49 protein-coding genes and 1 tRNA gene (1 of these 50 running past the window's edge) are annotated in these 57671 nt (G+C 45.1%); 28 read left to right on the top strand and 22 right to left on the bottom strand.

Features of this window, described 5'->3' with window-relative positions; translation table 11 throughout:
• Both alsS and budA read right to left on the bottom strand, forming a co-directional pair.
• On the bottom strand, positions 1-1068 hold the 5' portion of the coding sequence (gene alsS / locus FKN16_RS01190) for an acetolactate synthase AlsS (protein ID WP_134645556.1). 636 nt of this gene lie to the left of the window's left edge; the window shows 1068 of its 1704 coding nt (coding positions 1-1068); the start codon lies at positions 1066-1068; its stop codon lies beyond the left edge, outside the window.
• Positions 1069-1097: 29 nt separating this feature from the next.
• Positions 1098-1883, bottom strand: a complete 786-nt coding sequence (gene budA, locus FKN16_RS01185) for an acetolactate decarboxylase (RefSeq protein WP_170901808.1) — start codon at positions 1881-1883, stop codon at positions 1098-1100.
• A 97-nt stretch (positions 1884-1980) separates the two neighbouring features.
• Here budA and FKN16_RS01180 point away from each other — a divergent pair, with 97 nt between their 5' ends.
• The 3 genes from FKN16_RS01180 (at position 1981) to FKN16_RS01170 (ending at position 4214) form a co-directional block, all read left to right on the top strand.
• Positions 1981-2862, top strand: a complete 882-nt coding sequence (locus FKN16_RS01180) for a LysR family transcriptional regulator (RefSeq protein WP_170901807.1) — start codon at positions 1981-1983, stop codon at positions 2860-2862.
• Between the two features lie 128 nt (positions 2863-2990).
• Positions 2991-3692, top strand: a complete 702-nt coding sequence (gene hxpB / locus FKN16_RS01175) for a hexitol phosphatase HxpB (protein WP_170901806.1) — start codon at positions 2991-2993, stop codon at positions 3690-3692.
• 15 nt (positions 3693-3707) lie between these two features.
• Positions 3708-4214 carry a hypothetical protein gene (locus tag FKN16_RS01170; protein ID WP_226420519.1) on the top strand — a complete coding sequence of 169 codons (507 nt, stop codon included), beginning with the start codon at positions 3708-3710 and terminating at the stop codon, positions 4212-4214.
• A 122-nt stretch (positions 4215-4336) separates the two neighbouring features.
• Here FKN16_RS01170 and FKN16_RS01165 read toward each other — a convergent pair whose 3' ends face one another.
• The 3 genes from FKN16_RS01165 to FKN16_RS01155 are packed head-to-tail and all read right to left on the bottom strand — an operon-like array spanning position 4337 to position 6886.
• Entirely contained in the window at positions 4337-4465 is a 129-nt protein-coding gene (locus tag FKN16_RS01165) for a DUF2474 domain-containing protein (protein ID WP_124007763.1), read from the bottom strand.
• A 20-nt stretch (positions 4466-4485) separates the two neighbouring features.
• A complete protein-coding gene (cydB, locus tag FKN16_RS01160) occupies positions 4486-5493 on the bottom strand; it encodes a cytochrome d ubiquinol oxidase subunit II (protein ID WP_170901805.1) in 1008 nt (335 codons plus the stop codon).
• Between the two features lie 28 nt (positions 5494-5521).
• Complete coding sequence (locus tag FKN16_RS01155; protein ID WP_170901804.1) at positions 5522-6886, bottom strand: cytochrome ubiquinol oxidase subunit I; 1365 nt, start codon at positions 6884-6886, stop codon at positions 5522-5524.
• Positions 6887-7022: 136 nt separating this feature from the next.
• Between FKN16_RS01155 and FKN16_RS01150 the strand changes: the two genes are divergently transcribed.
• Positions 7023-8456 carry a PLP-dependent aminotransferase family protein gene (locus tag FKN16_RS01150; protein ID WP_170901803.1) on the top strand — a complete coding sequence of 478 codons (1434 nt, stop codon included), beginning with the start codon at positions 7023-7025 and terminating at the stop codon, positions 8454-8456.
• A 9-nt stretch (positions 8457-8465) separates the two neighbouring features.
• Here FKN16_RS01150 and FKN16_RS01145 read toward each other — a convergent pair whose 3' ends face one another.
• A complete protein-coding gene (locus tag FKN16_RS01145; RefSeq protein WP_170901802.1) occupies positions 8466-9014 on the bottom strand; it encodes a sugar O-acetyltransferase in 549 nt (182 codons plus the stop codon).
• Positions 9015-9257: 243 nt separating this feature from the next.
• Entirely contained in the window at positions 9258-9578 is a 321-nt protein-coding gene (locus FKN16_RS01140; RefSeq protein WP_170901801.1) for a DUF1840 domain-containing protein, read from the bottom strand.
• A gap of 132 nt (positions 9579-9710) precedes the next feature.
• Here FKN16_RS01140 and FKN16_RS01135 point away from each other — a divergent pair, with 132 nt between their 5' ends.
• Both FKN16_RS01135 and FKN16_RS01130 read left to right on the top strand, forming a co-directional pair.
• Positions 9711-10547, top strand: a complete 837-nt coding sequence (locus FKN16_RS01135) for a phosphate/phosphite/phosphonate ABC transporter substrate-binding protein (RefSeq protein ID WP_170901800.1) — start codon at positions 9711-9713, stop codon at positions 10545-10547.
• Positions 10548-10558: 11 nt separating this feature from the next.
• Complete coding sequence (locus FKN16_RS01130) at positions 10559-13180, top strand: ATP-binding protein (RefSeq protein ID WP_170901799.1); 2622 nt, start codon at positions 10559-10561, stop codon at positions 13178-13180.
• Between the two features lie 87 nt (positions 13181-13267).
• Here the strand turns inward: FKN16_RS01130 and FKN16_RS01125 are convergent, their stop codons facing one another.
• From FKN16_RS01125 to FKN16_RS01100, 6 genes are all read right to left on the bottom strand, one after another.
• Positions 13268-14170: a hydroxymethylglutaryl-CoA lyase gene (locus FKN16_RS01125; protein ID WP_170901798.1), complete on the bottom strand. Its 903-nt coding sequence runs from the start codon at positions 14168-14170 to the stop codon at positions 13268-13270.
• Complete coding sequence (locus FKN16_RS01120; protein WP_170901797.1) at positions 14151-16199, bottom strand: acetyl/propionyl/methylcrotonyl-CoA carboxylase subunit alpha; 2049 nt, start codon at positions 16197-16199, stop codon at positions 14151-14153. Before FKN16_RS01120 ends, FKN16_RS01125 begins: the two co-directional genes overlap by 20 nt.
• Positions 16192-16974 carry an enoyl-CoA hydratase/isomerase family protein gene (locus FKN16_RS01115; protein WP_170901796.1) on the bottom strand — a complete coding sequence of 261 codons (783 nt, stop codon included), beginning with the start codon at positions 16972-16974 and terminating at the stop codon, positions 16192-16194. The genes FKN16_RS01120 and FKN16_RS01115 overlap by 8 nt, the downstream gene beginning before the upstream one ends.
• Positions 16975-17080: 106 nt before the next feature.
• A complete protein-coding gene (locus FKN16_RS01110) occupies positions 17081-18688 on the bottom strand; it encodes a carboxyl transferase domain-containing protein (protein ID WP_170901795.1) in 1608 nt (535 codons plus the stop codon).
• 113 nt (positions 18689-18801) lie between these two features.
• Entirely contained in the window at positions 18802-19971 is a 1170-nt protein-coding gene (locus tag FKN16_RS01105) for an isovaleryl-CoA dehydrogenase (protein WP_170901794.1), read from the bottom strand.
• Between the two features lie 45 nt (positions 19972-20016).
• On the bottom strand, positions 20017-20403 hold the full coding sequence (locus FKN16_RS01100) for a MerR family DNA-binding transcriptional regulator (RefSeq protein ID WP_005373242.1): 387 nt from the start codon (positions 20401-20403) through the stop codon (positions 20017-20019).
• A gap of 209 nt (positions 20404-20612) precedes the next feature.
• Here FKN16_RS01100 and FKN16_RS01095 point away from each other — a divergent pair, with 209 nt between their 5' ends.
• The 14 genes from FKN16_RS01095 (at position 20613) to choV (ending at position 38146) form a co-directional block, all read left to right on the top strand.
• A complete protein-coding gene (locus FKN16_RS01095) occupies positions 20613-21791 on the top strand; it encodes a thiolase family protein (RefSeq protein WP_170901793.1) in 1179 nt (392 codons plus the stop codon).
• Positions 21792-21854: 63 nt separating this feature from the next.
• Positions 21855-23348, top strand: coding sequence for a CoA-acylating methylmalonate-semialdehyde dehydrogenase (locus FKN16_RS01090; protein WP_170901792.1), 1494 nt, complete (start codon positions 21855-21857; stop codon positions 23346-23348).
• 95 nt (positions 23349-23443) lie between these two features.
• Positions 23444-24598, top strand: a complete 1155-nt coding sequence (locus FKN16_RS01085; RefSeq protein ID WP_005373226.1) for an acyl-CoA dehydrogenase family protein — start codon at positions 23444-23446, stop codon at positions 24596-24598.
• Between the two features lie 49 nt (positions 24599-24647).
• A complete protein-coding gene (locus FKN16_RS01080) occupies positions 24648-25424 on the top strand; it encodes an enoyl-CoA hydratase (protein WP_047008232.1) in 777 nt (258 codons plus the stop codon).
• A gap of 10 nt (positions 25425-25434) precedes the next feature.
• The gene (locus FKN16_RS01075; RefSeq protein WP_170901791.1) at positions 25435-26565 is read left to right on the top strand and encodes an enoyl-CoA hydratase/isomerase family protein; all 1131 of its coding nucleotides are present in this window, start codon (positions 25435-25437) and stop codon (positions 26563-26565) included.
• Between the two features lie 18 nt (positions 26566-26583).
• Complete coding sequence (mmsB, locus tag FKN16_RS01070; protein WP_170901790.1) at positions 26584-27480, top strand: 3-hydroxyisobutyrate dehydrogenase; 897 nt, start codon at positions 26584-26586, stop codon at positions 27478-27480.
• 9 nt (positions 27481-27489) lie between these two features.
• Positions 27490-28248, top strand: a complete 759-nt coding sequence (locus tag FKN16_RS01065) for an SDR family oxidoreductase (protein WP_104972454.1) — start codon at positions 27490-27492, stop codon at positions 28246-28248.
• Positions 28249-28678: 430 nt separating this feature from the next.
• Positions 28679-30727, top strand: coding sequence for a tetratricopeptide repeat-containing diguanylate cyclase (locus tag FKN16_RS01060; RefSeq protein WP_170901789.1), 2049 nt, complete (start codon positions 28679-28681; stop codon positions 30725-30727).
• A gap of 525 nt (positions 30728-31252) precedes the next feature.
• Complete coding sequence (gene betI / locus FKN16_RS01055) at positions 31253-31852, top strand: transcriptional regulator BetI (protein WP_005392557.1); 600 nt, start codon at positions 31253-31255, stop codon at positions 31850-31852.
• Between the two features lie 18 nt (positions 31853-31870).
• Entirely contained in the window at positions 31871-33331 is a 1461-nt protein-coding gene (gene betB / locus FKN16_RS01050) for a betaine-aldehyde dehydrogenase (protein ID WP_170901788.1), read from the top strand.
• Positions 33332-33351: 20 nt separating this feature from the next.
• Positions 33352-35067 (top strand): choline dehydrogenase, encoded by a 1716-nt coding sequence (gene betA, locus FKN16_RS01045; RefSeq protein ID WP_170901787.1) that lies wholly within the window; start codon positions 33352-33354, stop codon positions 35065-35067.
• A gap of 38 nt (positions 35068-35105) precedes the next feature.
• Entirely contained in the window at positions 35106-36044 is a 939-nt protein-coding gene (locus tag FKN16_RS01040) for a choline ABC transporter substrate-binding protein (protein ID WP_170901786.1), read from the top strand.
• Positions 36045-36122: 78 nt separating this feature from the next.
• The gene (gene choW / locus FKN16_RS01035; protein WP_005392552.1) at positions 36123-36965 is read left to right on the top strand and encodes a choline ABC transporter permease subunit; all 843 of its coding nucleotides are present in this window, start codon (positions 36123-36125) and stop codon (positions 36963-36965) included.
• Between the two features lie 2 nt (positions 36966-36967).
• Positions 36968-38146, top strand: a complete 1179-nt coding sequence (gene choV / locus FKN16_RS01030; protein ID WP_170901785.1) for a choline ABC transporter ATP-binding protein — start codon at positions 36968-36970, stop codon at positions 38144-38146.
• Between the two features lie 103 nt (positions 38147-38249).
• On the opposite strand, the gene FKN16_RS01025 is transcribed toward choV, so the two are convergent.
• Complete coding sequence (locus FKN16_RS01025; protein WP_031780265.1) at positions 38250-38906, bottom strand: NAD(P)H-dependent oxidoreductase; 657 nt, start codon at positions 38904-38906, stop codon at positions 38250-38252.
• A gap of 238 nt (positions 38907-39144) precedes the next feature.
• Between FKN16_RS01025 and FKN16_RS01020 the strand changes: the two genes are divergently transcribed.
• Entirely contained in the window at positions 39145-39549 is a 405-nt protein-coding gene (locus FKN16_RS01020; protein WP_005392547.1) for a globin, read from the top strand.
• Positions 39550-39633: 84 nt separating this feature from the next.
• Here FKN16_RS01020 and FKN16_RS01015 read toward each other — a convergent pair whose 3' ends face one another.
• From FKN16_RS01015 to FKN16_RS01005, 3 genes are all read right to left on the bottom strand, one after another.
• A complete protein-coding gene (locus tag FKN16_RS01015; RefSeq protein WP_104972458.1) occupies positions 39634-40416 on the bottom strand; it encodes a slipin family protein in 783 nt (260 codons plus the stop codon).
• Between the two features lie 10 nt (positions 40417-40426).
• On the bottom strand, positions 40427-41803 hold the full coding sequence (locus tag FKN16_RS01010) for a nodulation protein NfeD (protein ID WP_170901784.1): 1377 nt from the start codon (positions 41801-41803) through the stop codon (positions 40427-40429).
• A 255-nt stretch (positions 41804-42058) separates the two neighbouring features.
• Positions 42059-44707 carry an EAL domain-containing protein gene (locus tag FKN16_RS01005; RefSeq protein ID WP_170901783.1) on the bottom strand — a complete coding sequence of 883 codons (2649 nt, stop codon included), beginning with the start codon at positions 44705-44707 and terminating at the stop codon, positions 42059-42061.
• Between the two features lie 720 nt (positions 44708-45427).
• Here FKN16_RS01005 and FKN16_RS01000 point away from each other — a divergent pair.
• From FKN16_RS01000 to FKN16_RS00990, 3 genes are all read left to right on the top strand, one after another.
• Entirely contained in the window at positions 45428-46396 is a 969-nt protein-coding gene (locus FKN16_RS01000; RefSeq protein WP_170901782.1) for a cytochrome c peroxidase, read from the top strand.
• Entirely contained in the window at positions 46389-48746 is a 2358-nt protein-coding gene (locus FKN16_RS00995) for an ATP-binding protein (protein ID WP_170901781.1), read from the top strand. The genes FKN16_RS01000 and FKN16_RS00995 overlap by 8 nt, the downstream gene beginning before the upstream one ends.
• A gap of 98 nt (positions 48747-48844) precedes the next feature.
• Positions 48845-49312, top strand: coding sequence for an OsmC family protein (locus FKN16_RS00990; protein ID WP_170901780.1), 468 nt, complete (start codon positions 48845-48847; stop codon positions 49310-49312).
• A 75-nt stretch (positions 49313-49387) separates the two neighbouring features.
• Here FKN16_RS00990 and gdhA read toward each other — a convergent pair whose 3' ends face one another.
• Entirely contained in the window at positions 49388-50740 is a 1353-nt protein-coding gene (gdhA, locus tag FKN16_RS00985) for an NADP-specific glutamate dehydrogenase (protein WP_170901779.1), read from the bottom strand.
• Between the two features lie 302 nt (positions 50741-51042).
• Here gdhA and FKN16_RS00980 point away from each other — a divergent pair, with 302 nt between their 5' ends.
• Together FKN16_RS00980 and FKN16_RS00975 are read left to right on the top strand one after the other, a co-directional pair.
• The gene (locus FKN16_RS00980) at positions 51043-52053 is read left to right on the top strand and encodes a DUF2804 domain-containing protein (protein ID WP_170901778.1); all 1011 of its coding nucleotides are present in this window, start codon (positions 51043-51045) and stop codon (positions 52051-52053) included.
• Positions 52054-52060: 7 nt separating this feature from the next.
• Positions 52061-52918 (top strand): sterol desaturase family protein, encoded by an 858-nt coding sequence (locus FKN16_RS00975; protein ID WP_170901777.1) that lies wholly within the window; start codon positions 52061-52063, stop codon positions 52916-52918.
• Between the two features lie 17 nt (positions 52919-52935).
• On the opposite strand, the gene FKN16_RS00970 is transcribed toward FKN16_RS00975, so the two are convergent.
• A tRNA-Gly gene (locus tag FKN16_RS00970) sits at positions 52936-53010 on the bottom strand.
• Positions 53011-53381: 371 nt separating this feature from the next.
• Here FKN16_RS00970 and FKN16_RS00965 point away from each other — a divergent pair.
• On the top strand, positions 53382-53900 hold the full coding sequence (locus FKN16_RS00965; protein ID WP_170901776.1) for a DUF4136 domain-containing protein: 519 nt from the start codon (positions 53382-53384) through the stop codon (positions 53898-53900).
• A 575-nt stretch (positions 53901-54475) separates the two neighbouring features.
• Positions 54476-55156 (top strand): DedA family protein, encoded by a 681-nt coding sequence (locus tag FKN16_RS00960; protein WP_170901775.1) that lies wholly within the window; start codon positions 54476-54478, stop codon positions 55154-55156.
• Between the two features lie 125 nt (positions 55157-55281).
• On the opposite strand, the gene FKN16_RS00955 is transcribed toward FKN16_RS00960, so the two are convergent.
• The 3 genes from FKN16_RS00955 to FKN16_RS00945 all read right to left on the bottom strand — a co-directional run bounded on the left by FKN16_RS00955 (position 55282) and on the right by FKN16_RS00945 (position 57122).
• Positions 55282-55605 (bottom strand): hypothetical protein, encoded by a 324-nt coding sequence (locus tag FKN16_RS00955; RefSeq protein ID WP_005397141.1) that lies wholly within the window; start codon positions 55603-55605, stop codon positions 55282-55284.
• 86 nt (positions 55606-55691) lie between these two features.
• Positions 55692-56150, bottom strand: coding sequence for a hypothetical protein (locus tag FKN16_RS00950; RefSeq protein WP_005397143.1), 459 nt, complete (start codon positions 56148-56150; stop codon positions 55692-55694).
• 330 nt (positions 56151-56480) lie between these two features.
• On the bottom strand, positions 56481-57122 hold the full coding sequence (locus FKN16_RS00945) for a murein L,D-transpeptidase catalytic domain family protein (protein WP_006741014.1): 642 nt from the start codon (positions 57120-57122) through the stop codon (positions 56481-56483).
• Between the last annotated feature and the right edge of the window lie 549 nt (positions 57123-57671).

Raw genomic sequence — 57671 nt, 5'->3', positions numbered from 1 at the left:
GATCACTTGCCGTTGCAGTGCTACCTCTTCCAGTACTGAAAGTGCCGTTGGGGAAAGGCGAGCATATTCAGAGATATAGCTGCCCATCTTGTCTAATGACTGCGCAATGTTTCCGACGATTTCAACACAAGGCTGATAATTAAGTTGGTATTCAGCCGGTTCAATATCGAGGTGAATCACTGGGTTGCGGTGGCTGTTCCAAAGCTCAGGGTCATACTCTATTGGGCTAAAGCCGATGGTGAGAATTAAATCGGCGTCCCGCAGTAAAACATCGCCAGGTTGGTTGTTAAATAAACCGACGCGACCTGCAAAGTGGTGATAGTAATTGATGTCTACGGTCCCGGCGGCTTGGTAAGTGCCGACAACGGGTAGCTGCGTATTTTGAAGAAATCGGGCGATAGCAGCAGCGTTTTGGCTGCGGCTCGCGTGAAGGCCAAGTAAAACCACACAGCGCTTTGCTTTACTGATTCGACTGACCGCTTCTTCGATTGCTGCGATGTCTGCGCAACCAGGCTGTGTGTAAGGCGAGGGGACAATAATGTCCGTTTGGGTTTGCTCGGATAAAACATCTTGGGGGAGACTCAAAAAGCAAGCCCCCGGACGACCTGACTCTGCGATACGAAATGCGTTCGCCATGATCTCGCTTGCGGCGTCCACATGCTGCACTTCAGCACTGAACTTGGTTATAGAGCGAAAAATACTGACGGTATCCATGCTCTGGTGTGTTTGTTTTTGCTGGTCAGTTCGTTTCACCGCACCACCGATAGCAATCAGCGGATCGCCTTCGGAGTTTGCTGTTGCAACCCCCGTAACTAGATTGCCACAGCCTGGACCTGACGTAACCATTGTGACGCCTGCTTTGCCGGTTAGTCTTCCCATAACGCCCGCCATAAATGCGCCGTTAGCCTCGTGGCGTACCGGAATCATTTGGATGTTAGTGTCTTCAATCGCATCGAACAGTCGATCGATTTTTGCACCGGGAATACCGAAAATGTACTTAATGCCGAGAGACTCTAGCTGTTGAGCGATCAACTGAGCTCCATTTTTATTTGAAGGTTTGGATTGCATTTGTTGTCCTTATTATTTGCCTGACTTTGTTACTTTTCCGCCTTTTCTATAGCGGTATTTATATCTTCCGGAGCCAAATTGGCAGTGAGGAAGTCTGTCGATACTGGTGTATCAATCACTAGCCGCGAGACTTTGCCAATCTGGAGAAATCCTGACGAAATGCTGTAATCCTGGATATGACCACCTCCTTGGCGGTCATCGGTAATAAAGTGTTCGTGATAGCCGGGTACATTGATGCCAGTCGTATATTTAGGACTGCGAAAGCCGGCGACCACGCCTTGCTTATGCGTGAAGCGGAACGTTGGTTGTTCTTTGACCACTTCAAGCATTGGCCGATAAGGGCGTGTTTGTTTAGGTACGGTGCGAGTACGGACTGAATCGAAAACGCCATCAATGCGCACTGCGCAAAATAGGTTGTCACTTGGAACCATGTCGTCTATGAGGCTATGGACTTCATGACGTGACATGCGCGATGTCAGTGGCAGCTCGATATCAGGCTTAAAAAAAGTCATGACAGCAAAGGGCGTTTTTTGCGCTAGGTCTGCCGGGTTTGCGGAGCCATCCGACTTGAGTTGAAAAACTTCCTTATCAAACGCAATCAACTCACCATCCAGTTCATTGAACGTACCTAAACCAAAATCCCCATGTTTCAGCAGTTCTTCTATGGTTGTTGAGCCTTCGTAAACACCAGCGATCAAAGCACTCATTAACGAAGTCTGATAAATCTCACCATCTCCGGTAACGTGATGGTATTCAGAAAATTCTTTCGCTACTTCAAGCGAACAAGCACATAGAGGGTTATAAAATCCACGCATGAGTAAGACCAGTTATGCAATGAAGAGTATATTTAGATTGACTTCTACACGGTGCTAAATCCAATATAAAAAAGATTTATTTTGATATGGAAAATATATGGAATTTCGCTACCTGAAGTATTTTGTCGCGGTCGCCGAGACTCGTCACTTTACCCGAGCCGCTGAACAGTTAGGGATTGCGCAACCTCCTTTAAGTCAACAAATCAAAAAGTTAGAGCACGAGCTTGGTGTGGACCTATTTAAGCGCTTGTCTAGAGGGGTAGAACTGACCCATGCTGGGCAAGTCTTCTATACGGATGCGGTAAATATTCTTGCTGATGTGGAACGCGCTAAAGCAAAAGCCCGACAGATTGCCCGTGGTGAAAATACGCAGGTTAAAATCGGGTTCGCAACGTCAACATCAACCTGCATTAAGGTATTAGAGAGGGTGGGGCGTATTCAAGAGAATGGGGTTCATTTACAGGCGGCGGAACTGTCAATGCCAGAGCTTGCCGCTCAGTTAAAAAGCAAACAACTTGATCTCGCAATCATGCGGCTACCCTGTTACGCCAGTGAGCCTTTTGAGCACAAGGTGTTGTTTAACGACCCTTTTGTCGCGGTGATTCCGGCGGGGCACGAACTGGCAAAATATCCCTGTATCCAAATGAAACAGTTGAGAGGCCATAAAATTTTACTGTTTCCACGAGAGACTGGACCTGCATTGTTTGATGGCATGAGCACACTTTTTGCCGACGCAGGAGTAAGGCTCGAACCACAGTTCGCAGCACCGCAACTTCGTACGACGATTGCCATGGCGCAGGCAGGGCTAGGTATTGCTCTCGTTCCGCGCTCACTGGCTGAACATCTCGATGATTCTGCGACAGTCGCCGAGATTGATGATATCCCTCTCACTAGTCGTGTTGTTGTTGCTTGGGAGGCATCTAATCTCAATAAACAAGCGTTAAAAGTAGCCACGAACATCAGTCATGTTGAGGCTTAAAGATGAGTCATCGAACTGGCTCTGATAGCCACAGGCAAATGTGATACTCTCCCCGTTATATGCAAAGCTATGCTTTGGTTGAATAGACAAATCTTACTCAACGAATAGAACTTACTGAGGATGTACCAATGATATACGCTGCGGTCTTTGATATGGACGGGGTGCTGATTGATTCAGAACCTTTGTGGAAGGAAGCGGAAAAGCAGGTGTTTTCATCAGTTGGCGTCCAAGTGACCGAAGTGCTGTCAAAGCAGACTGCAACTATGACGACAGGTGAAGTAACAAGGTTTTGGTATGAACGTAATCCTTGGCAAGAAAAGAGCCTAGACGAAGTAGAGAATGCTGTTGTGGATAAAGTGGAGGCATTAATAATTGAAAAAGGGTGCGAATTAGAGGGTGTTACAGAAACACTCAAATTGCTTAAGGAAAAAGGGTTTAAGATAGGGTTGTCTACTAATTCACCTTATCAACTCATTCCCACCATTTTGAACAAACTCGGTATTGCCAGTTACTTTGACGCGATATCATCGTCAGACGATGTAGAACAGGGCAAGCCAGAGCCAGATGTCTACCTTTCAACAATCAATAAACTAGGTGTAGATTCAAGTAACTGTATTGCCTTTGAAGACTCTTATTCGGGTATGCTTGCGGCAACACGAGCAAACATAAAAACAGTCGTGATACCTCAACCTGAGAAGTTCTACCAAGAGTTTAATGAAGCCAGTCTAAAGCTGCAAAAGCTATCAGAGTTTAATGAAAGCCATTTGGCGAGTTTAATGGACTTGAGTTTGAGAGCAACAATTGCACCAACACCGTATGAAAGTTTTTAGAAAAAGGACTTGATTGTGAACAGTCGGTCGCTGAAAAAATACCTACTGCCAATGTTCTTATTGGTTTTACCTATAGAATCATTCGCAAAAGATACGACTATGTTGGACGAGCTCAATAATCGATTTGTTACATTTGAAAGGCGATTTGATGATTGTATCAACTCTTCTTCTCAAAATGATGTGAGTGAAAACATTGTCGATAAGATTCAAGCGCTTAATATTGATTTTGAAATTTCTGTTGGCTATTTATACAAACAATCACTTTATTTATGCTCTGATAATGAATTCAGTGAGTTAGCAAGGATTATCATGATAATTGAAACCTCCGATAATGATGGATTGCAATTATCAAAGGCAAAAGCTAGTCAAATTAGAAAGCTACTTTTTAGCAAAGTGGATTTACGTTTAGAGTCGAAGTTTCAAAGTTTACCGCAAGATAAAAAGGAAGCATTACTGAACCTTGCGAAAAAGCTTGAACCTTTTGATCTCGTAAGCATGCATGAACGACTGCAGGCAATGTAGACCTATGAAAGAGTGTTTTGAGTAGATTCTTAACACTTGGCTTTATCATTAAGATTGAGTATTAGGTTCAACGCCTCTAGCTCTTACACAAGCTCTAGAGGCATCCATTTAAAAGTGCCGAGCTAAGATTTTAATCCTGCAGCGGTCATCATGACGCGAAATAACATAGACACTAACCCTAATGCAGCGACGCTAGCGACCCAAATTCCAACCATCCACGCCCATTGGCGGCACCAATTTTTGACTTTCATACTCACTCCTTATCAACTCGTTAATGGTACGCTTCGTCTTCTTTCACTTTTCCAGAGAAGACGTAGTAACTCCAAAAGGTGTAAGCCAGAATGATCGGGATGATGATCACTGCTCCAACGAGCATAAAGCGCTGACTGCTTGCAGGAGCCGCTGCTTCCCATATTGATATGCTAGGAGGAATGATATTTGGCCAGATACTGATACCAAGCCCAGCGAACCCGAGAATCACGATCAATAACGCCATCACGAAAGGGCTGCGCTCTTTACGCTTTTTAACGGAGTCGGCAATCTTCAAACATACCAGCCCAGTAATGACAGGTACGGGCAGTAAGTAGAACAAATTAGGCAGAGAAAACCATCTTTCCGCAATGGCAGGGTAAGCAAGTGGGGTCCAAGCGCTCACAATGACTAATGCGGAGATCATCGCCAGTAGTGTTTTGTTAGTGAAGCGGTACATCGTGTTTTGCAGTGCACCTTCCGTTTTCATGATGAGCCATGTGCTACCAAGCAGTGCGTACGTTGCGACTAAACCCAAACCACAAAAGATGGGAAAAGGGGTGAGCCAGTCTAGTTGGCTACCTACGAAAACGCGGTTTTCCACCGCAAAGCCTTGAATTACCGCGCCAACAACGATGCCTTGGAAAAACGTGGTTAAAATCGAGCCGACCATAAAAGAGCGATCCCAGAACTTTAAGTGGTTTTCCAATGCTTTAAAGCGAAACTCAAACGCTACGCCACGAAAGATCAAAGCAATCAACATCAACGTCAAAGGGATGGTTAGCGCTTCAATAATTACCGCGTAAGCCATCGGAAAAGCGCCAAATAGAGATGCGCCTCCAAGAACAATCCAAGTTTCGTTGCCGTCCCAAACTGGCGCGACACTGTTGACCATGACGTCTTTTTGTTTTTCATCCTTGATGAAGGGCATCAGTATTCCAATACCCAAATCGAAGCCATCCATGATGATGTACATCAAAGTGGCAAAAACGATGATCGCGAACCAAATCACGGATAAATCAAAATGCATATTCTTTACCTTCACTTTGTGACAAATTCTAAATGCGACCTGAAACGGTCGTCATGTCGTGCTCATCGTGCTCGATTGCATCGGGGCCTTTCTTGATTTGGTGGATCATGTAGTAATAACCAAAACCAAATACCAAGCTGTATACAACAAGGAAACACAGCAGGCTGATGCTCATTTGTAGGTCTCCATGTGCAGAAACCGCATCACGCGTTTTTTGTACGCCATACACGACCCAAGGTTGCCGACCAACCTCTGTCGTAAACCAGCCAGCAAGTATTGCGATAAGACCAGATGGCCCCATAAACAATGAAAACTTGAGGAACCAACGCGAGGTATAAAGCGTGTTCTTTTTTCGTAACCACATGCTGTAGAAGCTTTGAAAAATCATCAGAAGTCCTAGTCCGACCATGATTCGAAATGACCAAAAGACGATAGGTGAGTTCGGTCGTTCCTCTTTCGGGAAGTCTTTCAGCGCCGGGATTGGCTCAGTTAAACTGTGGCGTAGGATCAAACTTCCTAGAACAGGAACTTCTATGGCATAGTCTGTGCGTTCTTGTTCCATGTTTGGCATGCCGAACAATATCAATGGGGTTGGTTTGCCATCGCTGTTATCCCAATGTCCTTCGATGGCGGCGATTTTGGCAGGCTGGTATTCCAAGGTGTTTAGCCCGTGCACATCGCCAATCACGGCTTGGAGTGGCGCAAGGAACACTAAGATCCCGAGCGACATCGAAAACATGGTTTTTACCGCAGTCGATTGATTGCCTCTCAATAAATGCCAAGCGGCTGACGCGCCTACAAAGAGTGCTGAACTGACGAAAGCCGCGACGCTCATGTGCGCCAAACGATAAGGAAATGAAGGATTGAAAACGATAGCAAACCAGTCGGTTGGCACCACACGTCCGTCGACAATTTCATAGCCTTGTGGCGTTTGCATCCAACTGTTGGAGGCGAGAATCCAGAACGTCGAAATGATCGTGCCTAACGCCACCATCGAGGTTGCAAAAAAGTGCAGCTTTTCGCCGACGCGACGCCACCCAAACAGCATTACGCCAAGAAATCCGGCTTCGAGAAAGAAAGCCGTTAACACTTCATAAGTCAGTAATGGGCCAGTGATAGAACCAGCGAAGTCGGAGAAACCACTCCAGTTGGTGCCGAATTGATAGGCCATGACAAGACCAGATACAACACCCATTCCAAAGTTAACCGCAAAAATTTTCGACCAGAAGTGATAGAGCTTTTGGTAATCGGGATTACGTGTTTTTAGCCATAAGCCTTCCAGCACGGCGAGATAGGTGGCCAAACCTATGGTGATAGCGGGGAAAATAATATGAAAGGATACCGTAAAGGCGAACTGTATCCGTGCAAGCATAAATGCGTCGAGGCCAAACATTAAACTTCCTTTGATCTTTTAAGTTTTATGAGAGAGCTATTTTAAAAGGAGCGGAATGAGGGAAGTAGGTACAGACAGTGACTATAAACCTATAACAGATTAAATATTGACGTGTTATTATTTTGAATTCAGCTTTATGGAGGGGGATCCGCGTGTGGCGAAGTATCAAGAGTTAGTGGAACAGCTTAAAAGGCAGATAAAATCGGGGATATGGCATCCGGGTGACAAGCTGCCTTCTCTGCGTCGCCAATCTGAACACTCGGGTTTAAGTTTGATGACGGTGTTGCATGCCTATCAAATTCTGGAATCTCAAGGCTGGGTGACGTCACAGCCGCGCTCTGGTTATCGAGTCGCTCCCAATATTAAGAGTTCAAATGAACCCCAAGCGCCAGCCGCGGTTTCGTGGACAGAGCAGGTAGACATCAATGAGTTTATCTTTGATGTGCTGCAGGCGAGTAAAAATCCATCCATGATCAATTTTGGCTTTGCCTATCCAGATCCAAGTTTATACCCACGATATCACGTGAATCGGGCGATGGGCGCAGCCGCTCGCAATATGCCGATTTCCACCACCTTTGATAACTTACCGCCGGGAAACGAACAATTACGCACCATCATCGCGAAGCGTTATGCTGCGAAAGGCATTGAAATTTCACCCGATGAAATTATCATTACGGCAGGCGCGCTGGAGGCGTTAACGCTCAGTTTGCAAGCCTGCACAAGACCGGGAGATTGGGTGGTTGTGGAGTCGCCTGCATTCTATGGCGCATTGCAATCCTTAGAGCGGTTAGGTTTGAAAGCGCTCTCAGTAAGAACAGACCCAGTCACGGGTATTGACCTAGATTCATTGGAACGAGCGCTGCAAACACACGATGTGAAAGCATGTTGGCTGATGTCGAACTTCCAAAATCCTCTGGGTTTTACGCTCTCCGACGAGAAAAAACAAAAGCTGATTGAACTGACACAGCGATATAACGTGCCAGTGATTGAAGATGATGTGTACAGCGAACTGCATGCCGGGAATGACTCGGTTTACCCACTAAGAATGTTTGATGACACGGGCAATACCATGTTGTGCTCCTCGTTTTCAAAATCATTAATCGCAGGGCTACGTATTGGTTGGGTTGCGGCGGGAAAGCGGGCGCTAGAGGTACAAAAGTTACAGTTAATGAGTACATTAGCGACGAGTGCACCAGTGCAAATGACATTGGTGCACTATTTAACAAGCCGCAATTATGAATCGCATTTGAAGCAGTTACGAAAAAAGCTGTTTGAACGTAAAAGTAAGATGACGGATCGGCTTAGTGAGCTGTTACCTGGAGAAGTCAAAGTGTTAAGCCAAAGCGGCGGGTACTTTATTTGGTTAGAGCTTCCCAAGCATATCGACGCCTTGCCGATATATCGAAAAGCGCTAAAAGACAATATCAGTATCGCACCGGGAAAGATGTTCAGTCTGACAGAACAATACGATCACTGTATTCGTCTTAACGCTTCTTTTGAGCTCAATGACAAATACGTCCATGCTCTCAATCTGCTTGCCAACATTATTCGCGATCATTTGGCGGAATAGCGACTTGCTTCAGTTTTTTGGTTTAATGGAGCGCGCCGGATTTCCAGCAACTCGATCGCCCGGCGCAACGTCTTTGGTTATGACAGAGCCAGCGCCGACGACGGCCTCATCGCCAATGGTCACGCCTGGCAGTATGATAGCGCCCCCACCAATCCAAACGTTATTGCCGATTTTTACCGGTTTGGCGATCTCATCTCCGACTAAGCGTCTTTGTGTATCCAGTGAATGAGCGGCTGTGTAAATTTGCACTCTAGGCCCAATCATGACGTTCGCGCCAATCTCAACCTGCCCATTGTCCAGAATAATGGCATCCCAGTTGATGTAGGAGTTTTCCCCGATGGACAAGTGACAACCGTAGGTAAGTTGAAGCGGTGGCTCTATACAGGCGCTGTTTTCTAATTGGACGCCCATTTCTGCCAATAGTTGTCTACGTATATCTGGGTTTGGCTCGTGGTTAAATTGGAAGACAAGCTGCGCAGTTTTGGCGCGCATTAGCTTTAGTTCTTCATCCAGGCAATTATAGGTTTCTCCAGAGCGCATCCGAGTCAGTTCTGACATAACAATCATTCCATTAATGGTTTGCAGTTGAGGCCACAATGATAAGTGAGTGTTTCAGTCAATAGGGGATTTTTATTATGAAATCAGATGTTTATCACTGATTTATATTCAATAGGTTAGGTTTGAGTAAGCACTCGTTAAGAGTCATTCAAATAGAGAAGTGAATTGGGTAAGTTCCTTTTAGCAGGGGAGGAAAGTATAGATTGGATGTTGCTTTCCTCTCCACAGCTTGATTTGGAGCATTTATTGGCTGTCCCACATCACTTCGCACTCTTCTTTAACAGCCGATTTTAAAAGCTCAATAAGTGGAAATGCTCTGCGTCCTAAACTGACCGTTTGTTCCTCTTGCTCCTCATCTTCTTCCATTGCTTGACTGTTGTTCTTCTCTATCGCTTCTTGTGCTGCGAGAGCGGAGGTCAATCTAGATAGAGCATCAGGGATGTCTTGAACGGAAATAGACCCTGGTACTGAGCCACTATGCCCCATCATTTTGATCATCTTTATCGCAATATCGCCAAACATAGTGACGTTCGAGTGGCTATGGCAACGAAATGTAATAAGCATTTACCTGCTCCTGTTGTAGGTGTTCATTTGAGTATAAATGGTATCTGAGACACGAGGCAATTTAATCCGATAATTCGCAATCTTTCAGATAGCTATCTATCTTTAACGAAAGACAAACATAAGGAGATGATTTTGTTGAACTCCCAATTAAAGACGTTGATTTGGCGGCTTCACAAGCGAATATTTACGTTGCTTATGGTGTTATGCATATGGTCACCTTCTGTCGTTGCTCAACCTTCCATTGTTTTTGGTGTCGTACCGCAACAGTCGGCGACCAAACTAGTGCAACAATGGCAGCCATTACTGCAACGCTGGGGAGATCTTGCTGGCGTTGAGATTAAGTTTGCCACGGCACGTGATATTCCCACATTCGAAGCTCGCTTGATGGCTGGAGCCTACGACATTGCATACATGAACCCATATCACTTTACGTTGGTGAATCAAAACCCAGGTTATACGGCGTTAGCAAGAGCGAAAAATAAGCGGATCACAGGCATTATTGTAGCAAGGCGAGGGAAGTCGGTTTCCCTTGATGAGCTGCAAGAAAAGACCATCGCTTTTCCTGCTCCACGAGCATTTGCTGCTTCTATCATCACACAATCAGAGTTGGCGCAGAAAGGCATCAAGTTTACGCCTAAATACGTCGGTTCGCACGACTCAGTCTATTTGGGGGTACTTAAAGGTTTGTACATTGCTGGTGGTGGCGTGAAGCGTACCTTTGAGAGCTTACCGAGTGAAATAAAAGACCAACTTAGCATCATTTATACAACTGCTGGTTATACGCCTCATGCTATTGCGGTTTCAAATAATGTCGATGAAGAGATTACTCTTGCCTTACGAAAGGCAATTTCGCAACTTAATGATGATCCAAAAGCACAGGAGAGTTTTACTTTACTCAACATTGACGGGTTACAGCTTGCACAAGACCAAGATTGGCAAGATGTTGTTCAATTGGGAATCTCAAGATAAATGGTTGCCCTATGACGCTGCGTTCGAAAACGATACTTGGCATTGCTCTTATTGAGGCCCTTGCGCTCGGTGTACTCATCATTAGTGGGCTTAATTGGTTGGAAAGTTCCAACGAGACTAGCCTCGAGGTTGGGAGCCAACACTTGGTGAGTGTATTTGCTCAGGCGTCGAGAGATGCGGTGATTGCGACGGACTTAGCCTATCTAGACAGTTTTGCTCGTTCTGTCGTAAGTGAGCGCGAGCTGGCTTATATTCGTATTGTTAACCAAGATGGCGTCGAGCTGACGCTACAGGGGGATTACAGCGGTGTTGATACTGGTGTGAGACCGTTTGATGTGACCGATGGAGTTTACGATGTTGCGCAAGAGATTACTCTTGGAGAGCAGACTTTCGGTAAGGTTGAAATGGGGGTGAATGTTGAACATGTACATCAAGTACTTTCATTTGCGACTCAGGCAAGTTTGGTTATCGCCTTTATTGAAATGTCGCTGGTGGCCATGTTTTCGTATGCTCTCGGTAGCTATTTGATGAAGCGGCTCGATCTTCTTCGTACTGGGGTAATCAAGGTTTCACAGCAAGGTCCGGGTTCGCAAATTTCGATTTCAGGCAATGACGAAGTTACACGTGTTGGCGAAGCGTTTAACCAAATGTCACGCTCTTTAGCACAAGCGCAAACTAAACTTCAGCAAGAGCATCAAACCCAGCAACAGTTATCGGCCAAAATATCGCAGCTTGCTGAGGTTGCTGAACATGCGCGTGATACCATCATCATTACTCACCCTGACGGCACTATTGCATGGGTAAACCCTGCGTTTGAACAGCTAACCGAATATACGTTGGAAGAAGTTATTGGCAAATCGCCGGGCGAGTTACTCCAAGGGCCAGACACAGACCCAAATACGGTGGCATTGCTCTCAAAAAGTGTCCGTAAGCACTCTCCTATTAGGGTTGAAATACTCAACTATACCAAGTCGAAGCACCCGTATTGGGTCGAGTTGGAGCTTTCTCCTGTGTTTGATGAAGATGGCGGGCTGTTACGTTTTATTGCGGTAGAGCGTGACATCACCGACAGGCGAAGGATGGAGAGGCGTCTGTCGTCTGCTTTAGATAAATCGAAAAAGGCGATGCAAGCCAAATCGGAATTTTTGGCGAACATGAGCCATGAGATTCGCACCCCAATGAACGCGATCATGGGGATCAGCGAGATATTGCTTGAGAACGAAAACCGTCGAGAGCCAAGGGAGTTATTACTCTTGCTGCACAAATCTGCCAACAACCTTGTGACGATCATTAACGACATCCTTGACTACAGCAAAGTAGAAGCGGGCAAGTTGACGTTAGTTGAAGAGGAGTTTGACTTGCGTTCACTCGTCGAGAGCTGCACCGCTTTGTGTGCTTATCAGGCGGATAAAAAGAACCTCAAGTTGTTGGTTGATATGCCATTGGCCATGAATACGGTCGTGGTCGGTGATAAAGGTCGGATTAATCAAATCTTGCTTAACTTGATCGGTAATGCGGTGAAATTCACGGATGAAGGTCATGTGCTACTCAAAGTCAGAGAAAGTGAGCACGGTTTTGATTTTTCCGTGAGTGATACGGGCATTGGTATTCCCGAAGATAGATTGGCTCATATTATGGATAAGTTTGAGCAGGTCGATACCTCCGCGACAAGACGCCATGAAGGTACAGGCTTGGGGTTGGCAATCTCAAAACGTTTGATCAGCATGTACAACGGCGAGCTTTGTGTGCATTCAGATTTTGGAAAAGGGTCGTGTTTTAGCTTTAGTTTGCAGTTGCCTAAGCAAAGCCAGCTTCTTTCCGATCCGATAGAGCTGAGTGCAAATCGACTATTGTTGATTGATGATTATCAACCGCGCGTGCAACACTTGATACATTTAGCTCAAGAGATTGGCATTGAAGTTACTCATGCCAGCGATTGGTCAACTGCGCAGTCTTTGGGTAAAAAATTGGATGGTTTTGATCGTATCCTCGCGAGTGTAAACAATGCTCAAGATAGAGATGCGCTCTATGAGCTTGATGCGACAGAATCCGCCGCCAAACGGGTAATGTTTCTTGCACCTTGCGTGATGGAGGAAGGGCATGCTTGGTCGTGCGAGCGGGATCGTTTATTGCCGCAACCGGTCACGCAGCATAAACTGCAAGCTCTGTTTTCTACTAAGACACAAAAGCGTCGAGAACTTTCCTCAGATGAGAACCCTGACTTTTCTAGCCTGCACCTATTAGTCGCAGAAGACAGCCATATCAATCGAATATTGATTGAAAAAATGTTGCAAGACACAGGTGTTAAACTGACGTTGGCGGAAGATGGTGTTGAAGCCGTTGAACTTTATAAACAGCTTTCTCCGGACTTGGTGATTACCGATATTTCTATGCCAAACAAAGATGGTTTTGGCGTGACAAAAGACATTCGTGAGTTACAGGAAAGTGGTGCGTTTCCTTGGTGTCCAATCGTCGCGTTTTCTGCACATGCGATGCAAGAGCAGCAACAAAAAAGTATCGCATTAGGTATGGATGATTACCTGACAAAACCAGTTCAGAAAAGTGATTTGCTTAATATGATCGCGAAGTGGGGATGCCACACCCTTGCAGAGGAAAAGCACGCTTCTGTTTAGTGTTTCGGTTAGATTAAATCGACTCAAAGAAAACGAGCATGTTATTAAACATGCTCGTTTGTAGTTGTTTATCGTAGGTTGAGCAATTTACAAGCTGTTTGGATCACCCAATGCTAACGCCACTTTCGACATCGGCCGTTTACCTAAGGCTCGGCAAATTTGCCAACCTGCTTGGTTGATTATGTTGAGATCAATCCCCGTTTCAATCCCAAGTTGCTCACACAGATAAAGCACATCTTCCGTTGCAACATTGCCACTGGCTCCTTTGGCGTAAGGGCAGCCGCCCAAACCAGCAACCGCACTATCAATGGTGTTGATGCCTATTAACAAGGCTTGGTAAATATTGGCTAGTGCTTGCCCGTAGGTATCGTGGAAGTGCACGGCTAACGCGTCTTTCGGCAGTTGCGTTAACAGCGAATCCAGCATGGCAATGACACGATTAGGCGTTGCCTTACCGACAGTGTCACCGAGCGAAATCTCATAACATCCCATATCAAACAGTGTATTTGCGACCTTGGTAGTTTGCTCTGGCTTGATTACTCCCTCGTAAGGGCAAACCATGGTGCAAGACAAGTACCCGCGCACAGGTATGTTGTGCTGCTGTGCGAGTTCGATAACGGGCTCAAAGCGAGAGAGACTTTCAGCGATACTGCAGTTGATATTCTTTTGGCTGAACGCTTCCGAAGCGGAGCCAAATACCGCAATTTGCTTTACACCACTTTCCAGCACACGTTCTAACCCGGCTAGGTTTGGCGTTAGCGCACTGTAAACCACATCAGGCTTTTGCGTGATACCAGCAAACACCTGATCTGAATCGGCCATTTGAGGCACCCATTTTGGTGAGACGAAAGAGCCTGCTTCAATGTGCTTTAAGCCACTGTTGCTTAGCTGATTGATCAAACGGATTTTATCAACCAGAGTCACTGCCGTTTCGTTTTGCAGGCCGTCGCGAGCGCCGACTTCGACGATATTAACCTTCGCTGGTAGCATATTCGCGCTCCTTATCTTCACAGATATTATCGGGTGCAGAAACCAAATGCAGCAGTACCGAACCGTGCTGTACCTGGTCTCCGTGCTGATAAAACACTTCATCAATTATCGCTGCGACCGGAGCCGTGATGGTGTATTCCATTTTCATTGCTTCGAGTACCAAAAGCGGATCGCCCGCCGCTACTTTGTCTCCCTTATTTACCATGACCGCCGAGATCACACCGTTCAGTGGTGCGGTTGGACTAAGTTCATCACCTACATCTTTTGCAGAGTCAAAGTTAGGTTGATGAGCGAAAGTGCGCTGCTGACCAAGATAAAACAGCGTTGTCTTTTGCTCGTCGTTGAGCGCATTAAAGGTGTAACGCTCATTATCAATATCGACGATAAACTGGTTGCCACTTTCAAGCAGGATGACCTGATGCAACTCCTCGCCGCATCGGATAGTGAAGTGAGAACCTGTATCTTGCGATGATTGTTGCAAACGTACATGATGGTTGGCATTGGCATCCGTGAAGTTAAATCGATAAACGTTGTTAACCGACAGTCTAAAACCTTGTTTGGTTGGCGTGGGTAACGTTGAGGTGTCTGATTTTGAAATGAGATCATTCCAGCGAGCAACCGCCGCCAACGTTAGCCAGATAGAATCTGACACATTTTGCTGCGCGCTAATGCCTTGCTGATGTTTAACCAGGAAGTCGGTATCAAGTTCGATATTGGCAAAGGCTGGCTGCGAAATAATGCTGTGCAGATAACCAATGTTTGTCGTTACTCCACGTACATGATATTGAGTTAACGCCTGTTTAAGCTGTTTGAGCGCGATATCACGTGTTTGGCCCCAGACGATCAGTTTGCTGATCATCGGATCGTAGTATTCGCTGATGGTATCGCCTTGAGTAACACCACTATCAACACGTACACAAGCTAGGCGCACATTACTGTCTGATACGGGTTCTTTTAAGTAATCAATGCGGCCAGTCGACGGCATAAAGTCATTGTCTGCGTCTTCTGCGTAAATTCGCAGCTCGATTGAGTGACCGTTATGAGTGATTTCGGATTGCGAGATCGGTAAATGCTCACCAGCTGCGACTTTTAACTGCCATTCAACCAAATCAACGCCGGTGATCGATTCAGTGACAGGGTGTTCAACTTGAAGGCGGGTATTCATCTCCATGAAGTAGAATTGACCTCGGCTATCGAGTAAGAACTCCACCGTGCCAGCGCCAACATAGTCGATCGCTTGAGCGGCCTGAACTGCGGCTTCACCCATTTGTTTACGCAGTTCATCACTAAGACCGGGAGCTGGTGCTTCTTCGACTACTTTTTGATGACGACGCTGAATGGAACAATCACGATCAGATAGATAGACACAGTTGCAATGCTGGTCAGCAAATACCTGAACTTCCACGTGGCGAGGCTGCAATATGCATTTTTCGATTAGAAGTTGCTTATCGCCAAAGCTTGAAAGCGCTTCACGCTGCGCACCGTCGATGGCCAAGGGCATTTCGGCTGCGCTATTGACCACTCGCATGCCTTTACCGCCGCCACCTTGTGTTGCTTTAAGCATCACTGGGTAACCGATTTTTTCCGCTTCCGCTAATAAATGCTCAACGCTATTATCTGTGCCGTGGTAGCCCGGAACCAAGGGCACGTTCGCCTCTGACATGATTGCTTTGGCTTGAGATTTAGAACCCATTGCCTCAATTGCGCTGGTGGAAGGGCCAATAAAGACGAGGCCATTTTCGCTGCACGCTTTGGCTAGTTTCGGGTTCTCGGAAAGAAAACCATAGCCAGGGTGGATAGCATCGGCTTGCCATTTTTTCGCAGCGCCGATAATCGCATCGATATCAAGATACGACTTACTCGCCGGAGCAGGGCCGATAAATTCAGCGAAATCTGCTTGTTTAACATGTAAGCTGCTGCGATCCGCTTCGGAATAGACGGCAACCGTCTCTATAGCCATGCTTTTTGCGGTTTTAATAATTCGGCATGCAATTTCACCGCGGTTTGCGATCAGTATTCTTTTAAACATGATTCCTCCAATTGGCGGCGCGCTTTTCAAAAAACGCAGTCAGCCCTTCTTGTCCTTCGCTGGACACGCGGGCGGTTGCTATGGCTTGGCTAGTGTATTCAATTAATGAGTGATCGATAGGTTGGTTATCACAACGTAAACAAAGTGCTTTTGCCGCCTGCATGGCTTGTGGGCCATTATTAAGCAGGTGCTCAACCATACGGTTGACCGCCTCTTTTGTCTGGGGATCGATTAGATGAAGAATGTTCATCGAAAGCGCAGTCTCGGCATCAATCAGTTCCGCGGTTAAAAAATAGCGTCGGCTTTGTCGTTGTCCAATTGCTCGGATTACGTAGGGACCGATGGTCGCGGGCAATAAGCCGAGTTTCACTTCACTCAAACAGAAGCGGCTCTCAGGTGTGCCAATGGCAATATCGCAGCAGCAGATCAGCCCAAGCGCGCCACCAAATGCTGCGCCGTGCACCATGGCAATCGTTGGTTTACTGAAGGTATCCAGCGTATGCAAAAGTTTTGCTAGTTGCTGTGCATCTTGCAGGTTTTCACTTTCGGTTTTGGTTGCCATTGATTGCATCCAGCCCAGATCTGCTCCCGCAGAAAAGTGTTTCCCTTGCGCCGTTAGAACAAGCGCACGTAAAGAATCCTCTCGCTCAAGTTGTTCCAGCGTTTCAATCAGTGAAGCAATTAATTCATCATTAAACGCGTTGTGTATCTCTGGTCGATTGAGGCTCAACCAGGCAACGCCATTGCTGTCTTTTTCAAGCAGTAGTCCGGTCATGTGACTTCCTTTGTCTGACATTTCAGTCTGTATTCCAATGCTCGCTAATCAGCAATTTATTCATCATTGACGGATAGCGAGGAGTTAAGGGTTGCCTTGCATCCGGCTACATGCGGAAGATGCCAAATTTACTGTCAGGTATTGGTGCATTAAGCGCAGCAGATAGAGCAATACCCACAACATCACGGGTTTTTGCAGGATCAATAATCCCATCGTCCCACAGGCGAGCACTGGCGTAATAAGCATGGCTTTGAGTCTGGTACTGCTGCGCGATAGGACGTTTGAACGTTTCTTCTTCCTCCGCGCTCCAGCTTTCACCTTTGCGCGTTTTGATATCGCGGGTCACTTGCGCCATCACGCCAGCCGCTTGCTCTCCACCCATTACGGAGATGCGCGCGTTTGGCCACATCCACATCATGGTTGGATCATAAGCTCGGCCACACATGCCGTAGTTCCCTGCGCCATACGAGCCACCAATAACCACGGTAAACTTCGGCACGTCTGCACACGCAACAGCAGTTACCATTTTCGCACCATGTTTGGCGATGCCTTCGGCTTCATATTTTTGGCCGACCATAAAGCCCGTTATGTTCTGCAAGAAAAGTAGAGGAATTTTGCGTTGTGCACACAGCTCAATAAAATGCGCGCCTTTTTGTGCGGATTCTGAAAATAGAATGCCGTTGTTAGCGACAATGCCAATCGGCATACCGTGAATATGGGCAAAGCCACAGACTAAGGTTTCACCGAACAAGGCTTTAAATTCATCAAATTGTGAATCATCAACGATTCGAGCAATCACCTCTTTAACATCAAACGGTTTTTTAAGATCGGTACCGACGATGCCGTACAGCTCTTGCGCAGGAAAGCGTGGTTCTTGCGGCGCTTTCTGCTTGAGTTGGACGGGTTTCAAGTGGTTGATTTGAGAGACAGCTTGTCTTGCCAGTTCTAACGCGTGGTGATCATTTTCTGCATAATAGTCGGCTACGCCAGACGTACGGCAGTGAACGTCTGCGCCACCAAGATCTTCCGCGCTGACTTCTTCACCTGTCGCTGCTTTTACAAGAGGTGGACCTGCCAAAAAAATCGTGCCTTGTTCTTTGACTATGATGGATACGTCGCACATCGCAGGAACATAAGCGCCGCCAGCGGTACATAACCCCATGACCACCGCAATTTGTGGAATGCCTTTGGCCGACATACGGGCTTGGTTGTAGAAAATACGGCCAAAATGGTCTTTATCTGGGAATACCTCATCTTGGCGGGGTAGGTTAGCGCCGCCAGAGTCGACTAAGTAAACACACGGCAGTTGGCATTTTTCTGCAATTTCCTGTGCTCTTAAGTGCTTTTTCACGGTAAGTGGGTAGTAACTGCCGCCTTTTACCGTCACGTCGTTCGCGACGATCATGCACTCGGTGCCGTCTATTACACCCACGCCAGCAACCACGCCAGCGCATGGAACGTAATCTGGATACACATCCCAGCCAGCAAACTGACCGATTTCTAAAAAAGATGAACCGGAGTCGAGTAGGGCAAGAATGCGCTCACGTACCGGAAGTTTGCCTTTCTTCTGCTGATGCTCGCGTGCTTTCTCACCGCCGCCATCTTCGATTTGCGCAGTCACGGTATAGAGTTGATCCACGAGTGATGCCATAGAGCGGTAGTTTTCCTGATACTGCTCTGAATGGGTATTAATATTGGTCGTCAAACAAGCCATAAATAGCCGATCTCCATTCGGTAAACGGGTGAGAACACCCGTCTTTATTTAGGTTGAATAAGATTTAGGTTGATTAAGAAAATGTTTTTTAGTCAGAACGCCTGGGCTGATTATTAGGCGCTTTCGTTAAACAATTCGCGACCAATAAGCATGCGGCGAATTTCTGAAGTGCCCGCACCGATTTCATACAGCTTGGCATCTCGCAACAAACGGCCCGTATCAAACTCGTTGATGTAGCCGTTACCGCCAAGTAATTGAATCGCATCCAGTGCCATCTTGGTTGCCAGCTCTGCGCTGTAGAGGATCGCGCCAGCAGAATCTTTACGGGTGGTTTCACCGCGATCACAAGCGGCAGCGACGGCGTAAACATACGCTTTAGCGGCATTCATTTGTGTGTACATATCCGCAATTTTTGCTTGAACTAGCTGGAATTCACCGATGGATTTGCCAAACTGTTTGCGGTCGTGAATGTAAGGCACAACGATATCCATACACGCCTGCATGATGCCAAGTGGACCACCGGCAAGTACCACACGTTCGTAGTCCAAACCGCTCATCAATACTTTCACGCCTTGGTTTTCTTCACCGAGAATGTTTTCAGCAGGGACTTCGCAGTTTTGGAATACCAATTCACAAGTGTTCGAACCGCGCATACCTAATTTGTCGAGCTTTTGCGCTTGAGTGAATCCCGGGTATCCACGTTCTACGATAAAGGCCGTGATGCCTTTAGAATGCTGGCTTGGATCGGTTTTGGCGTAGACAACATAGGTGTGTGCATCCGGGCCGTTAGTGATCCACATTTTGTTGCCATTTAGCAGGAATATATCGCCTTTACGTTCCGCTTTAAGTTGCATAGAGACTACATCAGAACCTGCTCCGGGCTCACTCATTGCTAGTGCACCAATATGTTCGCCAGAGATGAGCTTAGGTAGGTATTTCTCTTTTTGCGCTTGTGTGCCGTTGCGGTGGATTTGGTTGACACAAAGATTGGAGTGAGCACCGTAACTTAACGCAACCGAAGCGGATGCTCGGCTGATCTCTTCCATAGCGACAACGTGGGCGAGATAGCCCATGTCTGCACCACCAAACTCTTCGCTGGTGGTCACGCCTAAAAGACCCATGTCACCCAGCTTGGACCAAAGATGGTTTGGAAAGTCGTTAGATTGGTCGATAGATTGCGCTAGCGGCGCAATTTCTCTTGCAGCAAAACTATTGATTTGCTCGCGAAGCAAATCGGTATTTTCGTCATAAACAAAGTTCAGGGAAGAGTAGGTAGATTTCATTGCGTGTCCTTGCCTTTACGTCACCTACATCCCAGTGCTGAGGTGTCAGGTGACTTTTTCGCCTTTCATGGATCTCAGTGTGTTTTGGCATCGCAACTGTGCCGCGTTTAACTCCATCATTACCGCTTGAATGTCGTTTGCTTGCTGTTGCAATGCTGCCTTCTTCTCTTCGATCAACCGAATCATATAGTTCAACTGCTCAGTACTTTGATCGGTATCGTAGAGTTCAAATAACTCTTTGATATCTGCAAGAGAAAAGCCCAATCGCTTACCTCGCAAAATCAGTTTTAGTCGAATTCGATCGCGACCATTGTAGATTCGAGTGTTGCCTTTACGTTCTGGAGTTAGGAGACCTAAATCTTCGTAGAAGCGAATACTTCGGGTAGTAATGTCGAACTCTTTCGCGAGCTCGCTGATCTTAAATGTGTTCATTCCTTAACCTTACGACTTTCGTATAACATTCATACGAATATACAATTCGTTAACGTTAAAGTAAATAAACAACATCCACTCTTGAGCCTTGATATCACTCGCATTTACTCGAAATAAAAGAATCACTCGAACAAACAATAACCGCAAACTTGACGTTAACGTAAATGTTAGTATAGTTATGACGTAAACGTCAACAAAAGGTTAATGGAATGAAAAATGAAACGTGGATTGTTGCCGCCAAGCGAACGCCTATCGGCTCTTTTCAAGGTGCATTAGCTTCAACAGATGTCACGGAACTCGGTGCGAAGGCCATCCAAGGGGCACTAGCCGAAAGCCAACTCGATGTGCAAAAAATAGACGAAGTGTTAATGGGATGCGTTTTACCCGCTGGCGTGGGGCAAGCGCCAGCAAGACAAGCAAGTCTTAAAGCAGAAATGCCACAATCGATCGGTTGTACGACACTGAATAAAGTCTGTGGTTCGGGTATGAAAACCGTCATGCTGGCACATGATCTTATTCAATCTGGTAACGCGCACGCGGTTATCGCTGGTGGTATGGAAAACATGTCGTCTTCTCCTTATCTACTTAAGAAAGCGCGTGATGGTTTCCGCTTAGGCCATGAGCAAGTGCTTGATCATATGTTTTATGACGGTTTGCAGGATGCCTACCAAGGCGAATTGATGGGTGTCTTTGCCGAACAAACCGCGCAAAAGTACCAATTCAGCCGTGAAAGTATGGATATCTGGGCGCAGCAGTCGGTGACTCGTGCGCAGCAAGCGATTGAGCAAGGTTTGTTCAAAGAAGAGATCGTGCCTGTTAACGTAAAAAGTCGACGCGACGAAACCTTGGTGGTAGACGATGAGCAACCGAGCAAACTCGACGTCAATAAAATTCCCACCTTACGACCTGCGTTTGCCAAAGATGGCGGCGTAACGGCAGCAAATTCCAGTTCTATTTCTGATGGTGCATCGGCAATGGTACTGGTTGATAGTGAATTTGGCCGTCAGGAAAACCTGCAACCTCTAGCCAAAATTGTCGCGTACAGCACGCATGCAAGACAGCCTTATGAGTTCACCATCGCACCCGTATTCGCGATTGAAACGCTGCTGGAAAAAACGGGCTGGGACAAATCAGACGTGGACCTTTGGGAAATCAATGAAGCCTTTGCCGTTGTCGCTCAATACGCGGTGAAAGCACTCGAATTGGACGAGAGCAAAGTGAACCCTCGCGGCGGTGCATGTGCTTTAGGCCACCCAATTGGTGCAAGTGGCAACCGAATCCTCGTTACTTTGATTCACGCTCTTAAACAAACAGGCGGTAAACGTGGCGTTGCATCGCTTTGTATTGGTGGCGGCGAGGCTACCGCAATCGCGATTGAAATCTGCTAAATCATTCTCAACTCAATTACTCACAGTAGTCAGTGAAACGCTGAAAAATACAAGGATGTCATCATGACAGAGCAAGTAAAGCAGTATATCGGTGGTGAATTTGCCATCTCCGATTCAAAACAATGGCTAGATGTAACCAACCCGGCAACCAACGAAGTGATTGCACAAGTACCTTGTGCCACGGAATCGGAAATGAATGCGGCGATTGCCAGCGCAACAGAAACGTTCAAACGCTGGAAAGAAGTTGCAGCGCCGGAGCGTGCTAGATTGATGCTGCGTTACCAACATTTGCTAAAAGAGCAACACGATGAGTTGGCGATACTGCTTTCAAGTGAGACAGGCAAAACCCTCGCTGATGCGAAAGGCGACATTTGGCGCGGAATTGAAGTGGTAGAGCAAGCTGCAAACATTTGTAGCTCAATGATGGGTGAAACGGTTGAGAATGTCGCAACCAATATTGATGGTTACTCTTACATTCAACCGCTCGGTGTTTGTGCTGGCATCACACCGTTTAACTTTCCTGCGATGATTCCATTGTGGATGTTCCCAATGGCGATCGCTTGTGGCAACACCTTTATTCTAAAACCTTCAGAGCAAGTGCCACTAACGGCAATGAAACTGGCGGAGCTGTTTGAACAAGCAGGTGCACCAAAAGGTGTTTTGCAAATTGTTCACGGCACCAAAGAGCAAGTCGATCGCATTCTGACTGATCCAGTCGTTCGTGCGATCTCTTTTGTCGGCTCAGTGCCCGTTGGTGAGTACATCTACAAAACAGGTACAGACAACCTGAAACGCGTGCAGTCATTTGCAGGTGCTAAGAACCACATGGTCATCATGCCAGATGCAAACAAGCAGCAAGTCATCAATAACCTAGTTGGCGCGTCAGTCGGTGCCGCAGGCCAACGCTGTATGGCGATTTCGGTGGCGGTATTTGTCGGCGAAACCAAAGAATGGATTCCAGAGCTTAAAGAGGCGTTAGCTCAGGTTCAACCTGGCGCGTGGGATGATAAAACCGCCGGTTATGGTCCGCTGATTAGCCCGCAAGCGAAACAACGTGTGGTGAACTTAATTAATGAAGGCAAAAAATCTGGTGCGAACTGTGTTCTGGACGGTACCGACTGTCAAGTACCTGGCTTCCCGAACGGTAACTGGGTGGGACCAACACTGTTTACCAACGTGACCACAGACATGTCAATTTATCAGGAAGAAATTTTCGGGCCTGTACTGTTAACTATGGAAGTGGATGACCTAGATGAAGCGATTGAACTGATCAATGCAAACCGCTTTGGTAATGGTACGTCTATTTTCACGGCGAACGGCGCTGCCGCGAGAAAGTATCAACACAATATCGAAGTAGGTAACGTAGGCATCAACGTGCCGATTCCGGTGCCATTGCCATTCTTCTCATTTACGGGGTGGAAAGGCAGTTTCTACGGTGACCTGCATGCTTACGGTAAACAAGCGGTTCGCTTCTACACCGAGACGAAAACTGTCACCGCGCGTTGGTTTGAAGATGACATTCCAAGCGGTCCAAACATGACTATTCAACTTAGCTAATTAATGGATTAGCGACACCTCTAGCCAAGCCCTTCTTCCTTTTAGAGGGCTTGGCTCGGATAAAAATGCAACGAATTAGACCTTAGGACTTCAAGATGGATTTTGAATTAAACGAAGATCAACTCGCGTTCGCCGAAGTAGCAAAGCAGTTTGCAGACCAAATGTTAGCGCCGCACGCGGCCGAGTGGGATGAAAACCATCATTTCCCTAAAGATGTACTGCGTCAAGCTGGTGAACTTGGCTTTCTGAGCATCTATACGCCGCCAGAGCATGGTGGTTTGGGATTGTCTCGTTTGGATGCGGCGATCATTTTCGAGCAGTTGGCTATGGGTTGTACCGCGACTACTGCGTTTATGACCATTCACAACATGGCGACGTGGATGATCACCAGCTTTGCCAAAGCCGAAGTGGCGCAGCAATTTAGCGCGGATCTAATTTCGGGTGAAAAGCTCGCTTCCTACTGTTTAACCGAACCCAATGCAGGCTCTGACGCCGCTTCACTGACGACCAGTGCAGTGCGTGACGGCGATGAGTTTGTCCTGAATGGCGCAAAAGTGTTTATCTCTGGTGCGGGTGATACGGACGTTCTTGTCGTGATGGCGCGTTCGTGCGGCGAAGGAGCGGGTGGCGTTTCTGCATTCGTTGTTCCTGCTGATTGCGAAGGCATTAGCTACGGTAAAAAAGAAGCCAAAATGGGTTGGAACTGCCAGCCAACTCGCATGATTACCTTCGAAAATGTTCGTATTCCGGCTGACTATCTGTTGGGTGAAGAGGGAGAAGGCTTTAAGTTCGCCATGCTTGGCCTTGATGGTGGTCGAATCAATATCGCTACTTGTTCCGTCGGTACTGCGCAACAAGCACTGAACGAAGCCAAGCAATACATGAACGAACGCAAACAGTTCGGCCGTTCACTGGCGCAATTTCAAGCGTTGCAGTTCAAGCTTGCTGATATGGCGACTGAGCTGGTCGCTGCGCGTCAAATGGTGCGACTCGCTGCCGCTAAACTCGATGCCCAGCACGCAGAAAAAAGTGCGTACTGTGCCATGGCAAAACGCTTTGCTACTGATGTTGGCTTTAAAGTCTGCGATCAGGCGCTTCAAATTCACGGTGGCTATGGCTACATCAAAGAATATCCAGTCGAGCGCCATTTCCGAGACGTTCGTGTTCACCAAATCCTTGAAGGCACCAACGAAATCATGCGTCTGATCGTCGCAAGACGATTACTCACGGAAGGCGTTGAACTGCTCTAGAAAGCGAGACACAGCCTTACCTAAAGAAATTAAAAAGGACTGAAAAATTATGACGGCACAAATCAAATTGGAGCGCGAAGCGCATATCGCCAAACTCACGATTAGTAATCCGCCAGCGAACACTTGGACGCTTGAATCCCTAAATCAGCTCAAAGAGTTGGCGATTGAACTCAGTAATGATCGCTCTATTTATGCGTTGGTACTGACGGGCGAAGGCGAGAAATTCTTTTCTGCTGGAGCGGATCTCAACAACTTTGCATCGGGTGATAAATCACAAGCAGCAGATATGGCGTTCGCATTTGGTGAAGCGTTTGAAGCGCTGTCGGCGTTCGATGGGGTTTCTATCGCAGCGGTTAATGGCTATGCGATGGGTGGTGGTCTGGAAGTGGCGATGGCGTGTGACATTCGCATCGCAGAAGAACAAGTACAAATGGCACTTCCTGAAGCATCGGTCGGCTTGTTGCCTTGCGCGGGCGGAACGCAAAACCTGACCGCGTTGGTAGGTGAAGGTTGGGCGAAGCGTATGATTCTATGTGGCGAACGAGTGACGGCCGAGCGAGCGGAAAAAATTGGTTTAGTCGAAGAAGTGGTGGCGAAAGGCCAAGCACTAGAAGCGGCGATAGTACTTGCACAGCGTGTTGCTGGCCAATCGCCGAAATCCGTGTCTGCGTGCAAAACGCTCATTCAAGGGCGACGCAGCCAAACTCACGCAGCTGGATTGGTCTTGGAGCGCGAACTGTTCTTACAGTTGTTCAATACACAAGATCAGACCGAGGGTGTGAACGCCTTCTTGCAAAAGCGTAAGCCACAATGGACAAACAGCTAGCGGAGGCCAGATGACAGGTACAGTAAATGTTTCACAGATAGAATGTGCTGACGGCTCTGCCATTGGTGTGTTGGAGCTTGATAATCCAGCTGCCCTCAATGCGTTGAGTTATGTGATGATCGAGCAGTTGTACAAACAGCTTAATGAATGGCAAATAAACGACAGCATCGTCGCGGTCTTTTTGCATGCCAAGGGTGACAAAGCGTTTTGTGCTGGTGGTGATATCCAAGCGATCTACCGTGCTTTAGAGAACAAAGAGCAAGATTTTGATTCTGCGTTTTCAGCCATGGAAACCTTCTTTGACCTCGAATATCGCTGTGATCATCTTATCCATACTTATCCAAAACCGATCATCGCGTGGGGGCATGGTTACCTGATGGGCGGCGGTGTGGGCTTGTTTATGGGCGCAAGCCACCGCGTAGCAGAAACGACCACACGCTTTGCGATGCCAGAGATCAAGATCGGCCTTTACCCAGACGTAGGCGCGACGTACTTCCTAAATCAGCTGCCAAAACACTTGGCACTCTTCCTGAGTTTGACGGCTTGCCAAATTAACGCGACAGACATGAAAGCGTTGGGATTAAGCCAATGGATTGCAAAGCCAGAAAGCAAACAAGCACTGTTGGAGCTGCTTGCATCGGTAAGTTGGAAAGGTGAAGCAAACATCAACGAAAAAATCGCCACTACGCTGAGTTTGGTACAAGTGAACGAGTCAAGCGAAGGGATGTTGATGCCATATGCGGGCTTGATTGAGCAGCTCTGTTCGGGTGATTTAGACTCGATTGTTTACGCAATCAGCAGCGCTGAAGTTGATGATAAGTGGTTCGTCAATGCGCAAAAGGCACTGAACTATGGCAGTCCATTGTCGCTCAATATCACTTATCAGCAGTTAACGCAGTATCAAAACCTCTCTTTGAAAGCGTGTTTTGATATGGAATTTAACCTAACCCTACGTTGCGGCTTAGAAGGTGATTTTAGAGAAGGGGTTCGCGCGCTGATTATTGATAAAACCAATCAACCGACTTGGCAACATCGCACGGTTTCTGACGTAACGCCACAAGTTTTGGAACGCTTCTTCGCGCCAATTGATTCAGCAGAATACCCACTGACCGCATCCTCGGTTGCCACTGTGGCACTTTAGACAAGGAAGAAATACGACATGGATAAAATTGCATTTATTGGCCTTGGCAACATGGGCGCGCCTATGGCTAAGAACCTACTTACAGCGGGCTTGAACGTCGAAGTGTTTGATTTGAATCCAAACGCTGTGGCAGAACTTACCGCACTTGGTGCGTCGAGTGCAGATTCGGTAAAACAAGCCGTTCAAGGTGCGAGCGTGGTGGTCACCATGCTACCTGCTAGCCAACACGTTCAAAGTGTTTATCTTGGTCAAGACGGGATCTTAGATAGCGTAGATTCTGGAACGCTGCTAATCGACTCTTCGACCATCGATCCAGCGACCGCTCGTTTGGTTGGCGAAAAGGCGCTGCAGCTTGGCATCAGCTTTGTTGATGCACCGGTGTCTGGCGGGGTTGCGGGCGCAGCAGCAGGTACGTTGACCTTTATTGTTGGCGGTTCACAAGAGAACTTTGTCCAAGCTAAAGCGGTGCTTAACCACATGGGCAAAAACATCTTCCATGCGGGAGACGCCGGAGCCGGTCAGGTGGCGAAGATCTGCAATAACATGATGTTGGGCATTTTGATGAGCGGCACTTGTGAAGCACTCAATTTAGGCATGGAAAACGGACTCGATCCCAAAGTGCTGTCTGACATCATGCTGCAAAGTTCAGGCCGTAACTGGGCGCTAGAGCTTTACAACCCGTGCCCAGGTGTGATGGAAAACACGCCTGCAAGCAATGGTTATCAGGGCGGCTTTATGAGTCAGTTAATGGCGAAAGATCTCGGTCTTGCGATGGAAGCGGCGGTTGCCAGTCAAACATCAACACCAATGGGCAGCTTGGCTCGTAACCTGTTTAATTTTCACAACGGTCAGGGCAACGAACAAAAAGATTTTTCAAGCTTGTTTGAGTTCTACCAAAAGCAAAATCAGGCCTAAGGAGTGCTTATGGATCTAGCAAATAAGGTTATTGCGATCACGGGGGCCGGGCAGGGGCTTGGTAAACAAATGGCGCTGTCGCTAGCGGAAAGCGGTGTTCACCTTGCGCTTATCGACCTCAATTCAGACCAACTGGCTGAAACTAAAGCGGAGTGTGAATCTTTCGGCGTCACCACTCGTTTTTATGTAGCGAACGTGACGGAAGAACAAGAAGTGTGCGCTGCTTTTGAGCAAATTGAAGCGGATTTCAAACAGCTCAATGGCGTGATCAATAACGCAGGCGTTATGCGCGATGGCATGTTCATCAAAGTTAAAGATGGTCAGGTTAACGCGATGTCGCTGGAACAATTTCAGTCTGTTATGGATGTGAATGTGACAGGTACTTTTCTGTGTGGCCGCGAAGCGAGCAAGGTAATGCTGAACACCGATAGCAAAGGCGTTCTGATCAACATATCTAGCGTCGCGCGTGCGGGGAATATTGGTCAAACTAACTATTCTGCATCCAAAGCGGCGGTAGCCACCATGGCGACGGTGTGGGCGAAAGAGTTAGGGCGTTTCGGAATTCGCTCAGTAGCGATTGCTCCGGGTGTCATCAAGACTGCCATGACGGACCAAATAAAACCTGAAGCGATGGAGCGTTTAGTTAAAATGATTCCTGTCGGACGCTTAGGTCTTGCTGATGAAATTTCTTCGACCATCAAATACGTGTTAACCAATGAGTTCGTGACTGGAAGAGTATTCGAAGTCGATGGCGGAATGCGAATGTAGCCCCCTCCTCATATTAAAAAGGGGAGCGAGCTTGATTGTCCGCTTCCTTCCTCCTTTCTTATATTGTTTCTATCGATAATTTTTAATGGATGTTTTAGCAACGGCTGCTGTACCGATTACATTTACAACTCTTTTGTATTTTTGGTATGAATAAGTGCTCTCGTGTTAATTTTTATGTAAATACATTAATTCACAATCAAGACAATTATTTGTCTCATTGATGAGATTTTGCTTCTTGGGGTATGAAAAATACTCTTATTGATTATATTGTGACCGAAAACCATTTCGACATCTAAAGATGGTGATTTATTATTCAGCGCAAAATACATGGGAATATGAGGCTGGCTGAATAACCTTCAGCTACCTTAATAATAAAATAACCAGAATTCTCTATTACACTGAAGTAACTACCCATTAGGGAAGAGCAATAATGTCACTATTTCATTCGCTTAGGACGATGCCACTACTATTGGGGTGTCTGTGTCTTTCTATTCAGGCATCCGCAGAAAAGGTTGAACAAGAAGGTAAGTTTTTACAGTCGCTAGAAGGCATTGAAAATCAAATTTACGCATTACCTCAGAGCTCTTTGGCTTTGATTGAGGCGTTAGAAGAAGACTCTCTACTACAAAATCAACCAACAGAGCTACTGGTACGTTATTGGCTTGCAAAGTCCACGGTTCTAGAGCTACTTGGGCGCGCGGAAGAGAGCCAAAACGTCACACAAAAAGGGTTGGAACTTGTGCGTCCACAAAGCCATGAGTATCTCTTATTTAAGTTGATTCAGATGCGAACTATGGTCGGAAAGAGCGATATCGATACCGCGCTTTCTTCGTTGGATAGTTTGTTGGAAACATCGCGTGAAAATGGCGATAAGCAGCTCGAGTCGGAGATCCTGTTGCTAAAAGGACGTTACTACGATGAGCAGGGCGAGTTTAAAAAATCCTATGCCGCAATTATGTCTTCAATGGATGCGGCTGAGTCCTCTGGCGTTCAAGGATTGGTCGAACGGGCGGCGCTAGAACTTGGTGACGTACTGGTCAAAATTCAAGGCTATGACCGTTCAGAAGCATTGTTGGAACAAGCGTACCGTTATTTTAGGGATAGACGCATGTCGTTCAATGAGCTGCTGAGCGTCTTAACGATAGCAAAGCTTCATAAGGCACAGTTCCAATACGAAGAGGCGATTGTATCGTATCAGAGAGCGCTAAAGCTCGCGCAAATCATTGGTGACGGGCGCTTTAGGTTTCGAGTTAACCTCGAGCTTGCTGCGCTATACCGTGAGACGAACCAAGAAAATAAGATGGTTCGCCACTTAAAGTTGGCGGAGAACTTACAGTATAGAGAAACCTCTAGCGCCTACTTAGCGACATTTAAGCTGTTGCAAGCCGAATATATGCTAGAACAGAAGCAGTTTGAGACGCTTCTAGCGATGATCGCGCCTATGTTGCCGGAAATTATCGAGAGCCGATATGTTAAGCAACAGCAAATGGAACTACTAAAAGTGGCTGCCATGGCCTACGCGGGAAGCAATGACTTTAAATTAGCGTATAAAACTTACGGCAACTATCACGATAAATTCATCCAATTTAGCAACCAAAGAGAAGTTGAAAATCTTGAACGTCAGCAGACGCTATTTGAGCTAGAAAGACTTGAATATGAGAACGAAGATCTCAACTGGAACAACGTGTTGCAGCGTATGGAACTGGAAAATAACCGTCGTACCTTTTATCTATTGGGTGAAGCGCTACTAGCACTCATTGGTGTTCTCTTTTTGATGGCAGTGGTATTCCTTGTTGTGAATCGATCACGTTTAAGAATGCGCCGCCTAGCAAAGACAGATACGTTGACAGGGTTATTCAATCGCCGTTTTTTAGAAGATTGGTTCACTAAACCCGTAGAGACGAAACGTGAACGCAAAGAAAAGCCGACGCCTCAATCTAAGCAAGAAAAGGTCCAGCATTTTGTGTCTGAGCAAGTCGAGCAAGTTAAGTACGGCTACCTAGCTTTAAACAAATGGGTGGATAGCAAGCTCGATAAACAGAAAATGGTGCCAAAGAAGCCGCAGTCGGGGCCGGTAAGTTTAGCGCTAATCGATGTAGATTATTTTAAACAGGTAAATGATACCTATGGACATGTGTTCGGTGATGCCGTACTAACAGGCGTTGCCAAAGTGCTAGAAGAGACGGTGCGTGAAAATGACATTGTTGCACGCTTTGGTGGTGAGGAGTTTGTTGTTGTGATGCCCAATACCGATCATGAAGACTCTCTCAGTACCGCTGAACGATTACGTAGCGCTTTATCCTTACATGGGTTCGTCACGGAACAGAATGAAGAAGTGAGAGTGACCTGTAGTTTTGGTGTTGTGACGACTGAAGATAGTGAGATGAATTTTAAATCACTCTGTGATCAGGCAGATAAATTACTTTATCAAGCTAAAGCGGATGGACGTAACTGTGTGAAGGGGCGCAAGCTGACCTAATAAAATCAAGAATGCAGGCTCATCAAACGGTGAGCCTGAATTCATCTTTCCTACTGATTACTTCAAAATCGCTTAAGAGTATCGAATTACATACTCATAGCGTTCAGTATTTTCTACTCGTTTTATCTCCCCCATTTTCAAAGTACTAATGTCACTTGTGTATACGAAGCTATAACAAACGAGTATGTCTGCTTTTCATACAAACAAAGCCGATACAGGTGAAATGATTAGTGGTCGATGTAAATTTTTTCTAGTGTGTATTTTTGTGGCACGAAAAACAATTCGATTAAAGGTGTGTTAAAAATTGAACTATTAATAAGTTGTTGGTTTGTTTATATTTTTATTTGGTTTTTTAAACGCAGTTTTGACATTTACGACAAGTTATCGCATGGCAGTTTTGCGTACACCATCAACTTTCCTTCCTTTGTTAATAACCTTTTTCTTAAAAAATGATTTGAGTTCGAATTAATTTTCAGGCATTTTATATTTAACTAACCGTTCAATTAAAAATAACAAGGACGCAAAATGCCAAAGGTGGGGATGCCTGAAATCAGAAAACCGCAGCTTGTAAAAGCGACAATGTCAGTGATTGATAGAGTCGGTTTACACGCGGCGAGTATTTCGTTAATCAGCAAAGAAGCCGGAGTATCAACGGGGATTATCAACCACTATTTCGGTGGTAAGCACGGATTGCTGGAGGAAACGATGCGCGAAATCTTGCGTCAGCTTTCGTCCACTATCACACAGAAGTTACGTGAGCTGCCAAGTGATGCTCATCACCAAAGAATTAATGCCATCATTGACGGTAACTTTGTCGGCTATCAGGCAGAAAACCAAGTTGCTAAGACTTGGCTAGCGTTCTGGTCGTACTCAATGCATGACGAGCAGCTTAAGCGTTTGCAGCGTGTCAATGAACGACGTTTATTGTCCCACCTAAGAAAAGAACTCAAAGCATTATTAAATGCAGAGCAGGCCGAACTGGTTGCTCATGGTATTGCGTCACTTATCGATGGTATTTGGCTGCGCGGAACGCTCAACCCGCAAGGCATTGATGCAGAAAGAGCGAGAATCATCATCAACGACTATCTCGACAAACAACTTACGTTTTATTCTGAAAAAATATAAAAGTCACAGGTCTTCAAAATGGAAATGAAAGCACACTATATCAATGGTGCGATGTACAACGGGTGTTCAGATGAGCACTTCACCACTTACAATCCGGCGAATGGTGAGCCATTGGCCAACATTAAACAAGCGAACCAAGACGATCTCGAAGCGGCGATTGAGTCGGCAAAGAAAGGTTTTGCTGCATGGTCAGCAATGACTGCGATCGAGCGTAGCCGTATTTTACACAAAGCCGTTGCCATTTTACGTGAGCGTAATGACGAGCTGGCTGCATTAGAAGTGGCAGATACTGGTAAGCCAATTCAAGAAGCTATCGCGGTTGATCTAACAACAGGTGCCGATGTTCTTGAGTACTATGCGGGTCTTGCTCCAAGCTTGCAAGGTGAACAGCAGCCACTCAGCGAAGACCAGTTTTTCTACACACGTCGCGAGCCATTGGGCATTTGTGCAGGTATTGGCGCTTGGAATTATCCAATTCAAATTGCGATGTGGAAATCGGCGCCAGCACTGGCTGCGGGCAACGCTATGATCTTCAAACCATCAGAAGAAACACCATTAACAGCGCTTAAGCTAGCAGAAATTTATTCAGAAGCGGGCATGCCAGATGGCGTATTTAATGTCGTACAAGGGGATTACCGAGTAGGGCAGATGCTAACGGCGCATCCTGAAATCGCAAAAGTGTCGTTCACGGGCGAATCAGGCACCGGTAAAGTCGTCATGAGTGACAGCGCTAAGACACTAAAACAAGTAACGATGGAGCTGGGTGGTAAGTCTCCACTGATTATTTTTGATGATGCAAAGTTAAACGATGCCGTTTCTGCGGCCATGGTGGCGAACTTCTACACGCAAGGTGAAGTTTGTACGCACGGTACACGCGTGTTTGTTCATGAAGGTATTTATGATGACTTCATCGCACAACTTAAAGCTCGCACTGAGTTGTTAGTTGTCGGCGATCCGCTTGATGAGAACACGCAAATTGGCGCGCTGATCTCTAAAGATCATGAATCGAAAGTACTAGGAGCGATTGAAGCCGCGAAAGCGAGTGGCGCGACGTTACTGACTGGTGGCTACAAAGTAACAGAGAATGGCTTAGCCAATGGTAACTTTGTTGCTCCAACCGTATTTGTCGATTGCGATGATGACATGAGCCACGTTCAGCAAGAAATCTTTGGTCCGGTAATGTCAGTGCTGAAATTCCGTGATGAGTCGGAAGTGATTGCGCGTGCAAATGGCACCGATTATGGCTTGGCTGCAGGCGTATTTACTCAAAACCTATCTCGTGCCCACCGCGTGATTCATCAAATTCAAGCTGGTATTTGTTGGGTGAACACATGGGGTGACTCACCTGCGGAAATGCCAGTTGGCGGCTACAAGCAATCAGGTGTTGGCCGTGAAAACGGAGTCGAAACCCTTAAGCATTACACACAAACGAAGAGTGTTCTGGTTCAGCTAAGCGACTTCGAAAGCCCTTACGCCTAAACACACCTAGGAGAATCAAAATGCAACAACACTACGATTATATCATCGTCGGTGCGGGTTCGGCCGGCTGTGTGTTAGCGGATCGCTTAAGTGAAAGTGGTCAAAATTCGGTCCTATTACTCGAAGCGGGTGGGTCGGATAAAAGTATTTTTATCCAAATGCCGACGGCGCTTTCTTACCCTATGAACACTGAAAAATACGCGTGGCAGTTTGAGACAGTTGAAGAGCAAGGGTTGGATGGCCGTCAACTTCATTGTCCTCGCGGGAAAGTTCTGGGCGGTAGTTCGTCTATCAATGGCATGGTTTACGTTCGTGGACACGCTTGTGACTTTGACCAGTGGGAAGAGGAAGGCGCGAAAGGCTGGAATTATCAATCGTGTTTGCCTTATTTCCGTAAAGCAGAGTCTTGGATTGGTGGTGCTGATGAATATCGGGGCGATCACGGTCCAGTCGGCACATGTAACGGCAACGATATGAAGCTCAACCCGCTCTACCAAGCTTTTATTGATGCAGGCAAAGAAGCGGGCTACCCAGAAACAAAAGATTACAACGGTTATCAGCAAGAGGGCTTTGGCCCAATGCATATGACCGTTGACAAAGGCGTACGCGCTTCAACCTCTAATGCATACTTAAGCCGTGCTAAAAAACGCAAAAACTTCACCCTAATGAAGCGAGTGACGGTTCATCGCGTTTTACTAGAAGAAACAGGCGCAGAAGGCAAGAAAGCGGTTGGTGTTGAATTCGAAAAGTCAGGTTCAGTTCAGCAATGTTTTGCGAATCATGAAGTGATTTCGAGTGCTGGTTCGGTTGGCTCAGTTCAGCTATTGCAGCTTTCAGGCATTGGCCCTAAAGAAGTATTAGAAAAAGCAGGCATTGAGGTGAAACATCCGTTGGAAGGGGTAGGTAAAAACCTGCAAGATCACTTAGAAGTGTACTTCCAATATCACTGTAAGCAACCTATCACGCTCAACAGCAAATTAGGTTTGGTGAGCAAGGGCTTGATTGGTACCGAATGGATATTAACTCGCAAAGGCCTTGGGGCTACTAACCACTTTGAATCATGTGCGTTTATCCGTTCTCGTGAGGGACTAAAGTGGCCAAATATTCAATATCACTTTTTGCCAGCGGCAATGCGTTATGACGGACAAGCTGCTTTTGACGGTCATGGTTTCCAAGTGCATGTTGGACCTAACAAGCCCGAAAGTCGCGGCTCGGTCGAAGTTGTATCTGCGAATCCGAATGATAAGCCGAAGATTGAGTTTAACTACATTTCCACTGAACAAGATAAGCAGGATTGGCGTGATTGTATTCGCCTTACTCGCGAGATCCTCAATCAGCCAGCCATGGATGAGTTTCGTGGCGATGAGATCCAGCCGGGTCTGAATATCACAACGGATGAACAAATTGATGAATGGGTGAAGCAGAATGTCGAGAGTGCTTACCATCCATCTTGTACCTGCAAAATGGGCGCAGACAATGACCCACTAGCGGTTTTGAATGAGCGATGCCAAGTACGCGGTATTCAAGGCTTGCGTGTGGTGGACTCTTCTATTTTCCCAACCATTCCGAACGGTAATTTAAATGCGCCAACGATTATGGTGGCAGAACGTGCCGCGGACATGATTTTGGATAACGCCCTGGAAACGTCGAACAACGCACCAGTTTGGATTGCACCGAACTGGCAAGAGATGCAACGAATGCATCCGCCAAAAAGAGATCTCGATTCGATCTCATAAAAACGAAAAAAGTCAGTAATCATTACAAGGAATTCAATATGTCTAAGATGACAAAAATCTTCTCAACAATCGCACTAAGTACTTTAGCAACAGGCGCTTATGCCAACCAATGTGAAACGGTACGTTTTGCAGATGTAGGTTGGACCGACATTACGGCGACCACCGCCGTGACATCTGAGCTGCTAAAAGGGTTGGGGTACAAAACGAAGACCGATCTACTATCGGTACCTGTTACTTACTCTTCTATGGCCAATGGCGATATCGACATTTTCCTAGGTAACTGGATGCCAACGATGGAAGGTGACATCGCGAAATACCGTGATGCAGGTACCGTTGAAACCGTACGAGCGAACCTCGTCGGCGCAAAATACACACTCGCGGTTCCAAAATACGTTTATGACGCAGGCGTGACCAACTTCGCTGATCTAGTAAAACATGCCGACAAATTTAAAGACCGCATTTACGGCATTGAACCAGGTAACGATGGTAACCGCTTAATTCAATCAATGATTGATAGCAACGCATTCGGCCTAAAAGATTTCAGCCTAGTTGAATCCAGTGAAGCAGGCATGGTGTCTCAAGTATCACGTGCTGCGCGCCGCAACCAATGGATTGTGTACCTAGGTTGGGCCCCGCACCCAATGAACAGCAACGTTGAAATGGAATACCTAGCGGGTGGTGACAACTTCTTCGGCCCTAACTACGGCGGCGCGAATGTGTACACAAACGTACGTAAAAACTACCTTGCTGAGTGTCCAAATGTAGGTCAGCTAGTGAAAAACCTAGAATTCAACCTAGAAATGGAAAACGAATTGATGGAAGCGATTCTCAACCAGAAGCAGAAACCGTCGAAAGCAGCGCAAGCATGGTTGAACGCAAACCAAGAACAAATTGAAGCGTGGCTAGAAGGCGTTAAGACGGTGGATGGTCAAGACGCAGTAACTGCAATTACAAACTATTTAAAAACTAACGCTTAATTAAGCAGTTTTTAAGCGCGTTTTTTTGAAAAAGAAAGTGGGCAGTCATGCCCGCTTCATTAACACAAAGGTTTTATTTTGAATTTTATTACGGACAACAAACTACCGTTGGGCCAATGGATGGAAACTGGCGTCGATTGGTTAACCATCAATGCATCGGGTTTCTTCGATGCAATCTCTATTACACTTGAAACGATCATTCTTTTCGTGGTGGACATTTTTAAATGGATGCCACCTGCAGCGCCAATCATTATGACGGCGGCAATTGCTTGGTTCTTACACCGCAGCATTCCGCTTGTTGTATTCATCGTGTTGGCCTTGCTCGCAATTCTCAACCTTGGTTACTGGCAAGAAATGCTGGAAACCTTTGTCCTTGTGTTTGCAGCGACAACGATTTCCGTATTAATTGGCGTGCCGTTGGGCATTATGGCGGCACACCGTCCTTGGTTATATACCTTGTTGCGACCAATCCTCGATTTGATGCAGACCGTGCCGACATTCGTTTACCTAATTCCAACCTTGGTTCTGTTTGGCTTAGGTATTGTCCCTGGCCTAATCTCGACCATCATTTTCGCTATCGCTGCGCCAATTCGATTGACGTACCTCGGTATTATTAAAGTGCCGGAGGAGCTACTTGAAGCGGGCAAAGCATTTGGTGCAAGCCGCATGAAGTTGCTGTTTAAGGTGGAATTACCTGCGGCATTACCAAGTATTATGGCCGGTGTTACGCAATGTATTATGTTGTCTCTCTCTATGGTGGTCATTGCGGCACTTGTTGGTGCTGATGGACTTGGTAAGCCAGTCGTACGTGCACTCAATACCGTAAACATCTCGCAAGGTTTTGAAGCGGGTTTAGCGATTGTACTCGTCGCCATCATTCTTGACCGCTTGTGTAAAGCACCAAACCAGAAGGAGGCTTAATCATGGACGCTATTACTATTCAAAATCTTGATGTGGTTTTTGGTCAGCAGCAGTCACAAGCGTTAGCACTACTAGACCAAGGCAAGTCTCGACAAGAAATCATCGACGAAACTGGCCAAGTGGTTGGGGTTGATAATGTTTCGCTGAACGTGAAACAGGGTGAGATCTGTGTTTTGATGGGGCTTTCAGGCTCGGGTAAATCAAGTTTGCTGCGAACAGTTAACGGGTTGAACGAAATTTCTCGTGGCTCTCTGAAAATTAAAGACGGCGACGACATGGTTGAGCTCTCTAACTGTGACGAACAGAAGTTGCGCCACCTTCGTACTCACCGCGTATCCATGGTGTTTCAGAAGTTTGCATTGATGCCATGGTTAACGGTATTAGATAACGTTGCGTTTGGTCTAGAAATGCAAGGCATTGGCAAAGCAGAGCGCCGTAAAAAAGCGCGTGAACAGCTCGAAATGGTCGGTTTGTCTGAGTGGGAAACGAAATTCCCGCACGAGCTCTCTGGTGGTATGCAGCAGCGTGTTGGCCTAGCGCGAGCGTTCGCGATGGACACAGATATCTTGTTAATGGATGAGCCGTTTTCAGCGCTTGACCCATTGATTCGTGCTCAGCTTCAAGATGAATTGATTCTGCTTCAAGAAAAGCTAAACAAAACCATTCTTTTTGTGAGTCACGATTTGGATGAAGCGCTAAAAATCGGTAACAACATCGCCATTATGGAATCAGGAAAGTTGATTCAACACGGCAAGCCCGAGCAGATCATTCTTGCTCCAGAAAACGATTATGTGGCTGACTTTGTAGCCCACACTAATCCATTGAATGTACTTAAGGGACGCTCTTTGATGCGTGACGACTTAGTTCGTGAAGATGAGCGTGTTCTGATTTGCCCTGACAAAAATATTTGGGTGACCCAAGAGAGCAAAGGCTTAAGCTTAGCGGGTACAGATAAGTCGTTGGTTCAATGGAAGAGCGATTCTTCGAACCTTGATGAGGTAAACGAAAATTCTCTGGTTCAGGTTAGCCCGGAAATCAGTATGCGAGAAGCGATTGAGCTTAAGCAGCGCAGCAATCAGCCTCTGCTTATGGTGGAGGACAACCAGTTAGTTGGTGTGTTAAGCGACCACGAGCTTTACGATGCATTGCTTGGTAACTTTAAGTCCGAGCAAGTGGCATAAAGTTAGAGTAGAGTTGAAGCCAAGCTAAAAAAGAGCCGCACATTAGTGCGGCTCTTTTTGGTTTAAACAATGAGTTAAGTAGTTAAGCTAAGGAAACGGTCGACTATAGAGTCGTAATTACATCATCCATCGCAAGGCGAGCTTTTGGTAGACCATGATTATAATCTTCCCCGTCTTTGTGGTAGCCAATCGCCAGTGCAACTTCACAGACATGGCCTTCTAATTCTTCTTTGAATACTTCTCCAATTAGTGTTGGATCTACGCCTTCCATCGGCGTTGAGTCAATACCCAGACGAGCCAAGGTGTGTAGTAGATTGCCTAGCGCTAAATAGACTTGTGCTTTTGTCCAGTTCCCGTTAAAGCCATTTTCATCCGTATTTGCATCAGCAAAAGCGTAGGCGCCCATAAAGTTGTTGTACATTTCCGCCGGTAGGTGCCCAGACGTTACTTCGGCATCCACACGTTTCGCGAACTTCTCTTTGGTGAAGTTTGGATCGTACGCAAAAAGAATCGTATGTGACGCGGCTTTAGCATGTGGCTGGTTAAATTGGTGCATATTTGCAAATGTATCGTGGAAACGTTGCTTGGCCTCATCACTTTCAATCACGATGAATTTCCACGGTTGCGAGTTAATCGAAGACGCTGAAAGACGGAGTGCTTCTTTGATGATTGCCATATCTTCTTGAGAAACGCGTTTGGTTTCGTCGTACTTTTTAGCAGTGTAGCGGCTGTTTAGATCAGTAATGATTTGATGAGACACGTTTGTATCCTTTTTATTTTTGTGACAAATGAGGATGCGCTTAGCATCGACAACCATGCGTACCTCGAATATGGATTCATAATACGGGATATTTTTTCATTGATAAGAGGGCGTTTATTTGAATCACTTTTTACTTTTTATTGAAAATTGGCGTGCTTCATAGGGTTAGGCATCATCATTTAGATGCTTTTGATGATTATTAAATTACACTCATATTAAGAGGGTGATGGAGAGCAACATGAACGTGATTCAAGTTTTCAACGATAGTTATGAACGTTGTATCGCGAACCAAGGCTTTTTCGACTTGTTTTACAAGAATTTATGGTCAAAAAGTACAAGCTTTAGACAAAAGTTTGATGGTGTCGACATGCACCAACAGGTGCGAATGCTTAGAGGATCTATCGTGTTTTTTATGATGGCCGATACCTCTAACGAGGCGCACAAGATGGTGGAAAAATATGGTAAGAAGCATGCGAGTTCCGATATTGGCATTGAACCACAGGATATTGATGTTTGGTTTGAAAGCCTTATCGAAACAGTTCAAGAGTGTGATTTTGAATACGACGATGATGTTGAAACTGCATGGAGAGCTTGTTTTAACACAGGTTTGTCGGTAATGAAGCGGGAGTGCTCCAAACACTAAAAGAGAAACTAAATGCTCTTCGAAAACAAGCAAGTTAAAGCAAGGAAGTAACGTGTAAACAGCTTACTTCCTTGAGTATGGCTTTTATTTGTCTTGTGTCTCTTTATTCTTTTTTACCGCTTCGGCGATATCACTGACGGCTTCGACAAGGTTGATCGGCATAGGGAAGATAATAGTCGATGTTTTGTCTGTCGTGATTTCCGTGAGTGTCTGCATGTAACGCAATTGCAGCGCATTCGGCGCTTTGTTGAGCATTTGAGCTGCCTCTTTTAATTTATTAGAAGCTTCTAACTCACCGGTAGCGTGAATTATTTTCGCACGACGGTTCCGTTCTGCTTCGGCCTGACGCGCTAGCGCTCTGACCATGCTGTCATTTAAATCAACATGTTTGACTTCAACCGTGGCAATCTTGATGCCCCAGTCATCAGTCTGTTGATCGAGGATGGATTGTAAATCCTTATTGAGACGCTCGCGCTCTGATAGTAATTCATCCAGTTCATGTTGACCTAATACTGATCGCAGCGTGGTTTGCGCTAACTGGCTGGTGGCATCGCTGTAACTTTCAATGTTGTTAATTGCCATTTGAGGATCGACTACGCGAAAATACACAACCGCATTGACGCGCACAGACACGTTATCTTTGGTTATCAAGTCTTGTGTAGGCACATCCAAAACGACAGTACGTAAATCCACCCGTACCATTTGTTGGATAAATGGGATAAGAATGATTAAGCCAGGGCCTTTTACTTCTTGAAAGCGACCAAGAAAGAATACAACCCCACGTTCATACTCTCTCAAAACCTTAAACATTTGGGTCGCAAGTGCGAACAACAGCACCACGATCACCGCAACAGTATAGAGCATCATAAAGCGCCTCCTATTTATTTTGGCGGTCATCAGGCATCACGGTTAAGGTCAGCCCTTTCACATTCACAATGGTGACATGATCACCTTGTTTGAGTTGTTGATGGTCTTTGGTTTTGGCTCTCCATAGCGCACCGTCAAGTTGAACGCGCCCTTCGCCATCGATAAAGTCATCGCTCACGACAGCGATTTTCCCAGGGTAAGTTTCTAAACCTGTTGTCACACGTCGTCGGCGTATTTTGAGCAGCAGGCCGACAGTCAACACGATCAGCGCGACAGAAAAGATGGAAATACCGAAAATTAAAGGAAGGGCGATCTGAAACCCTGGCAACTCACTGTCCATGAGGAATATGGAACCGAGCACAAAGGCGACAACACCACCTAAGCCCAAAATGCCAAAGCTCGGACTGAATGCTTCCGCGATCATCAGTGCAATTCCGAGTAACAGCAGACCAAGCCCAGCGTAGTTCACAGGCATCATTTGTAATGCATACATGGCGAGGAGCAAACAAATACCACCCAACACGCCGGGTAGGCCAATGCCTGGGTTGTAAAACTCAAGAAGCAAACCGTAGATGCCAATGAGCATCAGGATGTAGGCGACGTTTGGGTTTGTGATAACGGCTAGCATTTCTGCTCGCCAATCGGGTGTTCTTTCAATCCATACGGGATTTTCCAGTGACAATGTCACATCACGATTGTTAACTTTAACAGTTTGTCCATCAATGGCTTTGACTAAATCCTCTGGTGAGTTGGCGATATAATCAATAACGTTTAATTCCAATGCCTCTGTGGCGTCCAAACTCGCAGCTTCGCTCACTGCTTTCTCTGCCCACTCTGCATTTCGGCCATGAAGCTTTGCTAAGCCTTTAATATAGGCTCTAGCATCATTAATCACCTTTTTCTCCATCGCGGTTCTCGCGGGAACTTTCTCTGAACTTTCGTTGGTTCCTTCTGACGTTTCTTCCGCGTTTTGATCTTTGCCATCATCCGATGAAGGGGGCTGAGGGGCACCACCTAACTCGACGGGCGTTGCCGCGCCAAGGTTGGTGGCTTCAGCCATTGCGGCAACGTGGCTGGCGAGTAAAATGTATGTCCCTGCGCTAGCCGCTCTAGATCCTGACGGGCCAACCCAAGTCGCAACTGGAGTGGAGGAGGTGGTAATCGCGTGAATAATATCTCTCATTGCGCTGTCTAAGCCGCCAGGAGTGTCCATCTCTAAGATCACTAAACTGACACCGTTGAGTTGCGCTTCTTCTATCTCACGAGACAAATAGTCGCTGGTAGCAGGACCTATAGCGCCTTTGACGGGAACAATCCAGACAGTATTGGCCAGTGCTTGACTAGCAAACAAAAGTAAAGGTAAGATCCATATCCATAGTCGTTTCATGCAGTCCTCCTTGTGCGGTCACAGGGACTTTTTGAAAACCTAATTCAAGTATATACGCAGTAATACTAGTGCAAATAAGTAATTGATCACTCGAATTAGTCATATCAGCATTTATCATGGCACATCTGAGGCAACGGGCCCTAATATGAATATCGGTAGTCACTAATCGTGGGGCGTCTGGTGTGAAAAGGTTCAACAAAAAGGCAAAGTGACGGTAATCACTTTGCCTTCCTAATGTGTTTTAGAGGAGAGAGACTAACTGTTTACGTGGCGAGAAAATTGAACGAGTGCTTGCTCGGCAGGCATCGGTTTGTGGAAGTAAAACCCTTGCAACTCATCAATATTCCAAACTTTAAGCTTGCGTACTTGGCTCGCGGTTTCAACACCTTCGGCGACAATAGTTAACCCTAGTTCTTGAGACATGTTAGCAATGTTTCTTACCAGTGTTTTTGCTCTGTCATTGGTTTCAATCTCGTCGATATAAGATTTATCCAGCTTCACAATATCCAATGGAAAATTACATACGCTACTGAATGATGCGTATCCAGTACCAAAATCATCCAAAGCGAGTCCAACACCAAGTCGCTTGATGTCTTGAATGCTTTGGATTGATTCTATTTCTCCGCCCATCAACATACTTTCGGTAATTTCAAGCACAAGCTGGCCCGCAGAGAGGTTGTATTGAGCCATCACTTTTTTTAGGTAGGGCATCAGTCCGGAATGATAAAAGTGCTGCGCACTTAAGTTCACATGCACGCTTAACATCGACAGACCTTGCGCATGACGAACTCCGTTGAGCCGACTGATAAATTCGCACGATTGTTTGAGAATGGACTCTCCCAATTCGACGATAAGTTTTCCTTGTTCTGCCATCGGAATAAATACTTCTGGTGAAATCATCCCTAATGTTGGATGTTGCCAACGAGCAAGTGCTTCGAAGCTAATGACTTCAGTGGTTTTAGCATCCACGATAGGCTGGAAAAAAGGTTTAATCGCATCTTGTCTAATGGCATTTTCTAAATCGCGATTGATCACCATAGACGTTTCCGCTTGCTCTGATAGTTCTTCATCAATGACTAATACTTCGTGAGAGTGGCGACCCTTAGCGGATTGTGATGAGAAACGTGCTGCAAGCAGCAAATGCTCGACAGATTGGTGAGTAATGTTTAGATCCATCATCACCGCTTTACTGTCTAATGACATCATGATCCCAGAGAGCTGGACCTTATGTGACAAATGATTCAGTAATCGATTGGTAGCATCTATCGCTTTTTGGTGGTGCTCGATATCTGGAATCAAAACGATAAATTCATGCTCACTAATTCGGCCTATTTGGAATGCCCCTAATTGCTCGCGTATTGCGGATGCGATGTATTGAATCACTTCATCAAAAATGAGGTGACCGTATACCCCTGCAATTTGCTTGAGAGTTTTACTGTTAATGTACACAAACGAAAAATGGTTTGGCCGTGTCTCTACGAGCTCGTGCAGTGCATTGAGAATGACAGGACGATTACAGAAACCGGATACCGGATCAAAGTCGGTGAGTTTTTGGATCATTTCTGCTTGCTGTTTTGTCTCTCTCATATCCTGAAGCAACAACATCAGCGCACTTTGACCATGATGTTGAATGAGCGTGGCTTCTATCAAACAGTCGATTTCTTCTGTATTGCTATCGAGCACTTGCGCTTCGAATTGTGTTTTACCGTTTTTCAGCTCTCTGAACATGGCGTCAACTCGACATTCATCGTCCTCCGATGGGCACAATGTGTCTAGAGGACGATCTATCAATTGCGATTTGCTGTAGCTCAACAGATCTAACGCTCGTTGGTTGACATCGACAATTTTACGATCGATAACAATTAGCATGCCCAGTGAGGAGCTATGGTACAGAGCACCAAACTTTTCCATCGAGTCTTTCAATTGCAGTTGGGTTAACGATGTATTTTCAGAGAGCTTTTGTACCAGTTTTGTCGCTAACTCTAATTCGTCTACTTTTACAGAATGCAAGCCTTCAAGCTGGTATTGAGAGGCGATTTCGCTTATTCCTTCAGCAAAATGATTAAAGCGAGTGGCGACCTTATTTTTAAACGTGATGTAGGTACCCGCAGCGATGATTGATGCCACAACGCCAACCGTTGCAAACAGGTACATGAATAGCGTATTACCTTTCGCATAATGCTCTCGCTGTGTTTTCGTTTTTAGCCATGCGATTGGTTCACCAGATAAATCAGAGAGTGAGGCCCATTTTGTTATTGACCGCGAGGTCTTCTCTATATCCCGCATCTCACTACTGTCTGATCCACTTACCATCTGCGTCTCTAATGAGTTTTCCGCAGTTAAAATGGATTTAAAGTCTCCAGGAAAGCGCAAAGATAGGTTTCTTCCCCAAAGCATCCATCCGTTAGAAGGGCGGTCGCCTTCACTGTTTCTAACTGGGCTGAGGCTAAGACCCCAAATACTATCGTTGATTTTAAACAACCCTGAGATGCTCTCTCTATGGATATCAAGCTTGTGATTCATGGACTTGATGTAATCTTGAAGAGTAGGTTGATTCGCCATTTTAGCGGTGAGTTCTGAAGAAGTGTCGGGGTTATCCTCACGAGTCAAGGAGAGCAGTGTTTCTCCATTAGTCGTGATAAACGCCATCATATCGAGGTTTAACGCATCAATGCTCTCTGTGTAAAGGTTTCGCTCGGTATATTTCGCAATATCACGATCAACAAACAGATCGTACGTTTCGTCCCAGTACGCCCAGTCGTATGAGGCGCTTTCTTGCTGGCTCACCATCATGTCTATGACAGCGAGTGCTTGCTGATTCGCATGGTTAATTTCCATGTCTTCGAGCTCATCTAAGCTATACAGGAAAAAATAACGGCTAATAAAAAGGAAGCTGATGACCATGCCCAGCAGTCCTAATGAAAAGTATAAGGCGGTTTTATAGCGAAGATTCAAGTTAAACAAGCGAAGTGTTTTCATTAAAAAATAGTTATAGATGTTAATTCACTGAAAGTGTACGACATGTTCTAACAGAAATTGTTGATATAGATTCAAATTATAGAGATAAAATGAAGGATTTGCTGAGCTGATATGGTAAGTGAAACGTTTGCTCTAATTACTAGATTTTCGTGTTTGCAATTAAAATGCTCAATAACGTACCGCGCATTCAAATTACGGTTTAATCGTTCAGCTAGTAAAGGTGTAAATCTTTTTATAAAACAGTCTATTAGTGTAACTAGTGCTTTTCTTCTGTATCTAAACTTCTTTTGTAATAGTAAACTGCGAAAAAATGATGGGTAATTATGATGTTTATTGTTCAACGCTTGGTCAAACTGGCCATTATCTGTGCCATTTTCTTTACTATCTTCGATCTCATCTCTTATGGTGAGATTACTTGGGTTCAAAGGTTGTTGGCTTCTATAAGCTAAATCTAGAATTCAATATGCACACATAACTCCACGAAGCGAGTCAATTCTTCGTTACTCGCCTTCGTCATTTGCTCCTTATCTGAGCTTTAAATAAAAGTCCCTCCGCGTGCAGTTCTGGTAACCGTTTTCCATTAATGGAAAAAACCTAAAAATGCAACTAACTTCATACTAATGGCAAGTGTAAGGTATGCAGTTGATGAGGCAATTCAGCATAATCACATTAGTTGTTGTGGCACTCATTTTGAGCCAAGCAACAATCGCAAGAAATGCTAAGGTGCTAGGTGATATTTCGTTAGTTCAGCCGATAGAAGGTGACCCTGTCGTAGATATTAAGCTGGCGAGAATTGGCTGGCATCTCTTTCGTGATCCTCAGCTATCTTCAAACGGTAGAGTCAGTTGTGCGACGTGCCACAACTTGCAAACCAATGGCGCTGAAAATACCCCCGTCTCTACAGGAGTGAAAGGTGATGGAACTCGAAACTCCATCACAGTGTTTAATGCAGCGTTAAATTATCGTTTTTTATGGGATGGTACCGAAAACACTTTGATGGCTCAGATTGATGGGCCAATCCACAATCCAATAGAAATGGACTCAAACTGGCAAACAATCGAGCAGTACGTGAAAGGAAACGAACGTTATCAAGCGCTATTTAGTCGTGATGGTGAGTTACCGATTAATATTAACAATATTAAGTCTGCCATTGTGGAGTTTGTCGAAGGGCTCCAAACTCCAGGTGCACCATTCGATGCCTACTTACTGGGTTACACTCATGTCCTCAGTGAGCAGCAAATTAGGGGATGGAAAACATTTCAGTCTTCAGGTTGCGTACAGTGTCATCAGGGCAAAAATATTGGTGGAGCGATGATACAAAGGTTCGCCTATTTTAAAGATAAGCCAGTAGTAGAGGATTCGGGACGGCACCTGATTACGACGGAAAGTGAAGAACAATTCTATTTTAGAGTCGCCAGTTTACGTAATGTCGCCCTAACAAGCCCTTATTTTCATAACGGACGAGTTGACCAGTTATCTGAGGCGATACAGATTATGGCGAAAACGCAGCTCGGAATTACGATGAGCGATGAAAGTGTCGCTGATATTGAAGCGTTCTTACAGTCTTTAACAGCACCCAGACCCGTGATTTTAGAGGTGTTGGAAAATGAGTAAATTCAAACTGGTTAATATCTGCTTTTTTATTGTCATGCTGACGTGTTGTGTATTGGCGTACATGTCACATGTGAATTCAAAAAGTGCACAAGAATTCCACACGGAGTTGACGGATATTGGGCACAAGTTGATTGAAGAGCGCGATGTTATCGTGAATCGATATGCGGTTGAAGATAGGAAGAATTATGAACTGACGACATCTTTAGTGGATATAGAAGTCGCTGCAGAGAAATTGCTAAATTCATCAAGGGAGTCAGTTTGGTTCCCTGTGACGCCCAATCATAAAAAAGTTGAGGATACGCTCAATCTATTCAAAAACCGTGTGCTTGATACAACGCTGAAGCTCGATATGTTGATTGGCGTTCAGGTAGAGAATCAATACGCGTTATTAATGCTATTCAACTTATATCAGCAAGATGTTTCTACCGATACCGGAAAGACGTTGAGTGGGCATCACTATTTTGAGTTTCTCAACCAACTGCTTTTGACACAAAACGTAGTTGAGAGTGAAAGTGAAGCCAATTTCTTAGATCGGCTTCAAGCGAGCGATAAAAGGATAGAACTACTCACGAATGAACTGCTTGATCATGGATACTTTGTTTTTATCGAGGATGCGGAGCATCGGCTACTCAATATTGCCCAAAGTGAAGCGCGTTTCACTTGGTTGTTTGTTTTTATTGCCGTGATGTTGTTAGTCAGTGCATTTTTGTATCAGTCGCAATATCGAATGTACAACTTGAAACAATTGAACCTCGAAATCGAGGAGGCTCGAAATAAAGCCGAGCGAGCAGCAAAAGCCAAATCAAGTTTTCTCGCCGCAATGAGTCACGAATTAAGAACGCCGATGAATGGTGTATTAGGCCTTTCTCAAATGATTGCAGAGGAAACCAAAGAGCCGACGACTAAAGAGTACGTGAAAGTCATTCTTGATTCTGGCCAACACTTGATGACGATTCTTAACGATATTTTGGATTTCTCTAAAGTTGAAGAAAACAAACTGGAATTTGAGCAGGCTAAGTTCAATTTAGACCAAGTCATTTCTCCTGTGTGTAGCGCAATAAAACCGCTCATCGATGAAAAAAATATCGAATTGATCGTGGAAAATGAAGTGCCTGAATACATTGAATTTACCGGAGACTGCGCACGTTTACGACAGATTTTGTTTAATCTTGCTGGCAACGCGGTGAAGTTTACCAGTGAAGGGCATGTGTTAATCAGAACGGAACTTGATAAGGTAAATCAGTGCTTGGTGATGATTGTGAGCGATACTGGTATTGGTATTGCGCTAGACAAGCAAGAACATGTTTTCAATTCGTTTGAGCAAGCCGATTCTTCAACTACTCGAAAATTTGGGGGCACAGGGCTTGGTTTGGCAATAGTTAAAAAATTAACTGGCTTGATGGATGGCAAGATTACATTGAAAAGTGTGGAGGGCGTCGGAAGTCAATTCATCGTCGAACTGCCCATTCCTTGGGTTGAATGCGAACTTCCAAAGGCACAAGAGCCACCAAAAACGCGCAAGAAAACACACAATTTGCAGATATTGCTTGCTGAAGATAACCGAGTGAACGCCATTGTGGCGAAAGGGTTTTGCGAAAAGTTGGGGCATGAAGTGGATGTTGCTGAAAACGGATTGGTGGCGGTTAAAAAGGCGAGAGATAACGAATATGACCTGATTTTGATGGACAATCACATGCCTGAGATGAATGGTGTTGAAGCGACGCGTGTGATTCGACAAGAGTTAGGTATCAAAACATTACTCTTTGCGTATACGGCAGATGTATTTCGTGAGGCGCATGATAGCTTTATTGAAGCCGGAGCGGATCATGTGCTTACAAAACCGCTACAGCAAGAGAGCTTTTCGGACGCTCTTAAACAGTTTGCTGCGAGGCTCGAACCAAAAGAGAATTTACCATTAACGAATGACAACAACGTTCTCCAGTTGCAGCGCAAGCCAATAGAGAAGCTACGCCTGACAGAAGAAGAGTTATCCAGTTCAGAGATGCTCATTTCTTTGCAAGAAGCGCCGGAAGCGATAGATGAGCTACTAAAAAGTATTATTGTCGATTTTGAATCATCGGTTGATGAACTTATTGATTATTTTATGGCTGAAGATTTCGCGTCTCTAGAAGACACGTTGCATAAAACAAAAGGTATGGCATTGAACCTTGGTTTGCCGATTTTAGCTGGACAAACGGAGGCGCTAGAAAACACGCTCAAAGCGAAGCAAACTCCTGAAATTGAGCGGTTACAGATGCTAATCAACCGATTACAAGTTAACATCCATCAGGCTAATCGACTTCTGGATGACATACAGAAAAAAAACGTCGATCCTCAACAAATTTTGTAACCTCTCTGAGTTCATGCGTTCCTTACCTTGTTTCGTTATGGTTTACTATGACGTGAATGGATGTGTTGATTCGTCAATGAGAAAATCAGGGAGTTAGAATGAGTAAGCATTCCGCTTTAATCGAATGGCATCGCGAAGCTGACGAAGTATTCAGTGATAACCAGTATAGTCGGGCGCACATTTGGAAGTTTGATGGCGGGTTGCAAGTCCCTGCGTCACCATCTCCACACGTAGTGCCGTTGCCATTATCTGTAGAAGAAAACGTTGATCCGGAAGAAGCATTTGTTGCGGCACTTTCCAGTTGTCACATGCTTGTTTTTCTTTCTATTGCGGCGAAACGACGTTACGTTGTGGATCGCTACCTAGATGAAGCAGTAGGGGAGCTGAAAAAAGGTGAAAATGGAAAAGAATGGGTGTCTAAGGCAACACTAAACCCTAAGATAACATTTGCTGGTGATAATCAACCGACACGATCTCAATTAGAAAAAATGCACCACATGGCTCATGAGAATTGTTTTATCGCCAATTCGGTTAAAACTGAAGTGACGACGCTTATTGCAGATTAAATGAAGCTCTTTGTCAAAGCGCAGTGTATCGCCGAATAGTGTTAAGCCAGCAGTCAGGCTGCTGGCTATTGTGAACTAAACGATGCCTTGCTCGATCATCGCATCAGCGACTCTTCTAAAGCCGGCAATGTTTGCGCCTAAAACTAAATTACCAGGTTGACCAAACTCTCGACTGGTTTCGTTTGCATTAATAAAGATGTTTTTCATGATGGTCTGTAACTGGCTATCGACTTGCTCAAAGGTCCAGTTTTGCATGCTGGCATTTTGTGCCATTTCAAGCTGACTGGTTGCAACGCCGCCTGCATTGGCTGCTTTCGCTGGCCCATAAGCCATTTCGGAATCCACGATGATATTGGCCGCATCACGAGTGGTTGGCATGTTTGCGCCTTCACTAATCAAAACACACCCATTATCGATAAGAGCAAGAGCATCGTTTGACGTTAGTTCATTTTGGGTCGCGCAAGGGAATGCGGCGTCAGCTTGATATCGCCATACAGCATGCCCTTCATTAGGATAGTCACCCAACGGCGTATACTCTGCTTCAGGGTAAGTGTCTAAATACTCTTCTAAACTTGTTCTTTTCACTTCTTTAAGTTGCTTGAGGAGCTGCAGGTCAATACCGTGCTCATGATAAATCGTGCCTCTAGAATCGCTGCATGTTACTGGGGTTGCTCCCATGTGGTATAGCTTTTCAATTGCATAGATAGCGACGTTACCTGCGCCTGAAACGAGGCAAGTTTTGCCTTTTAGTGAATCATTACGGTCATTGAGCATGCATTCCGCAAAATATACGGTTCCGTACCCCGTTGCTTCTTTTCTAACAAGTGAGCCCCCCCAAAGAAGGCTCTTGCCTGTAAGTACTCCTTCGTAGCGTCCCGTCAATCGCTTATATTGACCAAACATATAACCAATTTCACGCGCACCGACGCCGATATCGCCAGCAGGAACATCGGTAGCAGGGCCAATGTGGCGGTATAACTCGTTCATAAATGATTGGCAAAATCGCATGATTTCACCGTCAGATTTTCCTTTAGGATCGAAGTTTGAACCGCCTTTTCCGCCACCAATTGGAAGGCCAGTAAGCGCGTTTTTAAAAATCTGTTCAAAGCCGAGGAACTTTATGATGCTCGCGTTCACTGAATGATGGAACCTCAGTCCGCCTTTGTATGGACCTAACGCGGAGTTAAACTCGACGCGGTAGCCTTTGTTTACTTGCACATTCCCTGCGTCATCGACCCAAGGAACTCGAAACATGATTTGACGTTCTGGTTCTACGATTCTTTGGATAATCGCTTGTTCTTTATATTTATTATTGCTTTCTATGACTGGAGCGAGAGAAGTTAATACTTCTTCTACGGCTTGGTAAAACTCTTTTTGAGCCGGGCTACTGTGTTGCAACGCAACAATAGTATCGTGTATGTGTGACATAGATCTCTTCCTTGATATGAATAAGCAATCAGTTTATATGAATTTATTCCCATTAAATAGTGATTTTGACCAATTCTCAATGGCTATAATGGTCTTTCCTGCGGATTAGAACGCTCAATTTCCAACTTCTGTTCGTATTGATGAGGAAGATTAAGTGAGTGACATGAGTGGATAGTTGAGTGATCGGTTTCACATATAGCGAGCCGAAGCCAAATTAGTCGATATTGTTGTGCTGTCACGCAAATTGTTTTTGTTAACGTAGTGTTAACATCTGAGCGTGTTGACTCGAAAAAGATAAAAATATGCATGAGCTTAAGACTCTGGACTCGTTTATGCAGCAAGACGGTCTACCAGTGTTTGGCCATCTTGATGGGATTCCCACATCTTTACAGTTAGATAAGTTTACCTACCTTGATGAGATGGATAAGCCAGCGTCTAAGTGGCGCCGTTACTGTGATTATAAGCAGTTTCAGTTCGTTAATTTGGTCACACCTAACTACGTGATTGGGGTTGCGATTGCGGATATTAGGTATTTAGCATCTGGTTTTTGCTATCTGTTTGACACTCAAAATAATGAGTTAGTGGAGCAGCAGTGGTTAAAGCCTTTTAATATTGATTATCAAACTCAGCCTTCCAGTTGGTCTAGTCATGCCCATCTTGCTGACAAAAGTATTCAGTTTTCTATTCAGAATGGTATTTGGCACGTCCACTTTGTGACAAAGTCTGTCAATGCTGATCTCTACTTACGTCCAGAAAGTATGAGTTTGCCATTAATGTTATGTACGCCAACCGGTTATGCGGGTTGGACTTATACGCAGAAGCATAATGCGTTAACGGTAGATGGCAACTTATTCATATTAGGAAAGGAACAAGATCTCTCAGAAGTAGCTGCTGGTTACGACTTTTCCGCTGGGTACATGCGACGGGAGACAAGCTGGCGCTGGGCGAGTATTAATTGCTTTGAAAGCGGCAGACGATTGGGGCTGAACTTAGCTGCAGGCGTCAATGAAACGGGCTGCTGTGAAAATGTATTCTGGATTAATGGTGAACGGCATTTTTTACAGTCTGTTCAGTTTCAATTTTCACGAAATGATGAAGGACAAAGATGGCATATCACGTCGGAAGATAAACGGATTGACCTAGTATTCACGCCTTTAAATCGACGTTCAGAAAAGAAGAACTTTTGGTTTCTCAAAAGCAATTTTCGTCAATATATCGGCTATTTTTCTGGCTACATCGTTGATGGGAATGGTATCAAACATCAGTTAGAAGAAGTCATAGGTCTTACTGAAGATCACTATGCAAAATGGTAGAAACACAATGGATTGGACACAGTTGATGGAACGCCCTGAATTACTTCTGATGATTTTGGCGCCTGTTTTCTTTTTATGTATGGTTGCAGAGTACTGGTTTGGACAACGAAGGGGACGTTTGCCTGAAAGCGCGACGTATTATATTCCGGAAGTTGTATGTAATTTTGTACTTGCGGGCTTACACCAAGCGACAGACATACTCACGGGTTTACTGATTGCTCAGTTATATTTGTGGTGGTTTGATTGGCGATTGTTTGATATCGAAATGAGCGTTTCAGCGTTTTTGCTACTTGTCGTTCTGCAAGACTTTTTCTATTACTGGTTTCATCGAGCTAGCCACCGTATTCGTTGGATGTGGGCTGCGCACGTGGTCCATCACAGCTCGGAGAGAATGAATTTCAGCACCGCGTTTCGTCAAAGCTTGATGTATCCGTTAGCGGGAATGTGGATTTTCTGGTTGCCTTTGGTGATTATTGGCTTTGATCCTAAGTGGGTCGTCTTTGTTGTGCTGTTTAATCTGGGCTTACAGTTTTTTGTTCATACTCAATCAATTCGCTCGCTTGGACCGCTAGAGTGGGTATTTAACTCGCCATCTCATCATCGTGTTCATCATGGTATAAACCGTCAGTACATCGACAAAAATTACGCGGGAGTGTTAATTATCTGGGATCGGATGTTTGGAACGTTTGAACCAGAAGTGGAAACCGTTAGGTATGGAATTTCTAAACCTGTAAACAGCTTTAATCCCATTCGTGTGACGTTTGCAGAATGGAAAGATATGTTTTATGACGTAACACGACCAAATTTAACGTGGAAACAACGTTGGCGCTGTCTATTTGCTCCGCCATCGGATTCTTTTGAGTAGATTGAGATAAAAGAGATTGGAGCGGGCAGCGGGAATCGAACCCGCATCATCAGCTTGGAAGGCTGAGGTAATAGCCATTATACGATGCCCGCGCATCGATAGGACTCAGCCAATATGCCACACTGAACGAAAAAGAAAAGTCTTTTCTCATCAATTGTTTGTCAGGTGCCTAAAAAAGTAGCGTCTTGGTGTTAAAGTGTCCATTATCTCTGTTTTTTAGGAGGGTCAGCGATTCCGCTTCTAAAATCGATGGCTGCTAATTAGGGGCAAACACACTGTCTACTAGCGTTTAGGTATTGATGATATTCAAGATTGTCAGTGTAAAGGTTAATTGCGTTTATTGAACAGTCACGTTTCATGGTCAAGACTAGATATTGAAATGATTACTTTTTACTGCTGAAGCGTATGTATAGCACTAGCGTAATTCCGCTGAAACAGTCAGCTTAACCAAAGGAGATTTAACATGTGGAAAGGTTTGATATTTGGGGCGGTGATGATGCTCGTGTCTGCTTGTACAACCATAACGACAGATGTTGATAAGCAAGCCGATTTTTCATCTTACAGAACGTTTGATTTCGGTGCCCAAGCAGAAGCCCCTACGAGTATTGATGGTCGACGTATTGAACAAGGATTGGCTGAACAGCTTGAAGACAAGGGCCTAATTAAAGTGAATAGTGGTGGGGACCTTTACGTTCATCATGATATCGTCGAAGAGTCCGAGCTTGTCTCTTCTGGGTCTTCGGTGAGTTTCGGTTATGGTTGGAATAGCTTTGGCGTGATCACTTCAAGCCCGGAACGATACAAAGAACGTAAGTATGGCAAACTGGTGGTAGAGCTTGTTGATGCAAAGGCTAATCAGGTTGTGTGGAAAGGTGTTTCAAGCAGGAAACTGTCTGAGTCTATGAACTCTGAGAAAAGAGAATCTCTGATTGAAGAAGAAATTGCGAAAATGTTTGAAAACTACCCTTACGGTGAAAAATAATTAGTATTCTTAACGATTAAGAATACTAATTGCCAATCGTTACGCACAGGGTTAAAAGAACTTATTATTTTGGTTTTGGTTACCTTTGTGCGTACGACTCTGATTGCTTTACTCGGACTACTTTTCTGCTTGTTGGCTCCGAGCATGAGTATGGCGCACTCATACCCAAATTTTCTTTCATTTCATAACCAGAATATTGCTGTTGACGCTAAGTCGAAGCACTTTTCAGAACACCCTGCCTCTCCAATACAACAAGACTATCCGAGTTTAAACAGCCGGAATATATTGAGGGTTAGCCATTCTAAGGAAACGAGCTCGAACGACGATGTAGAACTCGAATGGTTTGAAACGCTTGCTGTAGTTTGGTGGACACATCGTTCGGCAATTCACTCGATGGGGCTGCTAAAACGCATCGGCAATGAGGCTTTAGGTCGTTGTGTTGAAAGTATTTTTACTCATTCTAAATACAGAATCGGTGCGAGGAAAGAATCGAATCTCATATACCGCTTTATACATGCTCGCTAACACATTCCATGTTTTTACAATTTTTGGTTAGTTATGCTTAGGAGCGGTTTATGTTTGATTCGATAATTCAGGTCTTGAGTGCCTTTTGGCATCAAGATTTTACGGCGTTAATGGCGCCAGGCGGTGCAGGATTGGTTTATTTTGTTGTTGCTGCGCTTATCTTTTTGGAAAGTGGTTTTATTCCTGCTGCGCCATTCCCATGCGACAGTGTCGTCGTATTATCCGGTACGCTGGCGGCGGTTGGTGTCCTTGATCCAATAATGATCATGTTGGTGATAGCTGTTAGTGCGGGATTGGGAAGTTGGGCGGCTTACTTACAAGGCAAGTGGCTAAATCGCTTACCTAAGGTCCAAGGCTGGGTGAGCGCGGTTCCTCAAAAGCGTTTGGAACAGGTCGACGTATTACTCAGTAAACATGGATTGATCGCGCTTTTTTGTGCGCGGTTTATTCCGGTTGTTCGTTCCCTATTGCCATTAATGATGGGGTTGCGAGTGAAAGGTATTAGTAAATTCCATTACTTTGCGTGGCTGAGTGCGATTTTATGGACGCTGATATTATGCGGTTTTGGTTTATTGCTTCCCTTGTTACCAGAGAATATAAGCAAAACGATCACAATGCTATTAATGGCGGCCCCAATAATTACTCTCGTGATTGGGGTGCTTAGTTTCTTGTTTGTTAAAGCACGTCGAGCGTTCTGTAAATCCAATGATGTGTCAGAGTTTTCTCAGTAAGTTTACTTTGATTTGCACTTTTAAGCTTGTATACAGATTAGACATCTAGTCGGCTGGTTTTTATCAGTAAAAAGAAAGGCGCAATGTATGCGCCTTTCTTTTTGAGTGTCGTTAGGGTTTCGAATTTAATAGCCAATGCTATATAGATACTCGCCAACCTCTTTACATTGAGACTTGTAGATATTTTCTACTTCGGATTCATTCTTATCTGCTGCTTTAAATTCAAGCTCAGCAGAAGATAACTGGCTGAAACTGTAGTTTCTTTCAGACATTAGGTAGTGTCTGAACATCGCTCTGTGTTCTGGAATCGCAATACGTGCATTAGAAACGTTGGCACACTCTAGCAGAGTCTCATTGCTCATTTCTTCTGGCTTTGCTTCTGTGTTAGCGAAGGCAGAGCCCGTTGCAAATAGTAATGCTAGTGCGATAGTCGTAGCGAATTTTGTCATTATATGGACCTCAAATTGGTTCTAGTAACAATGAGCGTATTGGTTCTCATCGTTACATTTCCGTGTTCTCTGTATGTCATAAAAAGTTAAACAACAGGGAAGGCGTTGCGACCATGAGTAAAGACGTACATCAAATTGGCTTCTTTTCTTCCTGAGAGTCGATAGAGAGAGCGTTTACTCATCAGCCCGCCATAACCATCAAGAGGTAAGCGAGATGCTTGTTTCGCCAATTCCAATAGTGGTGGGGAAGAGAAAGCAACAAGTAAAAAATAATCAGGAGTAAAATCAGATGATAAAACACCATCAGTGGCGGATGTTCGACGGCAGGAAACCAGCGCTAACAACTCGCGCTTTATGTGCAGATAATAACCTTCTGAGCCCCAAGAACTTGGAGAGGCAAATGTATGGAATTCGCTGTGTGCTAGTTCAAAATCGTCTTGTTGCGCGAGTTTAAGTAAGCGTTCAGAGGTGTAATGTTTAGTGTGGTGATACGTATGCGCATATGAGGCAGCGATGAACCCTGAAAATAGGGACAATGAAAGCATCAATAATATACGGTGTAGATAACGCAAGAAGTAACCCTAAACATATAACGTCATAGACTATCACTATGACTACGGAATCTTAGTGACACTATGATAACAATGAAAATCGGTGTCTGACCAACTCAGCGTATACTAACGAGATGGAAGAGGGATGAACAGAGTTTTCTGATGTTATTTGGGTATAAGCTAATACCTAAATAACTTTAGCGTTGAAGCAAGCGAAAACTGGATAAACAGGTAAAGAGAGTCTTGATAAAAGGAAGCTTGAGCCAATCCAATTATTTGTTAGGGAAGAAATAGAGCATTCTTCCCCACATAATTTGCACCGTGTTATGCGCTTGCATAAATAACACTGCCGCCTTTTATGGTGTCAATGATCTCACGAGACAACTTCTTTGGCAGTGCAGGGCAACCCCAACTGCGCCCAAGGTAACCATTCTTCTTGATAAAAGAAGGGTTAGCATAGTCGGCACCGTGCACAACGATATAACGCTCGCGAGCTTTATCGTTCAACCCTGAGCTCAAACCATCAAGTCGAAGTGAATAGCCATTTGAGCCGTAGTAGGTGGTGTCAGTCAAAAACGTGCCCAGTGATGTTTTACGCGAGTTCACCACATTTGAAAACTGCGTCGCTGTTTTCTTTCCACTGTTCACACCGTGAGAAACATAAGTATTGTAGATAAGCTTCTTTTTATCTAAATCAACCACATAAAAGCGTTTTTCAGTCGATGGTTTACTATAGTCGATGATGGTTAGTACTGATTTCTTTCTATCAGGTGTTTTTTGGTACGCGATGTAAGCGTCACGAAACAATTTAAAGTCTACTACGCCATCTAACTTTGCTTGTTTGAACACTTGTTCAATTTGATTCTGTGGTATGTGACTTTTGACTTCGTTATCTGCTTGTTTTGCAAAGGCAAAAGGAGAGGCAGACAGAAATGTCCATATAAATAATAAAATTAACTTTTTCATCTTGGCTAAATAAAACTCTATGGTGTTACAAATTTACCGATTGCTTCATGCATTCGTTAAAACAACATGCACATCAATATAATTCTATTCCCAATGTTTCTTATTGTACGCTTAGGTACTTAATATTGGGTTAACGATAAGTTTTCAAGTTAAAAACTAACTGTTTGAAACTAAAATAAATTATGAAGTTAATCGATTGTTTCGATAAACTTCGGCATAAATAATATCTGATATGCGTAATTAATAAAACTGTGTTTAAGGATATTTGTGAGGTGGCGAATTTATAAAAACGACGTTTTATTTTTTCTAGATTAGAAATTCTTTTTATTTCAATATGTTTGTTTTTTGTACGTCTATTTAGCTTGCGTTTAGATTTGTGATTTGACTCGTAACAAATCGTAACGTCAACTCGTTATGTGTGTTAGTGCATTTTAAGTGAGTGGGTAAACAACAAGATGGATAAGAAAGGTAGATAAATACCGAGAAGAAGGGCACTTCCTGTTCACGAGTGATAAAGCTAAGTCTAAGTGGAGCCGACAAATGAGCTTC

It is taken from the genome of Vibrio sp. 11-4(1), from assembly GCF_013048625.1.
Classification (GTDB): Bacteria; Pseudomonadota; Gammaproteobacteria; order Enterobacterales; family Vibrionaceae; genus Vibrio; species Vibrio diabolicus.
This window is presented reverse-complemented; position numbering and strand designations above follow the sequence as displayed.

What these genes read in the sequence shown, in the direction of transcription:
- FKN16_RS00945 (WP_006741014.1), bottom strand. Translation starts at nt 57,122, where the DNA reads ATGAAAAAGTTAATTTTATTATTTATATGGACATTTCTGTCTGCCTCT.
- FKN16_RS01100 (WP_005373242.1), bottom strand. Translation starts at nt 20,403, where the DNA reads ATGAACACATTTAAGATCAGCGAGCTCGCGAAAGAGTTCGACATTACT.
- FKN16_RS01075 (WP_170901791.1), top strand. Translation starts at nt 25,435, where the DNA reads ATGACAGGTACAGTAAATGTTTCACAGATAGAATGTGCTGACGGCTCT.
- FKN16_RS00980 (WP_170901778.1), top strand. Translation starts at nt 51,043, where the DNA reads ATGCATGAGCTTAAGACTCTGGACTCGTTTATGCAGCAAGACGGTCTA.
- FKN16_RS00975 (WP_170901777.1), top strand. Translation starts at nt 52,061, where the DNA reads ATGGATTGGACACAGTTGATGGAACGCCCTGAATTACTTCTGATGATT.
- FKN16_RS00950 (WP_005397143.1), bottom strand. Translation starts at nt 56,150, where the DNA reads ATGCTTTCATTGTCCCTATTTTCAGGGTTCATCGCTGCCTCATATGCG.
- FKN16_RS00955 (WP_005397141.1), bottom strand. Translation starts at nt 55,605, where the DNA reads ATGACAAAATTCGCTACGACTATCGCACTAGCATTACTATTTGCAACG.
- FKN16_RS01040 (WP_170901786.1), top strand. Translation starts at nt 35,106, where the DNA reads ATGTCTAAGATGACAAAAATCTTCTCAACAATCGCACTAAGTACTTTA.
- betA (WP_170901787.1), top strand. Translation starts at nt 33,352, where the DNA reads ATGCAACAACACTACGATTATATCATCGTCGGTGCGGGTTCGGCCGGC.
- FKN16_RS01115 (WP_170901796.1), bottom strand. Translation starts at nt 16,974, where the DNA reads ATGACCGGACTACTGCTTGAAAAAGACAGCAATGGCGTTGCCTGGTTG.
- FKN16_RS01105 (WP_170901794.1), bottom strand. Translation starts at nt 19,971, where the DNA reads ATGAAATCTACCTACTCTTCCCTGAACTTTGTTTATGACGAAAATACC.
- budA (WP_170901808.1), bottom strand. Translation starts at nt 1,883, where the DNA reads ATGCGTGGATTTTATAACCCTCTATGTGCTTGTTCGCTTGAAGTAGCG.
- FKN16_RS01010 (WP_170901784.1), bottom strand. Translation starts at nt 41,803, where the DNA reads ATGAAACGACTATGGATATGGATCTTACCTTTACTTTTGTTTGCTAGT.
- FKN16_RS01015 (WP_104972458.1), bottom strand. Translation starts at nt 40,416, where the DNA reads ATGATGCTCTATACTGTTGCGGTGATCGTGGTGCTGTTGTTCGCACTT.
- FKN16_RS00995 (WP_170901781.1), top strand. Translation starts at nt 46,389, where the DNA reads ATGAGTAAATTCAAACTGGTTAATATCTGCTTTTTTATTGTCATGCTG.
- FKN16_RS01020 (WP_005392547.1), top strand. Translation starts at nt 39,145, where the DNA reads ATGAACGTGATTCAAGTTTTCAACGATAGTTATGAACGTTGTATCGCG.
- FKN16_RS01140 (WP_170901801.1), bottom strand. Translation starts at nt 9,578, where the DNA reads ATGCTTATTACATTTCGTTGCCATAGCCACTCGAACGTCACTATGTTT.
- mmsB (WP_170901790.1), top strand. Translation starts at nt 26,584, where the DNA reads ATGGATAAAATTGCATTTATTGGCCTTGGCAACATGGGCGCGCCTATG.
- FKN16_RS01125 (WP_170901798.1), bottom strand. Translation starts at nt 14,170, where the DNA reads ATGCTACCAGCGAAGGTTAATATCGTCGAAGTCGGCGCTCGCGACGGC.
- FKN16_RS00990 (WP_170901780.1), top strand. Translation starts at nt 48,845, where the DNA reads ATGAGTAAGCATTCCGCTTTAATCGAATGGCATCGCGAAGCTGACGAA.
- FKN16_RS01090 (WP_170901792.1), top strand. Translation starts at nt 21,855, where the DNA reads ATGACAGAGCAAGTAAAGCAGTATATCGGTGGTGAATTTGCCATCTCC.
- FKN16_RS01120 (WP_170901797.1), bottom strand. Translation starts at nt 16,199, where the DNA reads ATGTTTAAAAGAATACTGATCGCAAACCGCGGTGAAATTGCATGCCGA.
- FKN16_RS01085 (WP_005373226.1), top strand. Translation starts at nt 23,444, where the DNA reads ATGGATTTTGAATTAAACGAAGATCAACTCGCGTTCGCCGAAGTAGCA.
- FKN16_RS01080 (WP_047008232.1), top strand. Translation starts at nt 24,648, where the DNA reads ATGACGGCACAAATCAAATTGGAGCGCGAAGCGCATATCGCCAAACTC.
- betB (WP_170901788.1), top strand. Translation starts at nt 31,871, where the DNA reads ATGGAAATGAAAGCACACTATATCAATGGTGCGATGTACAACGGGTGT.
- cydB (WP_170901805.1), bottom strand. Translation starts at nt 5,493, where the DNA reads ATGCATTTTGATTTATCCGTGATTTGGTTCGCGATCATCGTTTTTGCC.
- gdhA (WP_170901779.1), bottom strand. Translation starts at nt 50,740, where the DNA reads ATGTCACACATACACGATACTATTGTTGCGTTGCAACACAGTAGCCCG.
- FKN16_RS01005 (WP_170901783.1), bottom strand. Translation starts at nt 44,707, where the DNA reads ATGGTCATCAGCTTCCTTTTTATTAGCCGTTATTTTTTCCTGTATAGC.
- FKN16_RS01180 (WP_170901807.1), top strand. Translation starts at nt 1,981, where the DNA reads ATGGAATTTCGCTACCTGAAGTATTTTGTCGCGGTCGCCGAGACTCGT.
- hxpB (WP_170901806.1), top strand. Translation starts at nt 2,991, where the DNA reads ATGATATACGCTGCGGTCTTTGATATGGACGGGGTGCTGATTGATTCA.
- FKN16_RS01145 (WP_170901802.1), bottom strand. Translation starts at nt 9,014, where the DNA reads ATGTCAGAACTGACTCGGATGCGCTCTGGAGAAACCTATAATTGCCTG.
- FKN16_RS01130 (WP_170901799.1), top strand. Translation starts at nt 10,559, where the DNA reads ATGACGCTGCGTTCGAAAACGATACTTGGCATTGCTCTTATTGAGGCC.
- FKN16_RS00965 (WP_170901776.1), top strand. Translation starts at nt 53,382, where the DNA reads ATGTGGAAAGGTTTGATATTTGGGGCGGTGATGATGCTCGTGTCTGCT.
- FKN16_RS01155 (WP_170901804.1), bottom strand. Translation starts at nt 6,886, where the DNA reads ATGTTTGGCCTCGACGCATTTATGCTTGCACGGATACAGTTCGCCTTT.
- FKN16_RS01095 (WP_170901793.1), top strand. Translation starts at nt 20,613, where the DNA reads ATGAAAAATGAAACGTGGATTGTTGCCGCCAAGCGAACGCCTATCGGC.
- FKN16_RS01150 (WP_170901803.1), top strand. Translation starts at nt 7,023, where the DNA reads ATGGAGGGGGATCCGCGTGTGGCGAAGTATCAAGAGTTAGTGGAACAG.
- FKN16_RS01065 (WP_104972454.1), top strand. Translation starts at nt 27,490, where the DNA reads ATGGATCTAGCAAATAAGGTTATTGCGATCACGGGGGCCGGGCAGGGG.
- FKN16_RS01165 (WP_124007763.1), bottom strand. Translation starts at nt 4,465, where the DNA reads ATGAAAGTCAAAAATTGGTGCCGCCAATGGGCGTGGATGGTTGGAATT.
- FKN16_RS01000 (WP_170901782.1), top strand. Translation starts at nt 45,428, where the DNA reads ATGAGGCAATTCAGCATAATCACATTAGTTGTTGTGGCACTCATTTTG.
- betI (WP_005392557.1), top strand. Translation starts at nt 31,253, where the DNA reads ATGCCAAAGGTGGGGATGCCTGAAATCAGAAAACCGCAGCTTGTAAAA.
- choV (WP_170901785.1), top strand. Translation starts at nt 36,968, where the DNA reads ATGGACGCTATTACTATTCAAAATCTTGATGTGGTTTTTGGTCAGCAG.
- FKN16_RS01110 (WP_170901795.1), bottom strand. Translation starts at nt 18,688, where the DNA reads ATGGCTTGTTTGACGACCAATATTAATACCCATTCAGAGCAGTATCAG.
- FKN16_RS00960 (WP_170901775.1), top strand. Translation starts at nt 54,476, where the DNA reads ATGTTTGATTCGATAATTCAGGTCTTGAGTGCCTTTTGGCATCAAGAT.
- FKN16_RS01060 (WP_170901789.1), top strand. Translation starts at nt 28,679, where the DNA reads ATGTCACTATTTCATTCGCTTAGGACGATGCCACTACTATTGGGGTGT.